Annotated in this window: 60 protein-coding genes and 1 riboswitch (2 of these 61 cut by a window edge); of the genes, 27 read left to right on the top strand and 33 right to left on the bottom strand. The window is 63.3% G+C overall.

All coding sequences use genetic code 11. The annotated features are described in order from the left end of the window. Positions 1 to 211, top strand: partial view of an NAD(P)/FAD-dependent oxidoreductase gene (locus AC3WTO_RS22580; protein ID WP_492463159.1) — the 3' end only. Its footprint begins 728 nt before the window's first position; the window shows 211 of its 939 coding nt (coding positions 729-939); its start codon lies off the left edge, out of view; its stop codon occupies positions 209 to 211. Positions 212 to 229: 18 nt separating this feature from the next. Here the strand turns inward: AC3WTO_RS22580 and AC3WTO_RS22585 are convergent, their stop codons facing one another. Next, positions 230 to 796, bottom strand: a complete 567-nt coding sequence (locus AC3WTO_RS22585; RefSeq protein WP_492463160.1) for a TetR/AcrR family transcriptional regulator — start codon at positions 794 to 796, stop codon at positions 230 to 232. Continuing rightward, the gene (locus tag AC3WTO_RS22590; protein WP_492463161.1) at positions 797 to 1,261 is read right to left on the bottom strand and encodes a nuclear transport factor 2 family protein; all 465 of its coding nucleotides are present in this window, start codon (positions 1,259 to 1,261) and stop codon (positions 797 to 799) included. A gap of 231 nt (positions 1,262 to 1,492) precedes the next feature. Here AC3WTO_RS22590 and AC3WTO_RS22595 point away from each other — a divergent pair, with 231 nt between their 5' ends. After that, entirely contained in the window at positions 1,493 to 1,663 is a 171-nt protein-coding gene (locus AC3WTO_RS22595) for a hypothetical protein (protein WP_492463162.1), read from the top strand. 167 nt (positions 1,664 to 1,830) lie between these two features. Here the strand turns inward: AC3WTO_RS22595 and AC3WTO_RS22600 are convergent, their stop codons facing one another. Next, positions 1,831 to 2,760 carry a quinone oxidoreductase family protein gene (locus AC3WTO_RS22600; RefSeq protein ID WP_492558437.1) on the bottom strand — a complete coding sequence of 310 codons (930 nt, stop codon included), beginning with the start codon at positions 2,758 to 2,760 and terminating at the stop codon, positions 1,831 to 1,833. A 156-nt stretch (positions 2,761 to 2,916) separates the two neighbouring features. Here AC3WTO_RS22600 and AC3WTO_RS22605 point away from each other — a divergent pair, with 156 nt between their 5' ends. After that, on the top strand, positions 2,917 to 3,387 hold the full coding sequence (locus tag AC3WTO_RS22605) for an Lrp/AsnC family transcriptional regulator (protein ID WP_492463164.1): 471 nt from the start codon (positions 2,917 to 2,919) through the stop codon (positions 3,385 to 3,387). A 32-nt stretch (positions 3,388 to 3,419) separates the two neighbouring features. Continuing rightward, positions 3,420 to 4,340, top strand: coding sequence for a LysR family transcriptional regulator (locus AC3WTO_RS22610; protein WP_492463165.1), 921 nt, complete (start codon positions 3,420 to 3,422; stop codon positions 4,338 to 4,340). Here the strand turns inward: AC3WTO_RS22610 and AC3WTO_RS22615 are convergent. Beyond that, complete coding sequence (locus AC3WTO_RS22615; protein WP_492463166.1) at positions 4,294 to 5,034, bottom strand: SDR family oxidoreductase; 741 nt, start codon at positions 5,032 to 5,034, stop codon at positions 4,294 to 4,296. The two genes, AC3WTO_RS22610 and AC3WTO_RS22615, sit on opposite strands and share 47 nt — an antisense overlap. Before the next feature lie 124 nt (positions 5,035 to 5,158). Next, positions 5,159 to 6,100: an aldo/keto reductase gene (locus tag AC3WTO_RS22620; RefSeq protein ID WP_492463167.1), complete on the bottom strand. Its 942-nt coding sequence runs from the start codon at positions 6,098 to 6,100 to the stop codon at positions 5,159 to 5,161. Positions 6,101 to 6,206: 106 nt separating this feature from the next. On the opposite strand from AC3WTO_RS22620, the gene AC3WTO_RS22625 reads away from it, so the two are divergent. Then, a complete protein-coding gene (locus tag AC3WTO_RS22625) occupies positions 6,207 to 7,190 on the top strand; it encodes a LysR family transcriptional regulator (protein ID WP_492463168.1) in 984 nt (327 codons plus the stop codon). On the opposite strand, the gene AC3WTO_RS22630 is transcribed toward AC3WTO_RS22625, so the two are convergent. Continuing rightward, positions 7,151 to 7,762 carry a TetR/AcrR family transcriptional regulator gene (locus AC3WTO_RS22630; RefSeq protein WP_492463169.1) on the bottom strand — a complete coding sequence of 204 codons (612 nt, stop codon included), beginning with the start codon at positions 7,760 to 7,762 and terminating at the stop codon, positions 7,151 to 7,153. The two genes, AC3WTO_RS22625 and AC3WTO_RS22630, sit on opposite strands and share 40 nt — an antisense overlap. A gap of 76 nt (positions 7,763 to 7,838) precedes the next feature. Between AC3WTO_RS22630 and AC3WTO_RS22635 the strand changes: the two genes are divergently transcribed. Beyond that, entirely contained in the window at positions 7,839 to 8,447 is a 609-nt protein-coding gene (locus tag AC3WTO_RS22635; RefSeq protein WP_492463170.1) for an NAD(P)H-dependent oxidoreductase, read from the top strand. 78 nt (positions 8,448 to 8,525) lie between these two features. On the opposite strand, the gene tolA is transcribed toward AC3WTO_RS22635, so the two are convergent. The 5 genes from tolA to AC3WTO_RS22660 all read right to left on the bottom strand — a co-directional run bounded on the left by tolA (position 8,526) and on the right by AC3WTO_RS22660 (position 16,369). Beyond that, entirely contained in the window at positions 8,526 to 9,455 is a 930-nt protein-coding gene (gene tolA / locus AC3WTO_RS22640; protein WP_492463171.1) for a cell envelope integrity protein TolA, read from the bottom strand. A 231-nt stretch (positions 9,456 to 9,686) separates the two neighbouring features. Then, positions 9,687 to 13,268, bottom strand: coding sequence for a TonB-dependent receptor domain-containing protein (locus tag AC3WTO_RS22645; RefSeq protein WP_492463244.1), 3,582 nt, complete (start codon positions 13,266 to 13,268; stop codon positions 9,687 to 9,689). A gap of 188 nt (positions 13,269 to 13,456) precedes the next feature. Next, a complete protein-coding gene (locus AC3WTO_RS22650) occupies positions 13,457 to 14,413 on the bottom strand; it encodes a FecR family protein (RefSeq protein ID WP_492463172.1) in 957 nt (318 codons plus the stop codon). A gap of 126 nt (positions 14,414 to 14,539) precedes the next feature. Then, positions 14,540 to 15,040 (bottom strand): RNA polymerase sigma factor, encoded by a 501-nt coding sequence (locus AC3WTO_RS22655; RefSeq protein ID WP_492463173.1) that lies wholly within the window; start codon positions 15,038 to 15,040, stop codon positions 14,540 to 14,542. A gap of 213 nt (positions 15,041 to 15,253) precedes the next feature. After that, positions 15,254 to 16,369: a DUF1176 domain-containing protein gene (locus AC3WTO_RS22660; RefSeq protein WP_492463174.1), complete on the bottom strand. Its 1,116-nt coding sequence runs from the start codon at positions 16,367 to 16,369 to the stop codon at positions 15,254 to 15,256. Between the two features lie 213 nt (positions 16,370 to 16,582). Here AC3WTO_RS22660 and zigA point away from each other — a divergent pair, with 213 nt between their 5' ends. The 6 genes from zigA (at position 16,583) to AC3WTO_RS22690 (ending at position 22,406) form a co-directional block, all read left to right on the top strand. Beyond that, on the top strand, positions 16,583 to 17,800 hold the full coding sequence (gene zigA, locus AC3WTO_RS22665; protein ID WP_492463175.1) for a zinc metallochaperone GTPase ZigA: 1,218 nt from the start codon (positions 16,583 to 16,585) through the stop codon (positions 17,798 to 17,800). A gap of 146 nt (positions 17,801 to 17,946) precedes the next feature. After that, positions 17,947 to 18,151: riboswitch (cobalamin riboswitch) on the top strand. Between the two features lie 164 nt (positions 18,152 to 18,315). Beyond that, positions 18,316 to 19,104: an ABC transporter ATP-binding protein gene (locus tag AC3WTO_RS22670; protein ID WP_492463176.1), complete on the top strand. Its 789-nt coding sequence runs from the start codon at positions 18,316 to 18,318 to the stop codon at positions 19,102 to 19,104. A 23-nt stretch (positions 19,105 to 19,127) separates the two neighbouring features. After that, a complete protein-coding gene (locus AC3WTO_RS22675) occupies positions 19,128 to 20,075 on the top strand; it encodes an ABC transporter substrate-binding protein (RefSeq protein WP_492463177.1) in 948 nt (315 codons plus the stop codon). Between the two features lie 2 nt (positions 20,076 to 20,077). Beyond that, complete coding sequence (locus tag AC3WTO_RS22680; protein WP_492463178.1) at positions 20,078 to 21,091, top strand: FecCD family ABC transporter permease; 1,014 nt, start codon at positions 20,078 to 20,080, stop codon at positions 21,089 to 21,091. Positions 21,092 to 21,246: 155 nt separating this feature from the next. After that, positions 21,247 to 22,044 carry a DUF899 domain-containing protein gene (locus AC3WTO_RS22685; RefSeq protein ID WP_492463179.1) on the top strand — a complete coding sequence of 266 codons (798 nt, stop codon included), beginning with the start codon at positions 21,247 to 21,249 and terminating at the stop codon, positions 22,042 to 22,044. Next, positions 22,041 to 22,406: a hypothetical protein gene (locus tag AC3WTO_RS22690; protein ID WP_492463180.1), complete on the top strand. Its 366-nt coding sequence runs from the start codon at positions 22,041 to 22,043 to the stop codon at positions 22,404 to 22,406. Before AC3WTO_RS22685 ends, AC3WTO_RS22690 begins: the two co-directional genes overlap by 4 nt. Here the strand turns inward: AC3WTO_RS22690 and AC3WTO_RS22695 are convergent. Continuing rightward, complete coding sequence (locus AC3WTO_RS22695) at positions 22,372 to 22,758, bottom strand: ester cyclase (RefSeq protein WP_492463181.1); 387 nt, start codon at positions 22,756 to 22,758, stop codon at positions 22,372 to 22,374. The genes AC3WTO_RS22690 and AC3WTO_RS22695 overlap by 35 nt on opposite strands. An 84-nt stretch (positions 22,759 to 22,842) precedes the next feature. After that, positions 22,843 to 23,712 (bottom strand): NAD(P)-dependent oxidoreductase, encoded by an 870-nt coding sequence (locus AC3WTO_RS22700; protein ID WP_492463182.1) that lies wholly within the window; start codon positions 23,710 to 23,712, stop codon positions 22,843 to 22,845. A gap of 84 nt (positions 23,713 to 23,796) precedes the next feature. Here AC3WTO_RS22700 and AC3WTO_RS22705 point away from each other — a divergent pair, with 84 nt between their 5' ends. Next, a complete protein-coding gene (locus AC3WTO_RS22705) occupies positions 23,797 to 24,357 on the top strand; it encodes a TetR/AcrR family transcriptional regulator (protein WP_492463183.1) in 561 nt (186 codons plus the stop codon). Positions 24,358 to 24,597: 240 nt separating this feature from the next. Further along, on the top strand, positions 24,598 to 26,661 hold the full coding sequence (locus AC3WTO_RS22710) for a putative bifunctional diguanylate cyclase/phosphodiesterase (protein WP_492463184.1): 2,064 nt from the start codon (positions 24,598 to 24,600) through the stop codon (positions 26,659 to 26,661). A 49-nt stretch (positions 26,662 to 26,710) separates the two neighbouring features. Here AC3WTO_RS22710 and AC3WTO_RS22715 read toward each other — a convergent pair whose 3' ends face one another. The 3 genes from AC3WTO_RS22715 to mutS form a co-directional block, all read right to left on the bottom strand. Continuing rightward, complete coding sequence (locus AC3WTO_RS22715; protein ID WP_492463185.1) at positions 26,711 to 27,046, bottom strand: protamine-2 (modular protein); 336 nt, start codon at positions 27,044 to 27,046, stop codon at positions 26,711 to 26,713. A gap of 97 nt (positions 27,047 to 27,143) precedes the next feature. Continuing rightward, positions 27,144 to 27,602, bottom strand: a complete 459-nt coding sequence (locus tag AC3WTO_RS22720) for a hypothetical protein (RefSeq protein WP_492463186.1) — start codon at positions 27,600 to 27,602, stop codon at positions 27,144 to 27,146. Between the two features lie 26 nt (positions 27,603 to 27,628). Beyond that, positions 27,629 to 30,367, bottom strand: coding sequence for a DNA mismatch repair protein MutS (gene mutS, locus AC3WTO_RS22725; RefSeq protein WP_492463187.1), 2,739 nt, complete (start codon positions 30,365 to 30,367; stop codon positions 27,629 to 27,631). 130 nt (positions 30,368 to 30,497) lie between these two features. Here mutS and AC3WTO_RS22730 point away from each other — a divergent pair, with 130 nt between their 5' ends. Then, on the top strand, positions 30,498 to 32,783 hold the full coding sequence (locus AC3WTO_RS22730) for an NADP-dependent malic enzyme (RefSeq protein ID WP_492463188.1): 2,286 nt from the start codon (positions 30,498 to 30,500) through the stop codon (positions 32,781 to 32,783). A gap of 7 nt (positions 32,784 to 32,790) precedes the next feature. Here the strand turns inward: AC3WTO_RS22730 and AC3WTO_RS22735 are convergent, their stop codons facing one another. Then, positions 32,791 to 33,432, bottom strand: coding sequence for a hypothetical protein (locus tag AC3WTO_RS22735; protein WP_492463189.1), 642 nt, complete (start codon positions 33,430 to 33,432; stop codon positions 32,791 to 32,793). Between the two features lie 120 nt (positions 33,433 to 33,552). Between AC3WTO_RS22735 and AC3WTO_RS22740 the strand changes: the two genes are divergently transcribed. Continuing rightward, positions 33,553 to 34,026, top strand: a complete 474-nt coding sequence (locus AC3WTO_RS22740; protein ID WP_492463190.1) for a YqeB family protein — start codon at positions 33,553 to 33,555, stop codon at positions 34,024 to 34,026. Between the two features lie 61 nt (positions 34,027 to 34,087). Here AC3WTO_RS22740 and AC3WTO_RS22745 read toward each other — a convergent pair whose 3' ends face one another. Then, positions 34,088 to 35,620: an MFS transporter gene (locus AC3WTO_RS22745; RefSeq protein ID WP_492463245.1), complete on the bottom strand. Its 1,533-nt coding sequence runs from the start codon at positions 35,618 to 35,620 to the stop codon at positions 34,088 to 34,090. A 206-nt stretch (positions 35,621 to 35,826) separates the two neighbouring features. Here AC3WTO_RS22745 and AC3WTO_RS22750 point away from each other — a divergent pair, with 206 nt between their 5' ends. Further along, complete coding sequence (locus AC3WTO_RS22750; protein ID WP_492463246.1) at positions 35,827 to 36,756, top strand: LysR family transcriptional regulator; 930 nt, start codon at positions 35,827 to 35,829, stop codon at positions 36,754 to 36,756. Positions 36,757 to 36,768: 12 nt separating this feature from the next. On the opposite strand, the gene AC3WTO_RS22755 is transcribed toward AC3WTO_RS22750, so the two are convergent. The 11 genes from AC3WTO_RS22755 to AC3WTO_RS22805 all read right to left on the bottom strand — a co-directional run bounded on the left by AC3WTO_RS22755 (position 36,769) and on the right by AC3WTO_RS22805 (position 44,970). Continuing rightward, positions 36,769 to 37,347 (bottom strand): histidine phosphatase family protein, encoded by a 579-nt coding sequence (locus AC3WTO_RS22755; protein WP_492463191.1) that lies wholly within the window; start codon positions 37,345 to 37,347, stop codon positions 36,769 to 36,771. 79 nt (positions 37,348 to 37,426) lie between these two features. Further along, the gene (locus AC3WTO_RS22760) at positions 37,427 to 38,419 is read right to left on the bottom strand and encodes an adenosine kinase (RefSeq protein ID WP_492463192.1); all 993 of its coding nucleotides are present in this window, start codon (positions 38,417 to 38,419) and stop codon (positions 37,427 to 37,429) included. Between the two features lie 171 nt (positions 38,420 to 38,590). Then, positions 38,591 to 38,977 carry a cell envelope integrity TolA family protein gene (locus AC3WTO_RS22765; RefSeq protein ID WP_492463193.1) on the bottom strand — a complete coding sequence of 129 codons (387 nt, stop codon included), beginning with the start codon at positions 38,975 to 38,977 and terminating at the stop codon, positions 38,591 to 38,593. Between the two features lie 82 nt (positions 38,978 to 39,059). Continuing rightward, positions 39,060 to 39,440 (bottom strand): UCP034077 family protein, encoded by a 381-nt coding sequence (locus tag AC3WTO_RS22770; RefSeq protein WP_492463194.1) that lies wholly within the window; start codon positions 39,438 to 39,440, stop codon positions 39,060 to 39,062. Then, positions 39,437 to 40,414, bottom strand: a complete 978-nt coding sequence (locus AC3WTO_RS22775; protein ID WP_492463247.1) for a proline racemase family protein — start codon at positions 40,412 to 40,414, stop codon at positions 39,437 to 39,439. The genes AC3WTO_RS22770 and AC3WTO_RS22775 overlap by 4 nt, the downstream gene beginning before the upstream one ends. Positions 40,415 to 40,437: 23 nt before the next feature. Then, positions 40,438 to 41,244: an isocitrate lyase/PEP mutase family protein gene (locus tag AC3WTO_RS22780; protein ID WP_492463195.1), complete on the bottom strand. Its 807-nt coding sequence runs from the start codon at positions 41,242 to 41,244 to the stop codon at positions 40,438 to 40,440. Positions 41,245 to 41,445: 201 nt separating this feature from the next. After that, entirely contained in the window at positions 41,446 to 42,105 is a 660-nt protein-coding gene (locus AC3WTO_RS22785; protein ID WP_492463196.1) for an HAD family hydrolase, read from the bottom strand. Continuing rightward, positions 42,105 to 42,590, bottom strand: a complete 486-nt coding sequence (gene dut, locus AC3WTO_RS22790) for a dUTP diphosphatase (RefSeq protein ID WP_492463197.1) — start codon at positions 42,588 to 42,590, stop codon at positions 42,105 to 42,107. Before dut ends, AC3WTO_RS22785 begins: the two co-directional genes overlap by 1 nt. A 66-nt stretch (positions 42,591 to 42,656) precedes the next feature. Beyond that, entirely contained in the window at positions 42,657 to 43,895 is a 1,239-nt protein-coding gene (locus tag AC3WTO_RS22795; RefSeq protein ID WP_492463198.1) for an MFS transporter, read from the bottom strand. Further along, positions 43,879 to 44,421: a Chromate resistance protein ChrB gene (locus AC3WTO_RS22800; protein ID WP_492463199.1), complete on the bottom strand. Its 543-nt coding sequence runs from the start codon at positions 44,419 to 44,421 to the stop codon at positions 43,879 to 43,881. Before AC3WTO_RS22800 ends, AC3WTO_RS22795 begins: the two co-directional genes overlap by 17 nt. 78 nt (positions 44,422 to 44,499) lie before the next feature. After that, the gene (locus tag AC3WTO_RS22805; RefSeq protein WP_492463200.1) at positions 44,500 to 44,970 is read right to left on the bottom strand and encodes an Lrp/AsnC family transcriptional regulator; all 471 of its coding nucleotides are present in this window, start codon (positions 44,968 to 44,970) and stop codon (positions 44,500 to 44,502) included. A 101-nt stretch (positions 44,971 to 45,071) separates the two neighbouring features. Here AC3WTO_RS22805 and AC3WTO_RS22810 point away from each other — a divergent pair, with 101 nt between their 5' ends. Next, positions 45,072 to 45,293, top strand: a complete 222-nt coding sequence (locus AC3WTO_RS22810) for a DUF6356 family protein (protein ID WP_129412364.1) — start codon at positions 45,072 to 45,074, stop codon at positions 45,291 to 45,293. Between the two features lie 46 nt (positions 45,294 to 45,339). Continuing rightward, positions 45,340 to 46,134, top strand: a complete 795-nt coding sequence (locus AC3WTO_RS22815) for a class II glutamine amidotransferase (protein ID WP_492463201.1) — start codon at positions 45,340 to 45,342, stop codon at positions 46,132 to 46,134. A gap of 111 nt (positions 46,135 to 46,245) precedes the next feature. On the opposite strand, the gene AC3WTO_RS22820 is transcribed toward AC3WTO_RS22815, so the two are convergent. Further along, on the bottom strand, positions 46,246 to 47,091 hold the full coding sequence (locus AC3WTO_RS22820) for a hypothetical protein (RefSeq protein ID WP_492463202.1): 846 nt from the start codon (positions 47,089 to 47,091) through the stop codon (positions 46,246 to 46,248). A 170-nt stretch (positions 47,092 to 47,261) separates the two neighbouring features. Here AC3WTO_RS22820 and AC3WTO_RS22825 point away from each other — a divergent pair, with 170 nt between their 5' ends. The 4 genes from AC3WTO_RS22825 to dnaQ all read left to right on the top strand — a co-directional run bounded on the left by AC3WTO_RS22825 (position 47,262) and on the right by dnaQ (position 50,109). Next, a complete protein-coding gene (locus AC3WTO_RS22825; protein ID WP_492463203.1) occupies positions 47,262 to 47,861 on the top strand; it encodes a Maf-like protein in 600 nt (199 codons plus the stop codon). Further along, positions 47,854 to 48,693, top strand: coding sequence for a shikimate dehydrogenase (locus tag AC3WTO_RS22830; protein ID WP_492463204.1), 840 nt, complete (start codon positions 47,854 to 47,856; stop codon positions 48,691 to 48,693). The genes AC3WTO_RS22825 and AC3WTO_RS22830 overlap by 8 nt, the downstream gene beginning before the upstream one ends. Further along, a complete protein-coding gene (coaE, locus tag AC3WTO_RS22835; protein ID WP_492463205.1) occupies positions 48,690 to 49,295 on the top strand; it encodes a dephospho-CoA kinase in 606 nt (201 codons plus the stop codon). Before AC3WTO_RS22830 ends, coaE begins: the two co-directional genes overlap by 4 nt. A 94-nt stretch (positions 49,296 to 49,389) precedes the next feature. Next, entirely contained in the window at positions 49,390 to 50,109 is a 720-nt protein-coding gene (gene dnaQ / locus AC3WTO_RS22840) for a DNA polymerase III subunit epsilon (protein ID WP_492463206.1), read from the top strand. A gap of 152 nt (positions 50,110 to 50,261) precedes the next feature. Here dnaQ and secB read toward each other — a convergent pair whose 3' ends face one another. Beyond that, a complete protein-coding gene (gene secB / locus AC3WTO_RS22845) occupies positions 50,262 to 50,750 on the bottom strand; it encodes a protein-export chaperone SecB (protein ID WP_492463207.1) in 489 nt (162 codons plus the stop codon). A gap of 93 nt (positions 50,751 to 50,843) precedes the next feature. Further along, positions 50,844 to 51,326 (bottom strand): FxsA family protein, encoded by a 483-nt coding sequence (locus tag AC3WTO_RS22850; protein WP_492463208.1) that lies wholly within the window; start codon positions 51,324 to 51,326, stop codon positions 50,844 to 50,846. Positions 51,327 to 51,592: 266 nt separating this feature from the next. Between AC3WTO_RS22850 and AC3WTO_RS22855 the strand changes: the two genes are divergently transcribed. From AC3WTO_RS22855 to AC3WTO_RS22870, 4 genes are read left to right on the top strand one after another with little or no spacing between them, the layout of a single operon-like run. Then, on the top strand, positions 51,593 to 52,303 hold the full coding sequence (locus AC3WTO_RS22855) for a Tim44/TimA family putative adaptor protein (RefSeq protein WP_492463209.1): 711 nt from the start codon (positions 51,593 to 51,595) through the stop codon (positions 52,301 to 52,303). A 9-nt stretch (positions 52,304 to 52,312) separates the two neighbouring features. After that, on the top strand, positions 52,313 to 53,416 hold the full coding sequence (gene mltA, locus AC3WTO_RS22860; RefSeq protein ID WP_492463210.1) for a murein transglycosylase A: 1,104 nt from the start codon (positions 52,313 to 52,315) through the stop codon (positions 53,414 to 53,416). Continuing rightward, on the top strand, positions 53,413 to 53,943 hold the full coding sequence (locus AC3WTO_RS22865) for a Smr/MutS family protein (protein WP_492463211.1): 531 nt from the start codon (positions 53,413 to 53,415) through the stop codon (positions 53,941 to 53,943). The genes mltA and AC3WTO_RS22865 overlap by 4 nt, the downstream gene beginning before the upstream one ends. Beyond that, positions 53,940 to 54,302: a helix-turn-helix domain-containing protein gene (locus AC3WTO_RS22870; RefSeq protein ID WP_492463212.1), complete on the top strand. Its 363-nt coding sequence runs from the start codon at positions 53,940 to 53,942 to the stop codon at positions 54,300 to 54,302. Before AC3WTO_RS22865 ends, AC3WTO_RS22870 begins: the two co-directional genes overlap by 4 nt. Positions 54,303 to 54,367: 65 nt before the next feature. Here the strand turns inward: AC3WTO_RS22870 and AC3WTO_RS22875 are convergent, their stop codons facing one another. After that, positions 54,368 to 55,106 carry the 3' end of a peptide chain release factor 3 gene (locus tag AC3WTO_RS22875; protein WP_492463213.1) on the bottom strand. It continues 854 nt past the right edge of the window, so 739 of the gene's 1,593 nt are visible here — the last part of the coding sequence; its start codon lies off the right edge, out of view — the gene reads right to left on this strand; its stop codon occupies positions 54,368 to 54,370.

A 55,106-nucleotide genomic window follows, 5' to 3' on the forward strand; every position in this document is an offset into this window, starting at 1 on the left:
CGCCGAAAGCCTGGGTTGCGCTTTCGAAGACGGTTTTTTCGGCCCGATCATTGCCACCGACGGCAAGAAGGCGACCAGCGTGCCCGGCGTCTTTGCCGCCGGCGATGCCGCGCGCGGCATGCACAATGCCACATGGGCGTCGGCAGACGGCGTCACCGCCGGTGCCGCCGTGCACCACAGCCTGATCTTCGAAGGTCTCGACGCAGCCTGAGCCGGCATCGGGACGAGATCACACGCCGCTGGCGCCCAGGCGTTCGCGGATGCCGGCCATCGTGCGGGAAAACACCCTCGGATCATCGAAAGCCCGCGCCAGGGTAAGGGCGCCCTGGATGGCGCCGACGCTCTCTTCGGCCAATCGCAGGGCCTCCACCTCTTGCCGGCCTGCGCGCTGCAAGGCACCGGCAAGGTCGGACACCCAGCGCCCAAAGTAGGATCCGATCTCGACAGCGAAACGGTCGCGCGCATCGTCCAGCGCGAAAGCACCGACGAGACAGACGCGACGGCCGGACTGGAAATAGGCGTCTGTTGCCGCAATCATGCGGCCGATGCCTTCCAGCGGTCGCTCCGCTTTGCGCAACGGTGAAAACACCTCGTTTTCGAACCAGCGGTCGATATGCGCCAGCACGGCTGCCGCCATCTCATCCTTGCCGCCTGGAAAGAAGTTGTAGAGGCTGCCCTTGCCGAGCCCTGTCGCCTCGGTGATCAGCGACAGGCTGGCGCCGGCATAGCCGTGCGCACGAAACACTTCGGCGATCGCCGCGATCAGCTCATCCCTGCCAGCAGCAAGCTTGCGCATTCAAAACCCAAGATCGCTGAGGCCAGGATGATCGTCGGGCCGACGGCCAAGCGGCCAGTGGAACTTGCGTTCCGCCTCGGCGATCGGCAGGTCGTTGATCGAAGCGACACGCCGGCGCATCAGCCCTGCCTCGTCGAATTCCCAGTTCTCGTTGCCATAGGAACGGAACCAGTGACCGCTGTCGTCGCGCCATTCATAGGCGAAACGCACTGCGATGCGGTTCTCATTCCAGGTCCAGACTTCCTTGATCAGGCGGTATTCCAGCTCGCGTGCCCATTTGCGCGTCAGGAAAGCGACGATCTCCGGCCGGCCCCTGACGAACTCGGCGCGATTCCGCCAAACGCTGTCCTCGGTATAAGCGAGCGACACCTTTTCGGGATCGCGGCTGTTCCAGGCGTCCTCGGCCTTGCGCGCCTTCTCGGCGGCGGTCTCGGCATTGAAGGGCGGCAGCGGCGGACGACTCATCATGATCTCCTTCGGTTCTTGCCAGACAGGCACGTTATCTTATTTGTACTGATCGGTACAAATAGTCAAGAGGAAACGTCGGCTCTCAAGTGGGACCACCCGGAGCTGCCCGCCTGCCAAACCACAACGGGTCGAGCCATATCGATGTTTCGATGCTCGGCAACTGATCTAACCCTTTGGCAAGCTATCGGATGTAACGTTCTGCCAGGCACTGATGTGAGCTTGCATCAAATGACAGACGACGATGACGGAACGGAACCGAAGGACGGAAACATCTACGTCATTTTCATTCAGGCACTGAGCTTCGTGTTTTTGACGGGAATCGGCTTGGTGGTTTTGTGGGGCGCCCTCTATTTTGTCATGATGGGCTACACCATCATGACCAGCACGATTGCACCCTAAAAGCCCAAGGTTTGCTTCACTTCGGCTGCCTTGGCGACAACGATCGCCGTCCACCCCAGGCGACACAAGGCTGAGCAACGGCAGCCGTTCGACAGCGGCACCGCCGCTGCCATAGAACGCGCGCCGGATCGCTTCCTCAAGCGGCCGAAATGCAGCTTCGTCAGGGTTCAGGGCTTGATCACCGCCGCGCCGATGACCTTGCGGCCTTCCAGATCGCGATGCGCGCTCACGATATCGTCGAGCGCATAGAGGCGACCGGGACCGACATCGAGAATGCCGCTGGCGATCGCTTCGAAGAGTTCATCGGCGCTGCGTTCGCGTTCGACGCGGCGGGCGGTGTAAACCGGCCGGATCGGCCAGGTCACGTAGAGCCCTTTCGGCGCCAGCAGGAACGGATCGATCGCGGGCGGATTGCCGGAAGCCTTGCCGAAGGCGACGAGTGTACCGCGCGGGCGCAAGCTCTCCAGCGATTTCAGGAACGTGTCCTGGCCGACGGAATCGAACACGGCGGCAACACCTTCGCCTCCGGTGATGGCCTTGACCCGCTCGACGAAGTCCTGCGCGTGATAGTCGATCGTTTCGATGCAGCCGGCGGCGCGGGCAGCGGCCGCTTTTTCGGCATTGGACACCGTACCGATGACGCGGATGCCGAGCGCCCGCGCCCATTGCGCGAACAGCAGGCCGACGCCCCCGGCTGCGCCATGGTAGAGCACGTTGTCGCCCGGACGCAGAGGAACGACGTCCTTCAACAGCATGCGCGCGGTGACGCCGCGCAGGAAGGAGGCGGCTGCCTGCTCGTCGCTGACGGCTGCCGGAATGCGCACGAGCTGGTCGGAAGGATAGACGCGCACCGTCGCATAGGCGCCGAGCGGACTGTCGGCGTAGACGACACGATCCCCCACCGCCACCTCTTCGACACCGGGCCCAATTGCCTCGACGATACCGGCGCCCTCATTGCCCAGCACGGCCGGCAGGGCCGGCATCCGGAAGGTACCACGGCGGAAATAGACCTCGACGAAATTCAGCCCGATCGCCGTGTGGCGTATCAGCGCCTCGCCTGGGCCCGGCGAAGGCACCTCGATTGGCTCAATCTGCAAAACTTCCGGCGGTCCATACTGGTAAATGCGTGCGGCTCGTTCCATCTCTTGCCTGCGGCTTTGGTTTCGATCGCAGACTTCTGGACGACGTCGCCGCCGGAATTCGACCGGCAAGATGACGTCCGGCCGGCAGATTGCCGGGGAAAGGACAATGGGATGGATCTCGCGACACCTGATCTCGACGACATCGACCGGCAGTTGGTTACGCTTCTCAAACGCGACAGCCGCCAGCCGGTGCTGAGTCTGGCGCGCGCGGTGGGGCTGTCCCGTAGCGCCGTGCAGGATCGCCTGGCACGGCTGAAACGTCAGGGTGTGATCAAGCGCTTCACCATCGATACGACCGGTCCGGTGGAGCCGGGTGGCGCCCGTGCTTTCTTTTTCGTGCGCACCGACGGGCGCCCTTGCGGGCGGCTGATCCCGATGGTCGCCGGCTTTCCGGAGGTCGAAAGCTGCGATCATGTCTCCGGGCCGATGGATATGGTGCTGACGGTCCGGGCCCGCGATCTCGCAGCGCTGAGCGCACTGCGCGAACGCATGGTCGCCATTCCGGGCATCGCCACCGTCACCGTCGCACCCGTGCTGAAGAACCATCTCGACAGCCGCGCAGTGCTGGCCGAAGCGTCCTGAGCCCTCCGACTTCACCGCATCATGGACAGGCCATGCAGCTCAAGCATCTGAAGACATTCGTTGCCGTCGCTTCCGACCTCAACCTGACGCGGGCCGCCGATCGCATCCACCTTGCCCAGTCGAGCGTGAGCGAACAGATCCAGGCGCTGGAGGCCGATCTTGACGCCGCGCTTTTCGACCGCACGGGACGCAAGCTGAAACTGACAGAAGCGGGCCAGCGCCTGCTCGATCATGCACACGATCTGCTGGCGCGCGCCGACGAAGCACGTGCAGCGGTGGCAGCGGCCGCAAATACAGTGGCCGGCACGCTGGCGATCGGCGGGCTGGAAACGCTATGCGCAAGCTATCTGCCGCCGCTGCTGGCGCATTTCGGCGCCGACCACCCGGCGGTGCGCCTGCAACTGAAGAGCGCCGGCAGCGGTGACCTGCGCGGCGGCGTGAAGAGCGGCGCCCTCGATGTTTCCTTCGCGTTCGGCGAACCAGCCGACACGTCGGATCTCAGATATGAGGTGGTCGCCGAAGAAGAGCTCGTCATCGCCGTGCCAGCCGGCCACCGGCTCGCCGGGCAAGCCGCAGCGACCGTCGACGATCTGCACGACGAGCCCTTTCTGGTGACCGAGCGGGGATGTGTCTACCGCCAGATGTTCGAAACCGCCTTCGCACAGGATGGAGCTCGGCCGCGCATCGCCGTCGAACTCGGCTCGATCGCTGCGATCCAGAAACTCGTTGCGGAAGGGGCCGGACTGGCGCTCATCCCGCGCGTTGCCGTTGCGGCCGGTGACGAGCGGATCATGGCCTTGCCATGGACCGGCACCAGCTCGCCGGTCCCTGTTTCCATGATCTGGCATGGCCGGCGCGGTAAACGCCCGGCGGTTCGTCTTTTCCTGGAGGCTGCGCGCCGGCAGTTCAAACCAGCCGATGCCCGCCCTCGGCGTGCAACACCGTCCCGGTGACGAAGCCGTTTCGCATCAGGAAGCGGATCGCGTCGGCAATGTCTTGCGGCTGACCGATGCGGCCGACCGGCAAGCGAGCGGCCATGGCATCCAATGTCGCCGCCTTGGCATCTCCGGCCACATGCTGCCAGATCGGCGTGTCGACCCAGCCCGGCGAGACGGCGTTGACGCGGATCGGCCCGAGCTCGACGGCAAGTGCGCGCACCAGCGAGGCAAGCGCACCATTCATCGCCGACGTCACCGAACCGCGCGGCGCCGGCCGATAGGCATTGATGCCCGATGTGAATGTGATCGACCCTTTCTCCGTCAGCGCACGCACGCCATGCTTGGCCAGCAGCAGCGGTCCGAAGAATTTCGAATCGACCACGCGGCGCGCTTCCGCCATGTCGAGTTCCGGCAACAGCCTGTAGGAGGCGCCGATATCGGCGGCGGTCGAAACGATGTGATCCAGTCGTCCGCTATCGGCAAAAAGCCGGCTGACCTGTTCTTCGCTGGCGACGTCGGCGACCGCGGCACGCAGCGAGGATAGACCGCCCAGGCTGGCGCTGGCCGCATCCAGTTTCGCTTGCGAGCGCCCGACGATCGTCACCTCGGCGCCCTCGGCCAGAAGCTGTCTTGCAAGCGCCAGTCCCATGCCGGAACTTCCGCCGACGATCAGAACGCGCTCGGCGCTGTTGTCAGTTGATGTGTTCATGAAATCTCCGTTGCGGCCACCAATCGATGGGCGGCCCTGGCACGGAGTTGTCTCCCTGCGGACTCGGAAAGGGAAACGGGAAGATACGATTGTCTCAATCGGAAACTCCGATGATGACATCTCCTCAGGCGAAGACCGGCAGGTCCAGCGCGTCGAGCTCGGCGATCTCGGCGGGCTGCAGGTCGAGATCGGCAGCCGCGGCATTCTCTTCGAGATAGCGCTGGCGCTTGGTGCCCGGGATCGGGATGACATGCTCGCCCTTGGCCAGCAGCCAGGCCAACGCCACCTGCGAGGGCTTGGCCTGGTGCCGTTCGGCGATGCGTTGAACGGCCGTGACGATCGCCTGTTGCCTGGCCAGCCCGTCATCGCTGAACTGCGGCAGGCCGCGCCGCCAATCATCCCTGGGCAGATCCTCATGTCGGGAGATGCCGCCGGTAAGCACACCGCGCCCGAGAGGCGAAAACGGCAGGAAGGCGATACTGTGCTCATTCGCATAAGGCAGCACTTCGGCAAGCGCACTGCGGTCGAACAGCGAGAACTCCGACTGAACCGCGGCGACCGGATGCACGGTTTCGGCGCGGCGTAGCTCCTCCAGGCTGACGGCGGAGAGACCCAATGCACCGATCTTGCCGGCGCGAACCGCTTCGGCCAACGCACCCCAGCTCTCCTCGAGCGGCACCTGCGGATCGATGCGATGCAGGAAATAGAGATCGACATGATCGACACCGAGTCGCGCGAGGCTATCGTCCACGGCGCCGGCCAGATAGTCGGGCCGGCCGTTGTTGCTGAAGCCGTTGTTGTCGAACAGCAGCCCGCCCTTGGTGGACAATACGACCTCGTCGCGGCGGCCTTTCAGCGCCCTGCCGACCAGTTCCTCATTCGTCCAGGGACCGTAGACGTCGGCGGTGTCGATCAAGGTTACGCCGAGGTCGACCGCGCGGCGGATGACATCGACTGAGGCTTCGTCATTTCGCCCATGCGGATCGTAGCCGAAGGTCATGCCCATCGCGCCCAGTCCGATGCGGCCAACTCTTGGTCCGTTCTTACCCAAAGTGGTGCTTTGCATATCCGCTCTCCAATGTCTCGATGCGCCCGGTCTGGCGGTCGAGCTGGACATATGGCGGCCAAGATCATAAATCCAATCGATCTCGTGGATTTGCGGAATAGGTGTGATGAATATACGCGGTATCGACTTCAACCTGCTGAAGGCGCTGGATGCCTTGCTGGCCGAACCCAGCGTGTCGGGAGCCGCGCGCCGTCAGGGTCTCAGCCAGCCGGCGATGAGCGCTGCTCTGGCACGCCTGCGCGAACTGCTCAACGACCCTATCCTGGTGCGACGCGGCAACCGCATGGTGGCGACGCCACGCGCCGAACAGCTGCGCCCGCGCGTGCGCGCACTGCTCGACCAGATCGCACAGACCTTCGAAAGCGACGCCCGCTTCGATGCCGCCGCTTCGACACGGCGGTTCAGGATCCTGGCGAATGAATATGCGGCACTGGTGCTGATGGTGCCTCTGATGCAGCGCATCCGCGACGTGTCAAACGGCATCGTGCTGCAGGTGTTGCCATTCGATGGCGATTTCGAGGAGCGGCTGGCCAGTCACGACTGTGACCTCGTCATCTCCGAGCTTGGCACGCTGGCAACGGCTCGTCGGCGTGAGGTTCTCTATCAGGATCGCTATGTCTCGCTCTGCCGCAACGATCATCCGCGGCTCAATGGATCGGTCACGCTGAACCAGTTCGTCGCCGAGGATCATGTCATCGTCTCGCGGTTCGGCCGCGTCAGCGCCGTTGCCGACAAGGCGTTGGCGGAAATCGATCGCACGCGCCGTGTCGCCATGACCGTGCCGCACTTCCTGGTCGCGGCCAATGTCGCCGCCTCCACGGATCTCATCGCCACGCTGCCGGCCAAGCTGGCACGCTGCTGCATGGGCACCTACGGGTTGAGGCATTTCGAGACGCCTGTAGCGCTGGACGGCTTCGAGATCGGCATGGCCTGGCATGCGCGCAGCGACGCCGATGGCGCCACCAGCTGGCTGAAACAGCAGTTGCGCGAGATTTCCGGCTCGCTGGCGGCGGCATGCACGGCGATCCAGGCCGGGCAAGGCGACAGCGTTCACCCGGCGCTGCGGGCCACCATGGCCAGGATGGTCTGATAGATCTCGTCAGTGGCGTCCCGCGCACTGATTTCACCGGAAGAAGCGGCGGCAGACAGGCCTGCGGCCGCTCCCAGCATGCCGCACAGGCGCGCCGTGGAAATCCCGCCTGCGAAAGGCGCAAGCATCGCCCGGCACTTCTCCAGGAACACGGCCTCGTGCTCCCGCTTCATCGTTGCCAGCTCCGGCGTACCGACAAGCGCCGCAACCACGCCGGGGATTTCGCGGCCCTGCTCGAGCACGCAATCGACATAGGACGAAGCAATCACCGAGGCGCGGCCATGAAGTGTGGGCTCGCTAGCGGCCAGCGCAGCATCGATCACCCGGTTCTGGCGTTCATCGAACTCCTGGTAGAGGGCCGCCAGCAGCGCGGAGCGTGTGGCAAAATGATCGTAGACGACGGGCTTGGTGACCGCCGCCTGTTCAGCCAGCCGCCCCAACGTCAACGCCTCGGTGCCTTCCTCGCGGGCAATACGCCAGGCGACGTCGAGAAGCTGGCGATGGCGGTCCTCGCGCTGCAGGCGCTGACGGCGCGGACGCACAGGTGGAATCGTCTGGGGGTCGCTTGACATCACTATATACCAAAAGTAACTTACTAAAAGTATATAGTTCTGACCCATCCCCTGCAACACCTTCAGGAGCCTTGTCATGCACGCGCTCGTCGTCGTCGCACATCCCGATTCCAGTTCGATCGTCCACGCCATCGCCAAAAGCGTTGGCGAGGGGGTGTCGGCTTTGGGTCCCGGCAACAGTTTCGAAATCGCCGATCTGGCCGCGGAAGGTTTCGATCCGCGCTTCCGCAACAGTGACAATGCCGTGCACCAGCATCAGGCAACCCCGGATGCCGACGTCGTTGCAGAGCAGCGGCGTATCGACAGCGCCGACGCTCTCGTTCTGGTCTACCCCGTCTACTGGTGGTCGATGCCCGGGCTTCTCAAGGGCTGGATCGACCGCGTCTTCTCCAATGGCTGGGCTTACGACGAACCGGCGGGCGGCAGGCTGACCAAGAAGCTGCAGCGGTTGAACGTGCATCTGGTGGCGATCGGCGGCGGCAGCCAGCGCACCTATGCCAGGCATGGTTATTTCGGCGCCATGAAGACGCAGATCGACCACGGCATTTTCGACTATTGCGGCGCCAAGGTGGTCACCTCCGAGCTGCTGCTTTTCCCGGAAGCGAGTGACCATGCGCAGCTTCCCGCCGAGGCGCGCGCCATAGGTGCTCGGCTGTTCCGGCAGCAACAGCGCGCGGCGGCGTGACGGGCAGCCCGCGCCAGACCGTCGCCCATTCCCGCTTCAAGTTCCTGCACGGAGCGTTTGCGTCGACAAGGACCAAAGTCACCGTCTGCTGAACCTGACGGGGGCGGTGATGGTCTTGTTGACGCCTGACGGCGGAGCCGGGACCGGCGAGGCACGGCGTACGAGCGACAGCACCTCATTGTCGAGGTCGGGGAACCCGGACGAGTGGGCCAGGGTGACGGAAAGCACATTGCCACCGTCATCGATGCGGAACCGCACATGGACGGTGCCCTCTTCACCACGCGACCTTGCACTGGAGGGGTAGCGCTTGCGGCGCTCCAGATGCGCCATCAACCGCGATTGCCACTGGGCTGGTGAGACGGACGAAACGCCGGCTGCGCTCTGACGGCCGGCATTTCGATCCGTCTGCGTAACCTGGGCCTGGGCCTGCATGGCGGATTTCGAGGCTGCCTGTTGCTGCTGTCGCACCGGCTTCTTTTTCGGCTCCTCCAGCTTCTTTGCGGAGACAGCTTTCTTGCGGGGTTCCGCTTTTGCTTTCGGCTTCTTTTCCTGTGAAAGCGACCTTGCCGTTGGCAAAGGAACCTCTGTGTCGGGCAGAGCCGCAAGCTCCTGCTCGACGGGCGTCACGACTTCTTCTTCCACCGTCTGGGCTGCTTCCGGATCCGGTTCGATGGCGTTCTTCGCCGGTTCCAATTCAACCGGCTCTGCAGCTTCCGCGGCAGCCATCTCTTCCGGCGTCAGCACTTCCTCGCTCGGCAGAGCCAACTCCGCGGTCTCCAGATCGGGCGCAACCTCGTTCGCCTCGGTGAAGACGGCTTCCGGTAACGGCGCCATCTCGATCATGATGGCTGCCGGCGGCGTATCGTCGGCCAGGATGACGGGCTGCTCGCGGAGAAGCCATACCGCCCCGCTGACATGCGCCGTCAGCATGAGCAGACCCGCGAAAGCCCACAATGACGCTTCGGCGGCACGCGTACCGCGGCTGATGGAGCCGCTGTGTCCGTTCATGGCGCAGCCGCCTCACCGGTCTGCGCCGGCGCGACGGCGCAGACCGCAGGCACAGTCGAAACCCCGACCGCCGCGATCTTCAGATTGCCAGCCAGCGGGTTCATCGTTTCGATGCCATCACGGTGCCGAACGCGAGGGGCGTGACGATTTCATTCAGGGTCATTGCGGGTTGTGAAATCGGATCGTCCTGTTTCCTGTCGTCCGGAGGCTGAGCGCCACAGGCGGATGAGTTCAGAACCGGTAATTCAGGCCGATCTTGAAGGTGTGAATATCGAGGGCATTCGATGCTTCCCGCCCGTTGACGATGCTGGATGAGCCTTTGTGCTCGACGTCTTCCCTTTTCGGCCGCTGCCCCGGCTCACAGGCCCATCCCCAATCCGGCAGGGCACAGAGTGGATCGCTGGGCGGGAAGATCGGCGGTATCGGCTCCCACCCAACCACCTCGGTGGTCGTGTAGTTCTTGCCGGTGCCTGAGCGAGCATCCTTGAACTTGAAGCTCTTGTTGCCAAAGCGGCTGTAGGAATAGTCGGCCTTGATCGACCATTTGTCGCTCAGGGCGTATTCGACGCCGCCGCCGATGGTAAAGCCGGCGCGGGTGGCGGCCGCCTTCTCAACGGAGAATACCGTGGTGTTGTCCCCGAGCAGCCTGCCCTCTTCGGCCAGGTTGGAGATGTATTGATCACGCCACTGGGTTTCGTGCGCGAGGGCAAGACCGCCGGTGGCATAGGCCATCAAACGGTTGCTGACGGCATAGCCGATCCTGGGGCGCAGGCTGGCTATCCAGTCGATGTCGTAGCTCGTATTGGCATCGACATGGCCGTTCTTCGCCAGGATGGGATCCGTGGACAGCACCTTGTGCGAACCGGAGAGGTTGTAAGTCTTGCTCCAGTCTCCTTCAAAGCCAAGCACGAAGCCGTTGCCAAGCTGCCAGTTGTAGCCGGCCTGCACGCCCACGAGGGCGCCGCCCAGCTTGAGGTCGGCGGATTCGCGGGCGGCAATCGCGCTGTCAGAACCGTCGAGGGTCTTCGTCGAGCCCCATGTGCTTCCGAACGCTCCGCCTGCATGCACGCCCGCATAGAGCCCCGTCCAGTCGATGGCAGCGGTCCCGCCATTGCCTGCAGTGCGCCCTCCGACGAGGTCATTGAGCGGATTTGTGAACTGCGGGAAGGTCTGGGCGCCACCGAGCGATCCGGAAAGGCTCGCATAGAAGGTGCGGCCCGGCCCCGGCTGCGTGACGAGGCCAAGCGGATCGACATAGAAGCGATCGAACAGGTTCTCGACCCGCACGGAAGCGGTCAGGTCTTCGGTGATCTTGTATTCAGCGAACACGTCGACCAGCGTGTAGGGCCTCCAGTCCACCATGGAAATGAACTCGGACGCCCCCTTCGCCGTCACGTCGCCATGACCGATGGCGCGCGGCCCGACATAGGAAACGCGGCCGCCGACCGTCATCCTCTCCTCGAGCATTTTCTGCGTCAGTGTGAGGTCGACGGTGTATTCAGGCTGCACATGGTTGGTGGCGTAGTCGCCATAAAGCGACTTGTTTTCGCAGGTGCCCGCCGTACGGCAATATTCGACATCGAGGAAATAGTTCGCCGAAAGATCGGCCGTGAAGCCGCCGATCTCATAGCGACCGGAAAGCTCGATGCCGGAGAACCTGGCGCGATCGATGTTCTCGATGTTGAGGACCATTGGTCCCGAAGTGCGAACCGATCGCGCGATGTAGTCCTTCACGTCCCAGTTGAAATAGCCGAGCTTCAGCATGCCCCGGTCATCGCCGGAAAGCAGGCCATCACGCGTCAGGTTCGTGCCGATTTCCCAGTTGCTGGAGCGCTCCGGCTTCACATTTCCATTGGCGACCACGCTGTTGAAGGCAGACACGGATTCGATGACGCTCGGCGCGCGCATCGTGTTGGAGTAGTTGACGTAGACCTGTGAGCCGCTGAACGGCTCCAGCGTGACGCCAAGCGATGGGCTGAAGCCGCCATCGTCGGTCCGGAAGCCCAAAACCCTGTTCTTTATGCCGTCGCGCTCATAGGGATCGTAGCGATCCTTCGACCAGAAATGCGAATAGCGAAGCCCGGCATTGAGGGTTGCCCAGTCGACCGGCTTCCATGCAGCCTTGGCATAGATGGCCGCCTCGTGGCGAATGGCGTCGCGAGCGGAATTCCAGGCCTCCAGCGCCGCCGTATGGCGACTGCCACGCGTATCCTCACCGCGATAGGACAAGCCGTAGGTAAGGTCGAGATCGCCATGGGCGCCCGAAAATTTCGACAGGTTGCTAAGGTCGCCACCCCACATATCGCTGTCGGAGCCAACCCGGAAATCGGAAGGCAAACCGATCTTTTCGGGCGTCACGTCTCGTCCGCCCCGAATGGGATTGCGCAGTTCCAGATGCGTCCAGTAGAGATTGCCCTTGAGGTCGAAGAGATCGTTGTCGTCGGGATTCCAGCGATAGCGCGCGGTGACGGTGTCGAGACTGGTGCCCGCGGTCTGGGCCTGCTGTACCGACTGCCCCTGTTTGCCGACCAATCGCGAAGCCAGCCGGTCGCCTGCTTCGCTCCGATAGCCCGTGTATCCTAGCTGCAGGGTTTGATCTTCCGACAATCTTGCCGTGAGCTTGGCCAGCCAGGATTCCGTCTCGAGCTGAGTGTTGAGCACCTCTTCGCCGCCGCGATAGTTCACGATCCCGTCGTTTTCGTAATAGTTATCCCAGTAGCTGGTGCCCTTGGGATTACAGACGCCCGCCGGGCAATATTGTTGCCGACCCTTGTTGACCGGATCGACCGCGGGGCCATTTTTGCCGGCATGGTAGTTGCCCTGCTTGCGGTGCGCATAGCCGGCGAGGAAGTCGAAATCCTCACCCTTGTAGGCACCGATCACGCTGCCTGCGCCGCGCGTGGGCGAAAACAGCGAAGGACGATCCATTCCGGTTTCCGAAGCAACAGGCGTCTTGTTTGGATCCCACGGCGCATAGGGCCACAGATAGCCGGCCTTGTCGCCCGTATGCGGCTTCGACGTGTTGGTGCCGATTTCACCCTTGGCCCGGATACCCCATGCTTCACCAGGCTTGACGATGTCGTCCGCGGTCACCGTGCGCATGGCGACCGAACCGGCATTGCCCCATGATGCGGTGTCCGCGCCCTTGGTGATGTCGACTCCGGCGATGAAATCGGGATCGACGAAGGTGCGGTTGGAAACACCTTGATAGCCCTGATAGACCGTCGCCGCGTTCTCCGCCCCGTCTATCGTCGTTGTCACGCGGCCCATGCCCTGCATGCCGCGAATGTTGACGTCGACGGAGCCCGCGCCGTTGCGGGCCTCGCCCGACATGACGCCTGCCGTACCACGGAAGATGTCGGCCGGGCTCGATCCCCGGAAGCGCTCGATGTTCTGCGCCGAAATATGATTGGTCGGAGCGGCCGTCTCGTAGGGGCTGTAGACCGAAGTCTGACCGCCCGTGCCGTTGATCGTGATCGTGTCGAGCAACAGCGAACCATCCGCTACGACGGGTGCATCATGCGCTGCCGCGACGCGATCCTGCAGGACAATCGAGCGAGGCCCCGTCACGCGATAGTTTATGCTGGTTCCCGCAAGCAGCTGCGCTACGGCCTGTTCCGGCGTCATGCTGCCGTTGATGGGCGTCTTGCTGGTTCCTGAGAGGTCGAACGCATAGGCGATGCGCCAACCGGACACCTTGCCAATGTCCGCGAGGGCGGAACTCAGCGATTTCGCCGGTATGTTGAACTGGTAGGTTTGCTGGCCGGATGCCGGCTGCTGCGCATACGCTGCTGCTGCCAGCCAGAGTGGCACCGTTGACAAGGCGGCCGCGCCGCAAAGTCGGGAGGCGATGAAACTCCTCCCACGATTGTTGTGGTTCAACCCCGGCATCCCGATTCCCCGAACAAGCGAGGATATCTGCCATCCCCTACTCTTATAACGATTGGCCGGAGGGGAACCTCATCGAAGGTCGCATATAATCTTGAGAAAAATACACATCTTTAGAAAACGACGGTCACGAGGGGCAAACTGCGGACAACCGTCGCGTCCAGGGCTGCCGCGATCGTATCGAGCGAACCATCTATGTCATCGAGGGGAAAGGTGCCGGAAATCCGCCTGCCGGAAAGCTCGCCGCCCACCAGAAGCCGTTTCGAGGTGTGCCGGCCCAGCGCGGCGATGACATCCGCGATCGGAGCTTGCCGAACGACCAGCCGTCCCGACATCCACGCCAGGGACGCCTCGAGATCGGCGCCTTCGACGTTGCCGCCGGTGCCTGCGCTGACGACGATCTGCTGCCCAGGCTTAAGGTGGCTGGCCGCGCTGTCATTTGCACCCTTCACCGCAACCTCGCCGCTCTGGACCACGACCATTGTCCGATCCGCCTTGCGCTCCACGTTGAAGCTCGTCCCGACAACGCGGACCTGGTCACCGTCCACATCGATGGTGAAAGCCGGCGAGCTGCCCGGTTTGACCTGGAAGAATGCTTCGCCACGCAGCAGACGGACATGTCGCCGTGTCGTGTCGAACTCGAAGGCAAGCGCGGTGTCCGCGCCGACCTTTGCCGACGAGCCGTCCGGAAGCGCCACCGGCGTCACATAGGCATGCCCCGACACCGCATCGGCCTGCAGATTTTCGAGCAAGTTGGGATTGGCCAGCCATATGACGAAACAGGCGACCGAACCTGCACAAGCCGCGGTCAGCCATCGCCTTGGCGACATGAACTGCCGGGCTATCACACCGCGCGGTGGCGACAGCGCCGCCACGCGTTCGGCAGGCTCTTCAAGGCGAGCCCACAGAACCCTCATCTCGTCCCAGGCCAGCCTGTTGGCCGGATCGGCATTCAGCCAGCCATCGAGCTCACATTGCTCATCGTCCGAGAGAGGACCGCCGGTTCGCTTCGCCAGCCATAGCGCTGCCGTGTCTCTCTGCTCCTCGGTCGGTTTAAGGCTTGGCGGCATCCATCCCCCTGGCTCATCATCTGCATCTATCCCTCTGGCACCACAATGGTCGCAGACAAACCGAGGCCTTTATCTGACAACGTCTGAGGAACTGACTCCCTCATCGGTGATCGAATTTCAATCGGATCAGCCGCGCAAGCTTTTCTGGCAATGACGGAGAGCACGGGCGACATGCTTTTCGACGGCACTGACGGAAATGCCGTATCGCTGGGCTATCTCGGCGTTCGCGATGCCGTGCACCCGCCGCAACAGGAAAATCTCCCGTGTCGTGCGCCCCAGCTCCATGAGTTTCTGGTCGAGAAGCACGAGAGCCTGCCTGCCTTCAACGATCGAATCCGGCATCGGAACGGCTGGAGACATCTGTTCCGGCATGACCGTTTCAAGGATTTCCTGCCGGCGCCTCTGCATCCGCACATAGTCGATCGTGGCGTTTCGAGCCGATGCGTAGAGGATCTTGACGTTCTCTTCGGCCGTTCTTTCCTGATCGACGGTCAAAACTCGCGAAAATACATCCTGCACGATATCCGACGCCGCTTCACGATCGCCGGTGGATCGCGTCACCAGGGACTCCAGCCTCTGCCGGTGTTCCTTGAAAAGATGTGCCAGATATTGGCTCCAGCCGGTCATCTACCCGTCTTTCTCAATGCCCCCGCATACCCCCATGGCAGGTCGCGATGTCACGGCCCGCCGTCTTGAGCAGGATGCGGCCTCGATCCGATTTTCTCCATCGAGGAGATTCAAGGGATAAAGATGAGTTTTTTAATCATGTTTATAGGCGAACGGCAATCCGGTATGTGCGCATCACGCGGCTGGGCTGATATATACCCAGCTGCTTTTACTTCATTTGCCGTCAGATTTGTCGGGAGCAGCCGGCGTGACTATGGGCGCAACAGCGAGGTCTATGACCGTGATCGGGTCCTGCTTCTCGTTGTCGGTAGGATCGATCTCATACTTCACCAGCGTGAACTCGCCGTCGCGGAACACATATTCGCCACGCGTGAACTGGTCGCCCATGCCTCGCCCAAGGGGCATGGAGGTCAACGTCCGTGTTTCCGGATCGAACTCGGCATTGGAGAGCGTTCCTTTGGTTTGATATCCGGTGATTTTAATCGACCTTACCCGCTGCGGGACATAGGACCCTTCATCTTCAACCGGCTGAGATTCTTCAAAGTCCACGTCGTATTCGGGCTCGGTGAACTGAAGCTGGCGGAACCAGCTCTCCTCAGCAAGGTAGAAAATCTCGTCGGTGTTGTAGGGGCTGACCGTCCCGCAGTTGAAATGATAGAGCGTCGCGTGCTGATCCGGATCCTCGGGCTTTGCGGAGGATATACGATAGGTCAGCTCGAACGTTTCCGGACCAGGATCGTCCTCGGCATTCGGCTCGAGACTCCTACAGTCTGCATAGGTGGTGGTGAAAGCCTTTATGACGCGGGCTCGCATGATCGCCGCGGGTTCGGCCGTTGCGCCGCAACTTTGCGGGCGCTCGAAGTCCTTTTCGGATTTCAGATCAAGCTGCTCGATCCGCATCGGCGCAAAGCTGCCATCGCCGGGTTTGGCGAGGCGTACGGTGACGCAACCGGTGAAGTTTTTTTCGTCAGGGTCCTTCTCCCTCCAAGGTTCCTTGTATTTGTCGGCATTCTTGCTTTTCACGATGATTGATGCCGGGACCCGATACTCACTCCCCTCGGAATCTTCCTTGCTGGTGATATCTCCGACCATCAGCTCGACCCGACTGGCTTCCTCGAAAGGCTTGGCCATGTCCGCCACATCCTTTGCCGGCTTCTTGTCGCCGAAATAACTCCAGGCGCGGGCGAATTCGCGTCGATCGATGGCGTTGTAGAATGAGCGGACCAGCTCGGCCGCGTCCGAACGGTTGTCGATATAGGGCTTGGGCTCGGCGATGGCTGGGGGCACGGCGATCAGGCCGAAAACGATCAGCAGGCAGGCGGTCTTCATCGAAAATCTCCTGGCGGAACGAGCCGCCAAGGAATTCTTCGATTGCGGCACAGTCTGGGCATTTGACCGCTTGCCGGATCATTGGTGACAGCCCCTGCCAACTGAACCGCGATGCCAGCGCTTGTCTTCTTGGATTGTTATGTTACAACATAACAATCTGCAAACACCCGCTTCGCCCGACGGCGCGAAACTCCCCCAAACTGGAAAGCATTCATGCCCACGCACAATCGAAGGCGTCTTCCCGTCACCGTCCTGTCCGGCTTTCTCGGCGCCGGCAAGACCACGCTTCTCAATCACATCCTGCACAATCGCGACGGGCGACGGGTGGCGGTCATCGTCAACGACATGAGCGAGGTCAACATCGACGCCGCGCTGGTGCGCGACGGCGGCGCCAATCTGTCGCGCACCGACGAGCAGCTGGTCGAGATGACCAATGGCTGCATCTGCTGCACGCTGCGTGACGACCTGCTGGCGGAAGTGCGCCAGCTCGCCGAGCAGGACAGGTTCGACTACCTGCTGATCGAATCGACGGGCATTTCGGAGCCTCTGCCCGTTGCCTCGACCTTCGAATTCCGCGACGACGCGGGCAACAGCCTCGCCGACGTCTCGCGCCTCGACACCATGGTGACGGTGGTCGATGCCGCGAACCTGCTGCGCGACTACGCTTCGTCGGATTTCCTGCGCGATCGCGGCGAAGCACTCGGCGCCTCGGACGAGCGCGTGCTTGTCGATCTTCTGGTCGAACAGATCGAATTCGCCGACGTCATCGTGCTCAACAAGGTCTCGGACACACCGCCCGGCGATCTCGAGCTTGCCCGCAAGATCATCCGCGCGCTCAACCCGCAGGCCGAGCTCGTCGAGACCGACTTCAGCCGCGTGCCGCTCGACAAGGTGCTCGACACCGGCCGCTTCGACTTCGAACAGGCCGAGCAGCATCCGCTCTGGTTCAAGGAGCTGAACGGCTTCAAGGATCATGTTCCCGAAACCGAGGAATACGGCATCCGTTCCTTCGTCTATCGCGAGCGGCGCCCTTTCGACCCCGTCCGACTGCAGGCCTTCATCGGCCGGCTTTGGCCGGGCGTGGTGCGCGCCAAGGGTTTCTTCTGGCTGGCGACACGCCCCAACCATGTCGGCGAACTGAGCCAGGCCGGCGCGCTGGTGCGGACCGGCAAGCGCGGCCTCTGGTGGGCGGCAGTGCCGCGCAACCGCTGGCCCGACAACGCGTCCTGGCGCGAAGCGATGGTGCCCTATTTCGACCCGATGTGGGGCGACCGCCGGCAGGAGTTGGTCTTCATCGGCTGCGATCCGATGGATGAAGGCCGCATGCGCGCCGAACTCGACGCCTGCCTGGTGGATGAGCCCGTCTTTGCGCCTGAACTCTGGCGCGGGCTGGCCGATCCGTTTCCGAGCTGGAACGGGCCGACGGCATGATCGTCAAATTGCTGCTTTCCCTGTTCAAGGGTCGTCACCAGGCCTGCGACTGCCACCCTCGGCGCGCGCGTTACGTTCCACCCGCGGAGCGGCATGCCCAGCCCGGTCCCGGCCAAGAATCGCCATTGCCAGCCGGCGGTGGCCACAATAGGGTCGCCGCCGATGGTGCCCCGAATCGAAAGGTCCGGGGTGAAAAGGGAATACGGTGAGGTTCGTCTGAACCGAGACCGTGGCTGCCCCCGCAACTGTAAGCGGTAGCAAAGTCCGAAAACGCCACTGGCCGAGCGCCGGGAAGGCAGGACAGCGCTGTGATCCGCGAGCCAGGAGACCTGCCATCGCAGTGAGTTGACCGGACGGGGTGTGCCGGGAGGACGCTACAAGGGCGGCCCTGTCGCCATTTGGCCCTCCTTCCACACCTGATCGAACGAGGGATCGGTGGAAGGGTTTGCCGTTTTTCCGCGCGATGAAGCGATGCAATCATCCTGGCTGCAGGGCATGCCAAGAAGGGTTTTTCCATGAGCGCCGTTGTCCTGCGGGCACGTGACCTCTGCTATCGGCCGGAAACGGGCATCACCCTCGTCGAGAAGGTCGCCCTCGACGTGCACGCCGGCGACAGGCTGGCCATCATCGGTCCCAACGGCGCCGGCAAGACGACGCTGATGCGCATGCTGTGCGGCATGCTGAAGCCCGTGGACGGTTCGGTCAGCCTCGACGGCGAACCGCTCGACCGGCTACCGATGGCGGAGCGGGCCCGCCGCATCGCGGTGGTCGGCCAGTCCGACCAGCCGGACGCCCAGCTTGCCGTTCGCGACTATGTCGGGCTCGGCCGTATCCCGCATGCCGGGCTTCGCCGACGCGGCGACGACCGTGACATCGTGCTCGACGCGCTGGAGCGCACCGGCCTGCTCGCCCTGCGTGAACGCCGCATGGGTTCGCTCTCTGGCGGCGAACGCCAGCGCGCGCAACTGGCGCGCGCCATCGCGCAACAGCCGCATGTGCTTTTTCTCGACGAGCCGACCAACCATCTCGACCCGCGCGCCCGCGGCGAACTACTGGAATTCGTCGCCAGGCTCGGCATCGCCGTCGTCACTGTGCTGCATGATCTGCCGCTGGTTGCGCCTTTCGCCACCCATGTCGCCGTGATGAGCAAGGCACGCCTCGTCGCGCTGGGCACCCCGCGCGAAACCCTGACGGCGGCGCTGGTGCGCGAGGTCTTCGGCATCGACGTTCTGAGACTGCCTCACCCGGACGAACAGGACCGCGAACTGACGGTCTTCGACGTGCCGATCCGCCTTTCCCGCTGAACCGATCCCTCGACGGAGCCATCATGAAACGCCTCGCCCTCTGCCTTGCAGCAACGCTGCTTTCCTCGACCGCCTTTGCCTTCCCGGTCACCGTCGACAGCTGCGGCATCCCGCTGACCTTCGACGCCGCGCCGAAACGCGCTGTCATCAACGATCTCAACATGTCGGAAATGGCGTTTGCGCTCGGCCTGCAGCCACAGATCGTCGGCCTGACCGGCATCACCGGCTGGTACAAGGTCGACGATGCCTTCAAGAAAGCGCAGGGCTCGATCCCGGAACTCGCGCCGAAATATCCGACGCTGGAAAACCTGCTCGCAGTCGAGCCCGACTTCTTCTTTGCCGGCTGGTATTACGGTATGAAGCCCGGCGGCGACGTGACGCCCGATACGCTGGCGCCGCACGGCATCAAGACCCTGGTGCTGAGCGAAAGCTGCGTCCACCTCGACAAGAACCGGCCGGCGGCTTCGATGGACCTGCTGTTCGGCGACGTCGAGAAGCTCGGCAAGATCTTCGGCAAGGAGAGCGAAGCCAATGGCCTGGTTGCCGGATGGAAGGGAAAGCTCGCCGCCATCACCGCCAAGGTCGGCGCCCGCAGCGGCACGCGCGTGTTCCTTTACGATTCGGGCGAAGACAAACCTTTCACCGCGGGCAAATTCGCCATCCCCACGGCGATGATCGAAGCCGCCGGCGGCAAGAACATCATGGACGACCTGCCGACCAACTGGGGCAATACCGACTGGGAAACCGTCGCCACCCGGAACCCGGAATTCCTGGTCCTGCTCGACTACCAGGACGACGCCGGCTACCGGAAGCTCCTCAACTTCCTGAAGACGCATCCGGCGATGAAAGAAACCGACGCCGTCAAGAACGAGCGTTTCGTTGCCCTGCGCTATGCGGAACTGACGCCCGGCCCGGCCAACATCGAGGCCATCGACAAGATCGCCAAGGCCATGCACCCGGAGGCCTTCTGAGCGTGCCAAGCCGGTCTTACGGCGTAGCCATCGGCACAGGCCTGGCGCTGGTCATCCTGCTGGCGCTGCTGTCGATCGCCTATGGCTCGACCGTCATTCCGCTCGGCGACGTCATCGCGGCACTTGCCCGCGCCGTCGGCCTGGATGCCGGGAGCGTAACGGCGCCGGTGGAAAAGATCATCGTCGACCTCCGGCTGCCGCGCGCCATCCTCGCCATCTGCGTCGGGGCGGGGCTCGCCGTGGTCGGCGCGCTTCTGCAGACGGTGACACGCAACGACCTCGCCGATCCGTTCCTGTTCGGCCTGTCGTCGGGCGCCGCTGCCGGCGCGGTTTCGGTGATCACCGTCTTCGGTGACCGCCTTGGCGTGTGGACGCTGCCGATCGCCGCTTTCGTCGGCGGCATCGTCACCGCTTTCGTCGTGCTGCTGCTGGTCAACCGCATTCGCGGCCAGGGGCCGGAGCGGCTGATCCTTGCCGGTCTTGCCGTCTCCTTCCTGTTCACGGCACTGACCAACTATCTGGTCTTTGCCGGCGACCAGCGCGCCGCCCATTCGGTGCTGTTCTGGACCATGGGCGGGCTGGGGCTCGCCCGCTGGGGCAATATCGGCCTGGCGATCGCCGGTGTCGCCGTCATCCTGGCCTTCGCACTCCGCTACCATCGCTGGCTCGATGCTTTCCTGGCCGGCGAGAACACCGCCGAGAGCCTTGGCGTTCCGGTGACGCGCTTCCGGACACTGACATTCCTGGCCGCGGCGCTGTCGACGGCGATCCTGGTGTCCGTTGCCGGGGTCATCGGTTTTGTCGGACTGATGATCCCGCATGTCGCTCGCCGCTTCGCCGGTCCGCTGCATCTGCGGCTGGCCGTCGCCTGCGCCATATTCGGTGCGGTGCTCCTGCTCGCCAGCGACCTGCTGGCGCGCACGCTGCTGCCGCCGCAGGAATTGCCCATCGGCATCATCACCAGCTCGATCGGCGCGCTGTTCGTGGTCGCCACCCTGCTGCGCAAGCGGTTTTGAACCACAAGCCATTCCGCGCTTTGGAATAGCGCCACACTTGTTACTCACGCTGTCCTGCCTCCGCAGGCACAATGCCTGACACCAGCACCGAGTGATGCGCGACCACGTCTCGCGCCTCGATGCACGGCATCGCCCACACCAGGAGGTTCAGAACAATGACCGCATCCGCCGAAACCAGACGCGACGAGATCCTGGCCGCCCTGCACAGGCCGCCCGTGGTGACCCCGGAGGCGTGGGAGCAGGCACGCCAGCAACTGCTGGTCAAGGAAAAGGCCCACACCCGCGCCCGCGATGCGCTGGCCGCCGAGCGCCGCCGCATGCCCTGGGTGGAAGTGACCAGGGATTATGTCTTCGAGACCCCGAGCGGCAAGGCAAGCTTGCGTGACTTGTTCGCCGGCCGCCGGCAGCTGATCCTCTACCGCGCCTTCTTCGAGCCCGGCGTCTATGGCTGGCCGGACCATGCCTGTCGCGGCTGCTCGATGGTGGCCGACCAGGTGGCGCATGTCTCACACCTCCATGCCCGCGACACCACGCTTGTCTTTGCGTCGCGTGCACCGCAGGCCGACATTCAGCGCGTGAAGGCGCGCATGGGCTGGGATCGTATCCCGTGGGTGACGATCATCGACAGCTTCGATGCCGACTTCGGCGTCGACGAATGGCACGGCCACAACGTGTTCCTGCGCGACGGCGATCGCATCTTCCGCACCTATTTCATCGCTGATCGTGCCGATGAGCAGATGGGCGGCACCTGGAACTATCTCGACATCACGCCGCTCGGCCGCCAGGAGGTCTGGGAGGATTCGCCCGATGGCTATCCGCAGACCCCGACCTACAAATGGTGGAACTGGAACGACAGCTACGTGGTCGAGGCCGAACCCGACAAGGGATGGGTCGCCATTTCCGATGCTGGCGAAGAGGCGATGCGCGCCAAAGCGACGAGTGCGAAGTCATGAGCCGCGCCTGCTGCTCGATCTGGTCCGACGAGGAACAACCTCGCCGGGCCAGCGCCGGCGACGGCGTGGGCGGCAATGCCACGGCGTTGCCGGCGACCGACGAGTACGTGCTCAACCATGCACCTGTATCGAGAGCTTCGGAGTGGCTGGCGCTGGCGGCATCGCCGACCTTCGCCGCCATGGCGCTGCTGACCGGCATCATGAGCGGGCCTGCCGAGATGTTGTGTTCGTCCGCCATCGGCATGCCGCTTGGCGGCATGGTGCTGATGTATCTGCTGATGAGCGCGTTTCATCTTGCGCCGTGGCTTAAGTTTGCACGCCCCGCCGTCAAAGCTGTAGCGCGATCGCAGCCTTGTCGATGATCGACCAGACCCTGGCGATGCGGGTGTCTTCGAATTCGTAAAACACATTCTCCTCGAACCGGACGCGCTTGCCGTTGACGGGCAGGTCAAACAAGGCGCCGATCGGCGTGCAGTCGAAATGCAGCCGACTGGCGATATATGGTGGATCGCAGACCAGCAATTCGATCTGGAAGCGAAGATCGGGGATTGCGCGAAAGTCGCCCTCCAGCATCGAACGGTAACCCGCAAGCCCGACATGGGCTCCGTTGTAGTGGACGTCCTCATGCACCAAATGCGGGAGTTGGTGCCAATCCTGCCTGTTCAGGCAGTCGATGTACTGGCGATAGACGGCCATCAGGGCTTCGCGGATCATGGAGCATTCCGTGGCTGTTTGCAGGCCTCCGAACAATGCGGCTGCAGGCATTCGGTTGCACGCTTTGCCGTGAGGCTTGACCGGTCAGGCCTCACGCAGAACCTTGATCACCGCACAGGGCTCTTCGGCGCTGAAACCGGCGTCCCTTGCACGGCGAAAGACGCCGGCAGCGAAATCCGGAAACGCCGCGCCGATCCCGAGCTCGCGCGACGTCCTGGCCAGCAGGCCGACATCGGAATTGACGATGCGGATCGTGGCCTCGGCACCGTCAAACCGATCTTCGGCGATGACGCGTCCCATTTGACGCATATCCTCGCTGAAAAACGTAGCCATGCCGGCCATCATCTCGCCGAACATGGCCGTGTCGAGCCCCTCAGCTTCGCAGATCGCGGCGCCGTGGCTGAACCCGATCCAATGTGCGGCGAAATAGGCGAGCCCGGCGTTCGACAAGGTCTTGGCATGGCCGATATCTGCGCCGATGTGGCTGAGGCCACCAGCCAGCAGCTTGAGAAGCGGCTCGGCCGACGCGAACACCGCTTCTTCGCCGGAGACCAGCAGCCCCGCTTCCGGCCCGCCGATCTGCCTTGGCCAGGCACCGATCGCGCCATCGAGATAGCTGCCGTCGTGGGATCGGATCCAGGCCCCAAGCGCACGTGCCTGACCGGGCGTTCCCGAACTCAGTTGCACAACCAGGCGACCCCCGAGTGCCTCGACCACTGCATTTTCCTGGAACAGGGCCGATATCGCCTCGTAGTCGGGCAGGCAGATCACCACCACCGGACTGGCGAAGATCGCGTCGGAGAAAGCTGGCGCGCGTGTGGCTCCAGCGCGTTCCAGCGCCACGGCTTTTGCCGGCGAACGGTTCCAGACGGTGACAGTCCTGCCGGCCGCCAGAAAGGCGCGGGCAAGCGCGCCGCCCATCTCGCCAAGGCCAACCACGGTTACGTCGCTCATCGATGCATCCTCGCTTGATTTCGATTACTACAAAATGTAACTTACAAAATGTAGAAATCAAGCGAGGGGCTTACCCTGGTCAAGTTGCCGAAAGACAAGCGCCGCGAACAGCTGCTCGACGCCGCCATGACAATCGTCCGCGAAGAGGGGGCCGACGCGCTGTCCCTGGTCACGCTTGCCGCGAAAGCGGGGGTGAGCAGGCCGGTCGCCTATGACCACTTCTCGACGCGCGCCGGGCTGCTTCTCGCGCTCTTCCAACGGCTGGAGGACCAGTATGTGGAAGCGCTACGAGCCGCGCTGGACATCGCGCCGCGCGAACTCGGCGCGACGGCCGACCTGATGAGCGCGGCCTATTTCAACTGCCTTGCCAATCTCGGACCGGAGGCGCCGGCGATTTCGGCTGCGCTCAAGGGCAGTGAGGAAATGGCCTCGCAGCAGCGCGCCATGGTCGACGACTATGTCGCGATCATGTGCCGGGCCCTGCAGCCCTTTACCGGCCTGGACAGCGCCGGACTGCGCCTCGCCTGCATCGGTCTGCTGGGCGCCGCCGAAGCGATCGCGCGCGAGCAACAGGAAGGACGCACTCCGGCTGCGGATGCCATCGCCGCGTTTTCAGCGTTGATCGCCAAAGGTGTTGGTGGGTAGAGCAATCCCAGCAAAAGCGCGCGGCGGTTTTGCGTCCGGAATTGCGTCAAAACAAAATCTAGCCGGCAAATACCGGTGGGGCCAGAACCTTATCGCAACAACAGAAGCTGCCATATTAACTATCGGCGCTATCAGAATATTAGCGATTGCTTGGCAACGTCTTGAACACCGACGGTCGCGCCAGGATCCGCAACAATCCGAAACGCGATTGCCCTACATAATGGCGCCGGGGGGCGGTTCATGCGTGTCGTCTCATGCTTGGTCACGGAGCATAACCCGTGGCTCGTCTTGCTGGCCGTCTTTGTCTGCGTCACGGGCAGCTGGGTCACGTTCAGGCTTTTCCGGCAGGCCGAGGCACGTAATGGCTGGCAACGGGCCGGCTGGATTTTCCTTGCCGCCCAGGCGGCCGGGTCCTCGATCTGGTGCACGCATTTCATTGCCGTCATCGCGTATGAACATGATGCGCCCGTCACCTTCGACCCTGCCTTCACGATGGTGTCGCTGCTGATCGCGGTTGCCGGCTGCGCCTACGGCTTCTGGCTGTCGATCAGCTTCCGCTTCCCACTGGCGGCAGAGATCGGCGGCGGCGTTGTCGGCATCGCCATCGCCACAATGCATTACAGCGGCATGATGGCCTACCGTGTCGATGGGCTGATCGAATGGAATCTCGACTATGTGCTCGCTTCGGTGGCGATGTCGGTCCTGTTCGCGGGGTTCGCGCTGAGGCAGGCGGTCAAGCCGCTGCTGGGCGAAACCCGATATCTGCCGGTCGGCTTCTTCGTGCTTGCCGTGGCCTCCCTGCATTTCACCGGAATGACGGCGATCTCGGTGACGCCCTTTTCGACCGCGGCCGACAGCACCGCGTCGTCGACGCTCGCCGCCTTCGCCGTTGTCGGCGTTGGCATGCTGGTGCTGGGCGCCGGCATCATCAGCTACCTGATCGACGAGCAGAGTTCGCAGGAAGCCTTCGATCGCCTGCAGAAGCTGGCGATGACCGATTCCCTCACCGGGCTGCCCAACCGGACCAGCGCCATCGAGCATCTCGACGAAGAACTGGAGCGCGCCCGCTACACGGTCGCCAAGGTTGCCATCATCGGCATCGATCTCGATCGTTTCAAGGAAATCAATGATCTGCGCGGTCACCAGGCCGGCGATGTAACGCTCGCCACGATCGGCCATCGCCTCGGCGGTCTGCTGCAGGACGACGAGTTCGCGGCGCGCATTGGCGGCGACGAGTTCATGTGCGTCAAACATTTCGTCGAACGTCGTCACCTCGACGATTTCCTGAAGCGCCTCGAGCTGGTGTTCGCGGAGCCGCTCCGCATCGGCAATGCCGAGCTTGCCGCAGGGGCGAGCCTGGGCGTCGCCCTCTATCCCGACGATGGGCATGATAGGCAGGTCCTGATCAGCAATGCCGATCTTGCCATGTACCGCGCCAAGGCCGACATCACGCGCGCCGTCTGCTTCTACGAGCCGCACATGGACAGGGCAGCGCGCGAGCATCATGCCCTGGCATCGGACCTTGGCCACGCCATCGAACTCGGCCAGCTCGAGGTCCACTATCAGGTGCAGAAATCCGTCCAGTCCGGCGAGGTGCTCGGCTATGAAGCACTGCTGCGCTGGAGCCACCCGACACGGGGCGCGATTTCGCCTTCGGTCTTCATTCCGATAGCGGAGGAGACCGGCTTGATCCTGGTCATCGGCGAATGGGTTCTGCGAACGGCCTGCCGGGAAGCCGGCAAGCTGGGCAAGCCTTACAAGATCGCCGTCAACCTCTCGCCGGTGCAGTTCGTACACAACGACCTCGCAGGTCTGATACGCGATATCCTGATCGAGACCGGACTGTCGCCGAGCCGGCTGGAGCTTGAGATCACCGAATCGACCTTCATCGCCGACAAGGGCCGGGCCTTGCACACACTGCGGCAGATCAAGGGATTGGGCGTGAAGATCTCGATCGACGATTTCGGCATCGGCTATTCGTCATTCGATACGCTGCGCAGCTTTCCCTTCGACAAGATCAAGCTGGATGGCTCCTTCACCCGGGAAATGGAACGAAACACTCACGCCATGGCCATCGTCCGCTCCGTGCTTGCGCTGGGACAAAGTCTCGGCATTCCGGTGCTGGCCGAGGGTGTCGAGACCGCCGCGCAGCTGCAGATCCTGCGTATCGAAGGCTGTCATGAGGCACAGGGTTATTATCTTGGACGGCCCGGACCGAAGCAGAAAATTTTGCCGGCTTCCGCGGAACAAGGCCGAGCAGCCAGCTCCGACCTCGGCGACGACCTTGCGGTTTCATCCGCCTGACGGTGCCCTCGCAAATGCGAAACCCCGGCTTTTGGCCGGGGTTGTTGTCTTAAGCCCAGCGCCTCACCCAGACACGCTCGCGCCAGCACCGAACGTGCCAGCGGCCACGGCGCCAGACCCGGCGGCAAACACGCCGCCAGCGCGGGCGACCGCCCCAGGGGCGATGACGCCGGCGATGCCCGGGGCGATGATCGATGAGTTCGGCATCGGCGCCGGCCTCGCCATCGAATACGGTCATTTCCCCGTCTGATTTTTCCAGTTCGTCAAGGATGCCGCCGCGTGCCGCAGGCACGCCCGCGATCGCCTGTCCCGGACGCATGGCCGTGACCATGACGGCGGCGCCGGCGACGCCGAGGATTCCCGTCAGAAACAACCGTCGATCCATTGGTTCCTCCAATCTGTGTTCCCACCGCGCCAGCCAATATAGCGCCAGCCGTGCTGTTCCTGAAAGCGTTTCCGGCACCGGAAATCCGGCACCTTTTTCAGGCGGTGCTGCGCGCCCTGGCGAAGGCCCCGGCATGGTCGACACGTTCAACGAACCGGCGCGCCCGTGGAATGGCGTCATGCAGGTACTGATCTGGCCCTCTCATCTTGCGCGCGTTCAAGGCCAACGTGTCGAGCAGATCGAAATCGACCCTTTCGATCACACAATGCCAGCCCGAATGCCGGGACGCCCAGGCCCGCTTGTGATGATCGAGAAGCCGGGTTCGACAGGAATAGCCGTGATAGTCAAAGGCGATCGCGCCGTTCGTCACATAGACATGGTTTCCCGGCAGATCGCCGATCGGGACGATGCGCTCCGCATAGAAGCCGGCAAACGGTGGCCGCAGCAGATAGAAACCGGCCAGGATATGACAGGCGCCGTAGCCGAAGAAGATACGGTCCGGCAGCGCCCATTGCCTGGGAAGGTCTTTCTTTATGCCCGGCTTGAGGACGTACACGTGACGGCAGACCCTCCAGGATATCCTTACCGATCCAGCAGTTCCTTCAGCCGGTAGATCGCTTCCAGCGCCTCGCGCGGCGTCATCTCGTCCGGGCTGATGGCAGCCAAAGCCTCGCCAAGCGCATCGGTCTTGACCGGCTTGGGGGCTTCGCGCTTCACCGCGACGGAGAACAGTGGCAGGTCGTCGACCAGCCGGTCGGCCTTGCCGGAAGTTTCGCCTTCTTCCAGCTGGTGCAGCACCTGCTTGGCGCGCGCCACCACCGCTTCCGGCAGGCCGGCGAGCCGCGCCACCTGCACGCCGTAGCTGCGGTCTGCCGCGCCCTTGCCGACCTCGTGCAGGAAGACGACGTCGCCTTCCCATTCCTTGACCCGCATGGTGACGTTGTGCAGCCGGCCAAGCTTGTTGCTCAGCGCCGTCATCTCATGAAAATGGGTGGCGAAGATCGAGCGGCAGCGGTTCTTTTCGTGCAGGTATTCGACGGCTGCCCAGGCAATCGAGAGCCCGTCGAAGGTTGCGGTGCCGCGGCCGATCTCATCGAGAATGACCAGCGCGCGTTCGCCGGCCTGATTGAGGATCGCTGCGGTTTCGACCATCTCGACCATGAAGGTCGAGCGACCGCGCGCAAGGTCGTCGGAGGCGCCGACGCGGGAGAACAGGCGGTCGACGACGCCGATATGCGCACTTGCCGCCGGAACGAACGAGCCTGTCTGCGCCAGGATGGCGATCAGTGCGTTCTGGCGCAGGAAGGTCGACTTACCGCCCATGTTCGGGCCGGTCAGCAACCAGATCGCACCGTTCCTGGCGTCGCCTTCCGGCGAGAGGTCGCAGTCATTGGCGACGAACGGGCCTTCCCCACTGCGGCGCAACGCCTGCTCGACGACCGGGTGACGGCCGCCGACCACTTCGAAGGCAAGCGAGGCATCGACCTGCGGCCGGCACCAGTTCTCGCTCACCGACAGGGCGGCAAGCGCGGCAGACACATCCAGCACGGCCAAGGCATCGGCGCCGGCACGGATCGCGTCCGCCTCGGCCACCACTTCGGCGAGCAACCGGTCGAAGGCGGCAAGTTCGATGACCAGCGCGCGGTCGGCTGCGTTGGCGATCTTGGTCTCCAGCCCGGCCAGCTCCGTCGTGGTGAAACGCATGGCATTGGCCATGGTCTGGCGGTGGATAAAGCGCGCCTTGGCCTCATCGGTGCCGGTCATGATCGCCTGATGGTTGACCGTCACCTCAATGTAGTAGCCCAGCACATTGTTGTGCCGGATCTTCAGCGACCGGATACCGGTCTCTTCGATCAGGTCGCGCTCCATGCCGGCGATGACCTTGCGGGTCTCGTCGCGCAGCGCGCGCATCTCGTCGAGTTCGGCATCGTAGCCGCTGCGCAGGAAACCGCCGTCGCGCTTGAGCAGCGGCAATTCGTCGGCCAGTGCTCCGGCGAGATGCTCGGCCAGCGGCTTCGGCAAGGCCTGGATGGCAGCAAGTGCCGCGGTCAGTTCCGCGGGCGGCGTGACGCGCGCGAAGACCTGCGCGATGTCGCCTGCGGCGAGAAAGCCGGCGCGCAACGCGCCGAGGTCGCGCGGACCACCACGGTTAAGCGCCAGTCTCGACAAGGCGCGCGGCATGTCGGCGACACCTTTGAGCGCCAGCCGCAGCGCCTCGGCAAGGCGTGTCTCGTCGCGGAAGAACGAAATGGAATCGAGCCGGGCGCCGATCGCGGCGGCATCGGTCAGCGGCGCCATCAGCCGGTCGGCCAGCAAGCGCGCGCCGCCCCCCGTGACCGTGCGGTCGATGGCCTTGAACAGCGATCCTTCCCGACTGCCGGAAAGCGTGCGCAGCAGTTCCAGATTGGCGCGTGTTGCCGGATCGATGAACAGCGTCGCGCCGTTTTCCTCGCGTTCCGGCCGCGAGAGCGGCGGGCGTTCGGCCTTCTGCGTCTTCTCGACATAGGCGATCGCACCGGAAATGGCGGAAAGCTCGGCGCGGCTGAACGTGCCGAAGGCATCCGGGGTCGCCACGTTGAAGAAACGGGCGATGCGTGCCGTTGCCGATGCCGAATCGAACAGGCTGGCCGGCTGCGGGCTGGCGACACGGCCAAGCACATCGAAAACCGGCTTCAACTCGGGATCGTAGAAGACCGGCTCAGCAACGATCAGCTCACGCGGATCGACGCGGAAGATGTCGGCCAGCAAGCGGTCGGCATTGGTCTCGGCGACACGGAAGACGCCGGTCGAAATCTCGATCCAGGCCAGCGCGTAGCTTTGTTCGGCACCGCCCTTGATCCTGCCCAGCGTCATCAGGAAGCTCGATTCCGACGGGGCCAGCAGTTTGTCTTCGGTGATGGTCCCCGGCGTGACAAGGCGGACGACGTCACGCTTGACCACCGATTTCGAGCCGCGCTTCTTGGCTTCGGCCGGATCCTCGATCTGCTCGCAGACAGCGACGCGGAAACCGAGCCCGATCAGCTTCTGCAGATAGTCGTCGGCCGCGTGCACCGGCACGCCGCACATCGGGATCTCGGCGCCCTGATGCTTGCCGCGCTTGGTGAGCACGATGCCCAGCGCCTGGCTCGCCTTCTCGGCGTCGTCGAAGAACAGCTCGTAGAAATCGCCCATGCGATAGAACAGCAGCGAATCCGCGTTCGCTGCCTTGATCTCGAGATACTGCTCCATCATCGGCGTGGCGCCGGCCGCGGGCAGCACGGGCGCGGCACCGCTAGCCAGCGGCGCGCTGTCTTCCGTGGCGATGGGGGTTTCGTCGTTCAAGAAACTGTTTCCAAAAAATCCGAAGGCAATTGCTTGGCGCTTTACTCACCCGAAGTGTAGCCTTAATCCCGAACGCTCCACAAAGAAATTGAGCGTGTCTCAGGCACGCCGAAGGGGAAGAAACAAAAGCATGGCCCGCAAGACTGGACAGGACGGACAAGGCCCTTCGGTGAGCGCCGAGGAGGCGCTGGAATTCCACGCCATGGGGCGGCCGGGCAAGCTGGAGATCGTGCCGACCAAGCCGATGGCGACGCAGCGCGACCTCAGCCTTGCGTATTCGCCGGGCGTCGCCGTGCCGGTGAAGGCGATCGCCGAAGACCCGTCGCGGGCGTTCGACTACACCACACGCGGCAACATGGTCGCCGTCATTTCCAACGGCACCGCCATCCTCGGTCTCGGCAATCTCGGCGCACTGGCATCCAAGCCGGTGATGGAAGGCAAGTCGGTGCTGTTCAAGCGCTTCGCCGATGTCGATTCGATCGATCTCGAGGTCGATACCGAGGACGCCGACGAGTTCATCAACTGCGTCAAATTCCTCGGACCGTCCTTCGGCGGCATCAACCTGGAGGACATCAAGGCGCCGGAATGCTTCATCATCGAGCAGCGCCTGCGCGAATTGATGGATATCCCGGTCTTTCATGACGACCAGCACGGCACCGCCATCATCGCCGCTGCCGGCCTGATCAATGCGCTGGCAATCACCGGACGCGACATGAAGACGACGAAGCTGGTTTGCAACGGCGCCGGTGCGGCCGGCATCGCCTGCATCGAGCTGGTCAAGTCGATGGGCTTTGCGCCGGAAAACGTCATCCTGTGCGACACCAAGGGCGTCGTCTACCAAGGACGCACCGAGGGCATGAACCAGTGGAAGTCGGCGCATGCCACGAAGACCGAAGACCGCACGCTGGCCGACGCGCTGGACGGTGCGGATGTGGTGTTCGGCCTTTCCGCGCGCGGCGCCTTCACCAATGCCATGATCCAGTCGATGGCCAAGAACCCGATCATCTTCGCCATGGCCAACCCCGACCCGGAGATCACGCCGGAGGAAGTGGCCGAGATTCGCACCGACGCCATCATGGCCACCGGCCGTTCGGACTATCCGAACCAGGTCAACAACGTGCTGGGCTTCCCCTATATCTTCCGTGGCGCGCTCGATGTGCGCGCCACCACCATCAACGACGCCATGAAGGTGGCCGCCGCCCAGGCGCTCGCCGAACTTGCCCGCAGGGATGTGCCCGACGATGTCGCCGCTGCCTACCAGGGCAACCGGCCGAAGTTCGGCCCCAACTACATCATCCCCGTGCCGTTCGACCCGCGGCTGATCTCGGCGATCCCGATCGCGGTGGCGAAGGCCGCGATGGAAAGCGGTGTCGCCCGCAAGCCTATCCTCGACCTCGACCGCTATGAACAGGAGCTGTCGGCGCGCCGCGACCCGATCGCCTCGACGCTGCAGCGCATCTACGACCGCGTGCGGCGCCAGCCCAAGCGCATCGTTTTCGCCGAGGGCGAGGAAGAGCAGGTGATGCGCGCCGCGGTGGCCTATGTGAACCAGAAGCTCGGCACCGCCATTCTTCTCGGCCGCGAGGACATCATCAAGGAAAACGCCCGCCATGCCGGCATCGAGCTCGACAAGCCCGGGCTGGAGATCATCAATGCGCGGCTGTCGCGCAAGAACGCCATCTATGCCGACTTCCTCTACGAGCGCATGCAGCGCAAGGGTTACCTGCTCCGCGACTGCCAGCGCCTGATCAACAACGACCGCAACCATTTCGCCGCCTGCATGGTGGCGCTGGGCGACGCCGACGGCATCGTGACGGGCGTGACGCGCAATTATTCGACGGCGCTCGAGGATGTCCGCCGCGTCATCGATGCCAAGCCCGGTCACCGCGTCATCGGCGTGTCGATCGTGCTGGCAAGGGGACGCACCGTGCTGGTGGCCGACACCGCCGTTCATGACATGCCGAATGCCGAGCAGATTGCCGACATTGCCGAGGAAGCGGCCAGCTTCGCCCGCCGCATGGGCTATGAGCCGCGCGTCGCCATGCTTGCCTATTCGACCTTCGGCCATCCGCAGGGCGAACGCTCGGAGCGCGTACAGGAGGCCGTGCGTATCCTCGACAAGCGCCGCGTCGATTTCGAGTATGACGGCGAGATGGCCGCCGACGTGGCGCTGAACCCGCGCGTGATGGCGCAATATCCGTTCTGCCGGCTGACCGGGCCGGCCAACGTGCTGGTGATGCCTGCGTTCCACTCGGCTTCGATCTCGACCAAGATGCTGCAGGAGCTGGGCGGCTCGACCGTCATCGGTCCGCTGCTGGTCGGCCTCAACAAGCCGGTGCAGATCGTCGGCCTCAATGCCAAGGACAGCGATATCGTCAACATGGCAGCGATCGCTGCGTACAGCGCGGGAACCTGAGATCGATCTAAAACCGCGCGGTCATCACCCCAAGAAAGATCTTGAGGTCCGTCGAATCGACCGCGATGTTCTCCGTCACGGTCTGATTTCCTTGAAAGTCCGTGACGCTGACATTCAACGTGCCGGACAATTTGTCCCCGGCATTGCTGTATTTTGATGCGATCAGGTCCCCAGCGGTCGACAGAACAACCAGTTCGCTTTTCCCGGGCTCGATAATCTTGGCCGCGGTCTGGCCGCCGTCAGTTTCCGGGGTCTTCGGCACAAAAAGTCTCAGGTCTACGAGTGAAAAGCTCCGCGCTATCGGATTGCTGCCATCGAGGACATTCAGGCGGCCACCTCGGATCGAGCCAGGGCGACTTCCGCTGTTCGAAACGAGAATGGTTATTTGCCTTGGTTGAATGGCTTGAATGCTGAAGCCAAGCCTGGACTCGGCCGGCGTCAGTGTTTCCTTGGCAATCGGCAAGAAAACGGTCGTGACTGAGATCAAGGCCGTGAGCAGTGCCAGAACGGTTTGGCTCATTCCCAGATGCCGACGCCAGTTCTGGTAATTTCCGCAATGCGTGCAAACATACGCAGCCTGGTTTATGGACTCGGCACATATTTTACATGGCTTTGTTTGCACTTTACCGTTCGATGCTGGCTTGCGCATGAGTGCCCCCGATCTTTCCTGCAAGGATACAGGCAACCCGAATGGCCTCAAAGGCAAGTTGCCGCTGACACGTTACCCCTTGATCCCCTTCGATCGACTGCGCCAGCCACGAGCCCGCCGATGACAACAAGCGAAGAACCCATCGTCATCGAAATGAAGCGCACCGACCAGCTCTCGGTCTTCATCGCGACGGTGATCGGCGGCGGCGCATTCGTCGCCTTCCTGCCCGATCTCGCCGGCTGGCTGCTGCAACTGCCCTGGGTGCCGTGGGAAGAACCGCTCAGGCTTGCATTGACGATCGGTCAGAAACTGTCGCCCTGGGCACTCGCCATCATTGGCGGCCTGCTCGGCATCGGCGGCGGTTTCCTGATCGTGCATGACGAACCGACGGTAACCGTCTCATCCGGCGAACTGATCGTGCAGAAGGGCGACAAGCGTCACCGCTTCGCACGCTCGCAGGTGCGCACGGCGATGATCGTGGGCAAACATCTCACCGTGCGCGATCGCGACGATGTCGAACTGCTTTACATCAAGCTCGACACGCGCAGGGAGGTCGCCGCCGCCCTGCGCGAAAGGGGCTGGACGGCAGGCTAGCCCCTGGAGCGTTTCCGTTTTTACGGAACCGCGGAAAGTTGATCCACTTGGCTACAAAGCTCTACGCCTCGGCAACCTCAGCCACCATCTGTTCACCGGCCTTCCGGCCCATGAACAGGAACACCACGACCGCGGTGACGATGGTAATGACCGTCAGCACCACAAGCAGGCTGGAGAAGGCGAGGCCGTACTGTGCAACCAGTTGGGCGTGGCTGCTGTCCGGCAAAAGCTGCTGGGCTGCCGGCAGATCGCCGGTGACCAGACGCTGCGCGGCGGTCACCCGTTCTTCGGGCCGACCGAGCCCGACACCGGCGAGATGGCCTGCCGTGAATGCCGACAGCACCGCGCTGACCACGGCGAGTGCCAGGCCCTCACCGGCGACACGCGTGGTGTTGAAGATGCCGGTGGCCATACCGGCGCGCTCGGTCGGCACCACCGAAACGGCGAGCCCGTCCATCAGTCCCCAGGGCAGGCTGATGCCGACGCCAATGGTGAGCATGGGCAGGACCAGCGCGGTGGCGGGCGCACCCGCCGGCACGCCGGACAGCCAGAACAGGCCGGCGGCAGAGACGACGAGACCCGTCGCGCACAGCGCCGGCGCCGGCAGCCAGCGCGTCAGCCAGCCGGCGATAAGCGGCAGGACCAGCAGCGGCGCCGACAGCGCGATCATCAGGCGGCCGGCAGCGATCTCGCCCATGCCCTCGACACCGACGAAACGGACCGGGAGCAAGACCAGCAACACCACGAAAGCATAGGCGGGTGCCGCGGCCAGCAATTGTACGCCGACGAAACGCGGATAGCGAAACAGCGTGAGATCCAGCATCGGCCGCGCGACCTTGCGCTCGATCAGGCCGAAAATCATGAAGAACAATACGGCACCGACGAGCAGGCCGATCACCGCCGGATCGCCCCAACCAGCTTCTGGAGCCTTGAGGAACCCATAGGTAAGCAAGGCGAGCGCAGCGGTGAAACTTGCAGCACCCGGCCAATCGAGCCCGGTTGCGGCGGGATCTCTGCTCTCGCGCATGAAGCGCGCTCCGATCACGAACGAGAATGTAGCGGCCGCGACGACCGGCAGGAAGATCGAGGTCCAGCCGAAGGCGTCGATCAGCAGGCCCGATACGATCGGACCGAAAGACAGGCCGATGCCGAAAGAGGTGCCGAGCAGGGAAAAGGCCCGCATGCGAGCCGTCCCCTCGAATTCCTGCGCCAGGGCCGCCGCTCCGCCGGCGAAGGCAATTGCTGCCGCCAGACCTTGCGCAGCACGTGCCAGGTCAAGCCAAAGGATCGAGGGCGAGATCGATGCAAGCGCCGAAAAGAAACCAAAGGCGGCCACGCCGATCAGGAACATGCGTTTGCGGCCATAAGCATCGGCCAATGCGCCTGCCGCCATCAGCGAGGAGCCCAAGGTTAGCATGAAGGCGTTGGTCACCCAGTTGAGCGCGATCGGGCTGCCACCCAACACGCGACCTATCGTCGGCAACGCCACGGCCGATGCGGTGAAAGTAAGCGGTATGGAGAGCCCGGCCAGGCACACCGCAACCAGAATGAGCACTTTTTCGGCCGCGCCCGGGGCCTTTTTCGAATTTGCCATGATGTCCACGGAGGTTTCCGCAGCAGTCGCCTTGGGCGAACCAGCCAACGGGCTTGTTGAAAGACTGGTTCATGATAGATTTGCGTCAATCGCAGCAGAATATGGCTTTCACTCCACATATAATGGAGAAAAACGCTCGAATGGATCGTTCCCCAGAGCAATCCCAGCAAAAGCGCGCAGCGGTTTTGCGCCCGAGCGGAAACGCTCTGGATCGCCTGAGCGGGCTCGCTGCTTTCGTGCGTACCGCCGATCTCGGCAGCTTTGTCGCCGCTGGACGCGTGCTTCGGCTATCCCCCTCGGCCGTCGGCAAGGCGGTGACCAAGCTGGAAGAGCAGCTCGGGGTTCGCCTGCTGCAACGCTCGACGCGCAGCCTGCGGCTGACCGAAGAGGGCCGCCTGTTCCACGAGCGCTGCCGGCGCGTCCTCGACGATCTCGAAGATGCCCAGGCCATGCTGGCCGAAGCGATCGAGACACCACGCGGGCGCTTGAAGGTGAGCGCGCCGGTGGTGAGCTATCATCTTTTCCTGCCGGTGCTGCCGGAATTCACGCTGCGCTATCCGGAGGTCGAGCTCGATCTCGATTTCAATGACCGCATCGTCGATCTGATCGACGAAGGTGTCGATGTCGCGATGCGCAGCGGCGACCTGCCGGATTCCCGGCTGATGACGCGTTCGCTCCGACCCTTCCAGCAATTGCTGTGCGCTTCGCCTTCCTATCTGGAGCGCTACGGCACGCCGACCTGCCCGCGCGAGCTCGACCGACATCACACGCTCCGCTTCCGCTTTCCCAACAGCGGCAAGCTCTATGACTGGCCGCTCGTGCTGCCGGCCGGTGAAGCGGAACCCCGCCCCAGGGTCCTGTTGACCTGCAACAATATGGAAGCGCTGCGCGGCGCCACGCTGGCCGGGCTCGGCATTGGCTGCATGCCGGATTTCCTGGTGCGCGGACCGATCGCTAGGGGCGAGCTGGTGACGCTGCTCGACGGCTATCTCGATGCGCCCGGCCAGTTTCGGCTGCTCTGGCCGTCCAACAGGCAGTTGTCGCCCAAGGTCAGGGTGTTCGTGGACTTTCTGTCCGAGCGGCTGTTCGCCGATCGCTGCGAGACGCTTGCGCGGCCGGAGCCAACAACGTCCTAATCGGGGAACAGATCAGGTCTGGTTCCAGCGGCGCACCACCGGCTCTTCCATGTCGTGTTCGTAGCCAAGGACGGAGACGCTGGCGGTGTCGAGCACGAACAGCGCGCCTTGCGATGCCGGCAGGCCGAGCCAGCGAGCGGTGAGCGTGCGCAGGAAATGCGAGGAGGAAAACAGCAGCACATTGCCGCCCGCCTCACGCAACGCCTCGACGACGCGATCGGCACGGGCGCCGGCTTGCATCACGCTCTCGCCATCCGGGCAGCCATCGCGAAACAGGCTCCAGCCCGGACGATCGACCAGGATGTCCTTGGTTTTCAGGCCTTCATAGGCGCCGTAATCCCACTCGGCGAGATCGGGCCTGATTTCGGCAGCGGCGAAGCCAGCCAGCTCGGCCGTGCGGCGCGCACGCGAAGAAGGGCTGGTCCAGATCGTGCTGAAGGTTTTGTCCCGCAGACGCTCGGCGAGTTTGCGGGCAGCGTCCTCGCCTTTTGCAGTCAGCGGAATATCGCTGCGGCCGGTGTGCTTGCCGGTGGCGCTCCATTCGGTCTCGCCATGCCGCACCAGGGTGATTTCGGGGTAGAGGCTGGCCATGACCTGATCCTTGCTGCGGTTTTCCGCCCGGACTTGCGCAAAAAACTAGAGCGTTTCCAAAACAGGAAACGCTCTGGGATTAAGCCAGCCCGGCCTGTTCGGCCTCGCGCTTGAGGTTCTGGCGCGGACGCGGCCCTATCTGCTGGATGACCAGGCCTGCAGCCAGTGAACCGAGGTCACCGCAGGTCTTGAGATCGCGGCCCTGGGTATAGCCATGCAGGAAACCGGCAGCGTAGAGATCGCCAGCGCCGGTCGTGTCGACCAGTTCGCTGATCTTGGTTGCCTCAATGACGAAAGTATCGTCGCCATTGACGATGACGGAGCCCTTTTCCGAGCGTGTCACCGCGGCAATGCGGCAATCCTTGCGGATCTGCGCCAGGGCTTCATCGAAGGATGAAGTCTGGTAGAGCGACTTGATCTCGTGGCTGTTGGCAAAAATGATATCGACCGTGCGCGAGCGCATCAGGTCGAGGAATTCACCACGATAGCGGTCGACGCAGAAACTGTCCGACAGCGACATCGAAACCTCGCGGCCAGCGGCGTGCGCGTGCTGGGCGGTAAGCCGGATGGCTTCCTTGGCGCGGGGCGGGTCCCACAGATAGCCTTCGAAATAGGTCACCGCGGCACCGGCCGCCTTGTCGGCCTCGACATCCTCCGGTCCAAGCTCGACGCAGGCGCCGAGGTAGGTGTTCATCGAACGCTCGCCGTCCGGGGTGACGAAGATCATCGAGCGCGCCGTCGGCGGCGTGCCGACCAGCGGCCTGGTGTCGAAGGCTACGCCCTGTGCCTGGATGTCATGGGTGAAGATCTCGCCGAGATGATCCCTAGAGACCTTGCCGAAGTAAGCGGCACGACCACCGAAACTGGCGATGCCGGCAGCGGTGTTGCCGGCGCTGCCGCCGGAAGCTTCGACGGCAGGCCCCATGCGGCGGTAGAGCTGTTCCGCGCGATCGGCATCGATCAGGTTCATCGCACCCTTGATGATGCCGTTGTCGGCGAGAAAAGCCTCATCGCATTGGGCGATGATGTCGACAATGGCATTGCCAATGCACAGAACGTCATAATCCGGCATTCAGGTCTCCGCGCGGCGCGCCAAATCAAAGTTCTGGAGCGACCTTTTGCGCATCCCTTCGGACGCACGGCGCTCCAACAGCCCAAAACCCCGGCTTTCTGCCACGCCGGCCGGGCGCGGGTCTAGTCGAATGCCGATTTTTTGCAAGCTATTGCTGTGAAGTGGGAGGTCCTACCGAGGGGCGAAGGTGATGGCGATTTCGCTCCAGATATCTCGATCGTAAGGAAGCAGCATTGTATACGGAGCGCATTTCCGAATAGCTCGTATCGCGCTCTTGGCAAAATCCTGAAATTCCTTACCCGGTTTCGGATTTTGAATTCTTGGCGCTTTCGCAAGCGAGCCGTCAGGCTTCAATTCGATGACCACCGCGACCGTCAACGAGTCCAAATTCGGTGAATCCGGGATAGACCAACAGCTTGAGAGCTTGTCTCTCATCGTCGCCATGGCTGCTTTGCTGATCTTTCCTTTGGCGTCAGGCGTTTTTTCCTCGGCCTGGGCCGTCGGCGTCAAAACCCATACCGACGAGATAGCCAGAACGTACCAGACGCATGATCGCATGCTTTGCGCTCCCCAATGCCCAGTCTACCGCAGATAGAACCGGGAACGACGCACAGTGGCAATCCGAAAGTGAAAAGACGCCTCAGAACATCGGCGCGAAGTTGAGTTTCAGTTCACGCCAGCGCTCGTAAGGAACGCGGGTGCGCTTCATGCTGCGGAAGGGCGCGCAACGCTCCACGGCACGCACGGCGCTGGCCGCGAGCAGTTTGGCTTCCTTGGCCTTGGGCGGGTTCTCGACCGTGGGCTTGGCGGCAAGAGAGCCGTCACGCTTGAGGCGAACCTTGACAATGATGGGTGCCGGCTTGGTGCCTTTCATGTCAGGCGGCATCCAGCAGCCGGCGATCTCGTTGTGCAGCGCTTCGACCAGCGCGGCGAACTCGCCCTTCTCGTCGGCAAGCGCCGAACGACTGAAACCGACCGACAGCGCGGCGGCGATCAACACGGCACGTATCGCAACGTTCATCTGAGCAGGAATCCTTGGCCGAGCGCGTCATCCGCCTCGACGATGAATTCGGCGCGGCCGCTATAGTAGGCGCGACCGCCGACCTCCGCAACGATGGCCGCATGCCGCCCTGCCTGTGTTTCGCGCACGACGCCGCCGGAAAAGCGCGACCCGGCGATGCTTTCGAAAACGCGCTTCTGGCCGGCGCCGATCTGGCCCTTGGCGTACATCGCCGCAAGACGCGCTGTCACGCCGGAGCCGGTCGGCGAGCGGTCCACCTCGGCATCGGCGAAAACGCAGATGTTGCGGGTCGGCTGGTCCGAGAAAGCGTCGGCGCCGTCGGTCAAGATGGTGCCGTAGAGGAAAGCGAGATCGTCATGGTCGGGGTGCGAAAGCGGAAAATCGCGCTTCAGCTGTTCGGTCAGAGCGGTTGCGGCATCGACGAAATCGCGCACGCGGCTGACACCGAACGCCAGGCCGAACTGCCGGCAGTCGGCCAATGCATAGAAGGCGCCGCCATAGGCGATGTCGAAGCCGACACGTCCGAAACCTGCCAGATCCACCGTCTGGCCGCCGGCAAACAGGAAAGCCGGCACGCTTTCGAAGGAAACGGCGCCTGCCTTGCCATCGACGACCTCGACTGAGGCGACGACCAGCCCGCAGGGCGCCTCGATGTTCACCGTCGTCAATGGTTCCTTCGCGGCCACCATTCCCTGGTCGATGGCATAGCGGCCAAGCGCCACGATGGCATGGCCGCACATGGTGGAATAGCCTTCATTGTGCATGAACAGCACGGCGAGGTCGGCGCCGGTCAGGTCCGGCTCCACCAGCAGCGCGCCATACATGTCGTAGTGGCCGCGCGGCTCGAACATCAGGATGCGGCGCAGATGGTCGAGATGGTCGCGCACGTAGGCGCGCTTCTCGAGGATGGTGCCCTTCGGGATAGGAGGATAACCGCCGGTGACGATCCTGAGCGGCTCGCCACCGGTGTGCATATCGACAACGGTGAGCGGTGCCGTCACGACTGATCCGCGGCAAACAGTTCGGTCATCTTCCTGTAGGTCATGGTGTTGGCCCGGTTGAAGGTGAAGGAACCGATATCTAGCAATTCGCGACCGGCCCGCTCAAGGGCGCTGAAAGCCGTGCAGGCAAGCTGCGAGCCGACGGATATGCGCCTGGCGCCGGCTTCGGCCAGCGCTGGAACGGTGAAATCGGCAGTCGACAGCACATTGACCGGTTTCTCGAGTGCCTGGCAGACGGCACGGACCGAGGCGATGTCGGAGAGACCTGGCGCATAAAGCACGTCCGCGCCCGCCTTCTGATAGGCCTGCAGCCGGCGGATGGTGTCGTCGAGATCGGGCCTGCCGTGCAGGAAATTCTCGGCACGCGCCGTGAAGACGAAATCGTGCTTCAGGGCGCGCGCAGCTTCCGCCGCCGCGGCGACACGTTCCACGGCCTGTGTGAAATCATAGATCGGATTGTCGGCGTCGCCGGTGTGGTCTTCGATCGAGCACCCTGCCAGCCCCGCAGCCTCGGCGGCAAAAATGGTCTCGCCGGCGCTTTCGGCACTGTCGCCCTTGCCCTTTTCCAGATCGGCCGAAACCGGCAGGCTGGTGGCTGCGACGATTTCCCGGCAATGCTGGATCATTTCCTCGAAGCCGATCGCGCCATCCGGCAGGCCGCGTGAAAAGGCATAGCCGGCGCTGGTCGTGGCCAATGCCTTGAATCCCAGGGAAGAAAGCAGTTTGGCCGAGCCGATATCCCACGGGTTGGGAATGACGAAGGTTTCAGCGTGCAGGTTTCGGAAAATCTTGCCCTTGTCCATCGAAGTCTCTCCGCAAAAGACGTGCCGGCCACAGTTTCGAATTCAATCTGCAGGCTGTGGCGAATTTCAGGAGAGGAAGACTACTGGGACCGCCCGGACGCAGCAAACGAATGCGATTGGGTCAGGCAGCCTGCACGCAACACTCCTGCCAAAACACCGGTAGCAGGCGCGACGGAACGGTCATGAAGCGCTGAAGACTGCTCAGCGCAGCGGGATCAATCCTGGCAAGTCGCGCATGTCGGCAAAGAGGATGCCGCCTGCCTTTTCCAGCCCTTCGGGATCGGAATGCGGATCGCCATGGTAGGAGAACACCCGCATACCCGCAGCGATACCGGCCTTGGTGCCGGCCACCGAATCCTCGATGACGATGCAATCGGCCGGTGAGACGCCCATTTCCCTGGCCGCATGCAGGAACAGGTCCGGGAACGGTTTCGAACGGCCGACCATGGTGGAACTGAACATGGCGTGTTCAAAGAACGGAAGCAGCCCGGTTACGCCGAGCGTAATATGCATCTTGGAAACGCGTGCCGAAGAGGCGACGCAATAAGGGATGCTCGCCGCGCGAACGGCGTCGATCACGTCGCGCACATAAGGGATTTCGTCGACGCCGTTGGCAAAAAGATCCGGCAGGCCGAGATTCCAGCGGTCAGCGAAATCCTCGCCGAGATCGATGCCTGCCGTTTCAAGAATCTCGTTGCGCACCGAGACCATCGACCGGCCGGAAAAATGCTTGCGGCAATAGTCGAAGTCGACGGGATAGCCAGCTTCGGTGAGCCACAGTGCCAGCCGCTCGTTAGCCATGTTCTCGGTATCGACCAGGATACCGTCGCAGTCGAAGATGACGAGCCCTGGCAGCGCCATCAGGCGGTTCCGGTCGATCCGAAACCGCCACCGCCTCGATCGGTGCCGCCGGCGAGGCTGCGTTCCTCGGAGCGGACCTGAACGGCGGGCGCGAAGACGATCTGGGCAATGCGCATGCCGCGCTCGACGTAAAACTCTTCGTCGCCATGGTTGATCAGCAGCACCTTGACCTCGCCGCGATAATCGCTGTCGACGGTACCGGGCGTGTTGAGGCAGGTGATGCCGTGTTTCAGCGCAAGGCCGGAGCGGGGACGAACCTGGCCTTCAAGGCCTTCGGGGATTTCCATCACCAGGCCGGTTGGCACCAAAGCGCGACGGCCCGGAAGGATGAGCAGCGGCCGATCCTCGGGAACGGCAGCCCTGAGATCCATGCCGGCGGCGCCGGCGCTTTCATAGGCCGGCAACGCCAGCCCCTCGCCATGCGGCAAGCGGACGAAACCGACCGTCTGGCCAAAGACGGATTGATTTTGAGGTGTCGGGTGCATGGCGCGATCCTATCGGGCGAGCCGTGCGTCAAGTCAACCGGTTACGGGTGTTTCGAAGCGAATCTTTCATCGCCCGGCATGCGTCGACAGCCGTGCCCGCACAGGCAGCAGCCCGACCAGCGTCACAACAGCAAAGACGGCGCCAGCCAGGAAGGTGGCCTGCGGTCCGAACTGATCCCACAGGAACCCGGCCAGCACGCTGGCGAAAAGCAGCGCAACGCCGGTGACTAGGTTGAACATGCCGAATGCCGTGCCGCGCAGTTCCGCCGGCGCCGCATCGGCGATAAGCGTTGCCAGCAGCCCCTGGGTGAAGCCCATGTGCAGCCCCCACAGCACGACGCCGACAAGCAGACCCAGGATGTTCGGCACCAGGCCAAGCACCAGGTCGGCCGCCACCAGAAACAGCAGACCGACGGCGAGAAGCATCGCCCGGCTGACGCGGTCGGCGAGCACGCCAACCGGATAGGCCGACAGCGAGTAGGCCAGGTTCATCACCACCAGGACGATCGGCACCAGTGCGAGCGACAGGCCGATCGACTGCGCACGCAGGATCAGGAAGGCCTCGCTGAACCGGGCGAGCGTGAAAACCGCAGAAACGGTCACCACCAGCCAGAACGTCGCGCCAAGAAGCCGCAGTTCCGAGCGCCGCAACGGCATGCGAACCTTGCGCTGGCCAGCCGGTCGCTCGGGCTCCTTCACGGCAAAGACGATCAGGGCAACAGCGATGAAGGCCGGGATGACGGCGACCCAGAAAACCGCCTGGAAATGATCGGCTGTCGCCCACATCAACGCCACCGCCAGCAATGGACCGGCGAAAGCGCCGATGGTGTCCAGCGACTGGCGCAGGCCGAAGCTGGCGCCGCGCTGTTCCGCCGGCGTGATGTCGGCGATCAAGGCGTCACGCGGGGCGCCGCGGATGCCCTTGCCGATGCGGTCAACGAAACGTGCGGCGACCAGCCAGCCGATCGACGGCGCCAGCGGAAACACCGGCTTGGTGATCGCGGCCAACCCATAACCGAGCGCGGCCAGCATCTTGCGCTTGCCCAGCCAGTCGCTGAGCGCGCCGGAAAAGATCTTGGTGATCGAGGCGGTGGCCTCGGCAATGCCTTCGATGATGCCGACGGTCAGGCTCGACGTGCCAAGCACCGCCACCATGTAGACGGGCAGCAGCGCGTGGATCATCTCCGAGGAGATGTCCATGAACATCGAGACAAAGCCGAGCGCCCAGACACCGGCTGGAAGACCGCGACGCGTTGCCGGGCCGGTGACCTTGTCGGCGTCATTCATCTCAACGGTTCTCGTCATGGGCGTCAAAGACGCGCCTGGCGTAGCTGTCCAGCAGGGCCTCGCAGGCACGCAGGCGCTCCGCTGCTTCCTCGGCCAGCGGCGCTTCGTAGAAATCGAGCTTGCGGATCTTCTCCAGCCAACCCTGCAGTTTCCTGAGATCGGCGTCTTCTTCGTCGAGCTCGGCGTATGTGAACTTGTTGATGGCGACTTCCTTGGCGATCTCGGTCTCGAAATCGGCGCAGCGGCCGAGGAACTCGCGGTACTGGTCGTCGCGGTCGGCACGGAAGCGCTGCACGACCTTGTCTTCCTGTGCACGATCCAGTGCGACAGTCTCCAGGATCACGGACTCGCCCGCCATTTCGAGGATGTCATTCTCGATCATCTTCAGCCGGCGTATGTGGTCGTCGGTCTTGGGCAGCAGGCAGACGCCGTTCTGCAGATAGACAGCGCCCATGCCCTTCAGCTTCCGCCATAGCGCAATACGCTTCGTCGCCGGTTCGGGCGGCACCTTATAGGTGAGCAGAAGCCAGGATAGGGAAACCATGGTTGATTCCTGATGTTACGACCGTAACATACGAGAACAAACCGCCGCAGTCGAGAACCGTGCCGACCGATCCGCCGGCTAGCGCACCTCCACCGGCACGACGGTGGTTTCCTTGATTTCCTCCATGACGAAGGAGGCCGACACGTCGGACAGGGGCACCTTGGCAATCAGGCGCTGGTAGAGGCGGTCATAAGCCTTCACGTCGGCGACCCGGGCGCGCAACACATAGTCGAGATCACCGGACATCCGGTAGACACCGGTGATCTCGGGGAAGGATGTCACCGCGGTGCGGAACTTCGCCAGCCAGTCCGGATCATGGCTGGAGGTGCGCACGATGATGAACACGGAAAGACCGAGCCCAAGCTTGTCCGCGTCGACCAGCGCGACCCGGCCGGTAACGACGCGCTCGTCCTCCAGTCTCTTCACGCGTCGCCAGCAGGCATTGCGGGACAGGCCAACCCGCTCTGAAAGCTGATCGACCGACAAGGTGCCGTCCCTTTGCAATTCGGCAAGGATTCTTCGATCAATCGTATCAAGTTCGTGAGCCATCTTGGGATATTTGTCCCAATCTCAAATGCTCATCAAGGACAAATTGGGATCATCATCCCGGAATTGCGTGGGACGATGGTGCAAAGAATGGGAGAATCACCATGACGACGCGCATCGCCCGCCTGTTCACCGATCACCCGCATTCGGTCGACGAGAGCTATTTCGAACACATGCGCTTCGCCGGCTGGTTTGCCAGCAGGCTGTTCATGGCCGGCGGCGCCGCGCTCATTCATGCTTTCTTACCCTTCCTGTTCGAGACTACGGCCAGCGGGATCATCCGCCAGCTCTACGAGCGCACGCACAACCGGCGTCCGCAGGCGTGATCCGCAAGGCCAGCTTTGACTGACCGTGCCTGAAGGACGATGACGCATGTGCCGATGGGCGGCCTATCTCGGTGAAGACGTCTTCCTGGAAGACATCGTCAGCGCGCCTTGTCATTCGCTGATCGCGCAGAGCCATTGCGCGCAGGAAGCCAAATCGCCCACCAATGGCGACGGTTTCGGCCTGGCCTGGTATGGCGGCCGCACAGAGCCCGGCCTCTACCGCGATATCCTACCGGCCTGGTCGGATCCAAACCTCAAAAGCCTCTGCCGGCAGATCCGCTCCGGCCTGTTCCTGGCGCATGTGCGCGCCTCGACCGGCGGCGCCACCAGCCGCGCCAATTGCCATCCCTTCGTTTCGGGACGCTGGTCGTTCATGCACAATGGCCAGATCGGCGGTTTCGAGCGCATTCGCCGCGCGCTCGAGGCAGCCTTGCCGGATGCGCTCTACGACCAGATCGAAGGCACAACCGATTCCGAACTGTTCTTCTTCCTGATGATCGACGCGGGACTGGAAACCGATCCGCAAGGCGCGCTGGAAAGGGCGACCTCCCGAGTGCTTGCGGCCGCCCAGCGAGCGGATGTCGATCCGGCCCTGAAATTGACCGCTGCTTTTTCCGACGGCGAAGCCGTGCATGCGGTGCGCTATTCGACCGATGGCCTGGCCCCGACACTCTATACATCCGCATTCCACGGCGGTCGCTGCATCGTGTCGGAACCGTTCGACCGTGAGAGCGCCGAATGGCAAGCCATTCCGCCGGCGAGCTTCGTAACCATGACGAAGGCCGGCATCAGCATCCGTCCGTTCGCACCGGCTTCAGGGATGCCGCTCGCGGCCGAATAAGCGGGGATCAGAGCATGTCGAGCAAAAGTGTGCAGCGGTTTTGCGATAAGGACATGCGTAAAATCAAAGACCTAATGCGCAAGGAGCGAATCTGAAAGATCGCGACGCGCATTAGCCGACGAGCCTCACTGTCCCATACGGATTGAACTTGAACTCGTCCTCTTCATATTGGGATTCGAACGAGAGGTTCGCCCCGCGTTTCCTCAGCACCTCGTCCAGGCCTCGGTCGGCAATCTCGTCCGCGACGGCGTCCATGGTAGCAACGGCCTCGCGCTCACTCGCCTGCGATTCCGGCACATAGACCTCAGGCAATCCGACGAGGTGAAAACCGACGCTTTCCAGATAGCCCTTGGCCGAGAGAGGGCGTTTGGCGAAGGCCAGCCGGCCAAGCCGCCTTTGACCGGGACCATCATCCGCCTTCAGGGCGGAAGCCGCCTGCAGCGCAAGCTGTTTCCACCGGAACAGCCCATGCGCTATGCCGGCGCTCTCGCCCTTAACGGCCACCGCGCCCTTCTCGATCATGCTGTCGACGAGGAACAAAGCCGCCGTGGAGACCGTGACGGCGTTGCTCTGCGTCATCGGCGGGCCGAGCACATAGAGGACGGATCGGTGGCCGGCGACCGCGGCTTCATCGGCCTTCGTCCAGGCACCCGGCTCGACGCGATCCCAGCACACGTCGAAGGACCGTACCATGCGATCGTCCGGTTCGGCCTGGGAATAGGTCTCGTCGATGCTGAACCCGCTGGCGAATTCCGCAATGGCGCCGGAAGCCGCTTCCGACAGCCGCGCCAGATCCCGATCCCGACCGAGGAAACAAAGAACATGGCGCGGTTTCACCGTTTCCGACTCGGATGGTTCCTGTAGACCCTCGTCGCCTCCGGACTTTGCCGCGAACGAAGACCGCCAGGCCGGCAGCGTGCCGATCAGCCCCAGGAGTGCGCGCCGCATGATGTCCAAAGAAGTCTCTCCCGGCGGTCCAACCGTCCACAGTCGATGCCTGCCATACCATAGTGGCCATCCGCTTGCGCGAGGAGGAAATGCAGGACGGCCCGGCGAGGGCCGGATTTGGTCATTCCATCATCGCGCGGCATGGTATAGCCGATAACCAGTGAGCTTGCGGAGGTAGCATGACCGAAAAACTCATCCTGGCGTCAGGCAGCCCGTTTCGGCTGGCCATGCTGAAGAATGCCGGCCTCGACGTCGAAGCGGTGCCGGCGAAAGTCGACGAGCGCGCGCTGGAAGCACCGCTCAAGGACAGCGGCGCTTCGCCGGAAGATGTCGCGGCGATCCTGGCCGAAGCCAAGGCGACCGAAGTGAGCCAGCGCCTGCCTGGGGCCCTGGTGCTGGGTTGCGACCAGACGCTGTCGCTCGGCGACGAGGTGTTCCACAAGCCGGCCGACATGGAAGGTGCGCGCCGTCATCTGCTGGCGCTGTCGGGCAAGACGCACCAGCTGAACAGCGCCGCCGTGCTGGTGCGCGACGGCGCTGTGCTGTGTCGCCATGTCGGCATCGCCAATCTCACCATGCGCAAGCTCGATCCGGCCTTCATCGGCCGCCATCTGGCGCGGGTGGGCGCGAAAGCGCTCTCCAGCGTCGGCGCCTACCAGATCGAAGGCGAGGGCATCCAGCTGTTCGAGACGGTCGAAGGTGATCATTTCACCATCGTCGGCCTGCCGCTGCTGCCGCTGCTGACCGAACTGCGGTCGCTCGGTGCCATCGATGGCTGACATGAGAAAGGCCTTCGTGATCGGCCACCCGATCGCGCATTCGCGTTCGCCGAAAATCCACGGATACTGGCTGAAGAGCTACGGCATTTCCGGCAGCTATGAGGCCATCGACGTTGCACCGGACGATCTGCCGGCGTTCCTGTCTGCGCTGGCGCGCAACGGCTTCAACGGAGGCAATGTCACCATCCCGCACAAGGAAGCCGTGTTCGCCGCCGTCAAACGCCGGGATGCGGCGGCGGAGCAGATCGGCGCCGTCAACACGCTGTGGCTTGAAGAGGGCAATCTCTGCGCCGGCAACACCGACGCGCACGGTTTTGCCGCCAATCTCGATGAATATGCGCCGGGCTGGGCCGGCAACGGGCCGGCTGTGGTGCTGGGTGCCGGGGGTGCCGCGCGTGCGGTTATCCATGCGCTAAAGGAACGCAGCGTCCGCGACATCCGCATCGTCAACCGCACCAGGGCGCGTGCCGAGGAGCTGCGCGACCAGTTCGGCGAAGGCATTTCAGCGCATGGCAGCGAAGCGACCGACGAACTGATGACCGATGCAGGACTGCTGATCAACACCACCGCGCTCGGCATGCATGGCAATAAAGGCCTGCCCGCCGATCCCGCCCGCCTGCCCGGCCATGCCATCGTCACCGACATCGTCTATGTGCCGCTGGAGACGCCGCTGCTGGCCGCGGCCAGGCAGCGCGGACTGAAGACGGTCGATGGCCTCGGCATGCTGCTGCATCAGGCGGTGCCCGGCTTCGAACGCTGGTTCGGCCGGCGTCCGGACGTTACCCCCGAACTGCGCGCGCTCGTCGTGGCGGATCTGGGAGCCAAACATTGATCGTTCTCGGCCTCACCGGCTCCATCGGCATGGGCAAGTCGACCGCGGCGAAGATGTTCCGCGAGGCCGGCGTCCCGGTGCATGATTCAGACGAAGCGGTGCATCGGCTTTACTCCGGCACGGCGACTCCCCTGATCGAAGCGGCATTTCCGGGCGTAACCCATGACGGCACGGTGGATCGCGCCAAGCTCGGCCAGCGCGTGCTGGGTGATGCTGCCGCGCTCAAGACGCTGGAGGGCATCATCCATCCGCTGGTGCGCGCCGATGCCGACGCTTTCCTGGCCAGCCATCGGGAGGCCGGAGCCTCGCTTGCCGTGCTCGACATCCCGCTGCTGTTCGAAACAGGTGGCCGCGGCCGCGTCGACAAGGTCGTGGTGGTGAGCGCGCCGGGCGAACAGCAGCGCGAACGCGTGCTGGCGCGCCCTGGCATGACCGAGGAAAAGTTCGAATCAATTCTCGCCAAGCAGGTTCCGGACGCCGAAAAGCGACGGCTGGCCGACTATGTGGTCGACACCGGCAGCGGCTTCGACGTCACCCGGGCGGGCATCCGGGCCGTCATAGCCGAGCTATCAGGGGAAAATGGCAGCAATCGCGCCCGCTGATCTTGCGGGAATGCCGGCCGGACTCCATTTTCGATCCGAACGAACAAGCGCCGACGTCTCCTTGAGGAGATGATCCGGGCCGCGGAGCCTCGCAATGCGCGAAATCATCTTCGATACGGAAACAACCGGGCTCGATGCGCGTGAAGACCGCATCATCGAGCTTGGCTGTATCGAACTGGTCAACCGGTTCCCGACCGGCAACACCTTCCACCACTACATCAATCCTGAAGGCCGCATGATCAATGCCGAGGCGGAAGCCGTGCACGGCATCAATGCGGCGCAACTGGTTGGCAAGCCGACCTTTTCCGAGATCGCCGAACTTTTCCTGACCTTTATCGATGGCGCAAAGCTGATCGCGCACAATGCCGGCTTCGACATGGGCTTCATCAATGCCGAATTCGCACGGCTCGGCCATCCGGCCGTCGGCCAGGAGCGCGTGATCGACACGCTGGCGCTGGCGCGCCGCAAGCATCCGATGGGTCCCAACTCGCTGGACGCGCTGTGCCGTCGCTACGGCATCGACAACAGCCATCGCACCAAGCACGGGGCGCTGCTCGACTCCGAACTGCTGGCGGAAGTCTATGTCGAGCTGATCGGCGGCAAGCAGGCCGCGCTTGGCCTGGATGGCGGACTGTCACAGGCCGGGCGCCGAGGCGGCGCGGAGGTCGGGCTGACCATCGCCATGCGGCCGGTTCCGCTGGCCTCGCGGCTGACCGAGGCCGAGCGCGAAGCCCACAAACGCCTGGTCGAATCGCTCGGCGAAAAGGCCCTGTGGGCAAAGTTCGGCGGCGAAAGCTCGGAAGCAGCCGAATAGGCAGTGCTGCGGCAGACCTGCAGCGTTGCCTCGGACGCGCTCTGCTCTTTCAACGCATTTCCGGACGCAAGACGACGACTTCTGCCGGAATTGCGCGAACCAAAAAAAACCCGGCGCCAGGCCGGGTTTTTCATCAGATATCGAAACAGCGCTTAGCTGACCAGAACCTTCGAGGCAGCCTGGTCTTCGGCCAGCTTCTGCTGGAACATCTGCGCGAAGTCGATCGGATCGAGCATCAGCGGCGGGAAACCGCCATTGCGGGTCGCGTCCGAAATGATCTGGCGCGCGAACGGGAACAGCAGGCGCGGGCATTCGATGAACAGGATCGGCAGCATGTGCTCCTGCGGGAAGCCGGCAATGTTGAAGACGCCACCATAGACCAGCTCGACGTTGAACAGCACTTCCTTGTCGAAGGATGCCTTGGCGTTCAGCGTCAGGTTGACGTCGAACTGCTCGTCGGACAGCGGATTGGCATTGACGTTGACGCTGATGGCGATGCCGGGAGCCTTGTCGCGGCCGCGCAGCGAATTCGGTGCGCCGGGGCTTTCGAACGAAAGGTCCTTCACATACTGGGCCAGAACGTTCAGCGTCGGCTGCGCTCCGTTGCCGTTGCTTGCCTGCGCTTCATTGTTGTCGGCCATGAGCCAAAATCCCCTTGCTGGGCCAAGCGGCCCCTATTGAAACCGGGCGTTGGCTATCACGGCAGGCGCTTCAAGACAAGATTTAGCGCCTGTTCATTCATCCTTGAGCCGCCGCCATGGCGAATTCGGATCGGGATCGCGCGAAAAATCCTCGGTGTCGAGATCGATGATTTTCTCACGCTGGCGCGGCTTGAAACCGCCCTCGCCGAAAGAAGAGACCACCGAAACGCGGGACTTGAGGAAGCGCCAGGCGAAATCGCGCACGGCCGGGATCAGGAAAACCAGCCCGATCATGGATGTGATGAAGCCCGGCACCATCAGGAGGAGCGCTGAAAAGATCGTCATCGCGCCATGTGCCAGCGGCCGGCTCGGATCGCGTCCGGCCTCGATCTCGGCACGGGCATTGACCATGGTGCTGAAACCCTGGCGCTTGAGCAGCATGGCGCCGGCAATCGTCGAGGCGAGCACAAGCGCCACCGTGGCCAGCGCGCCGACCTGTTTGCCGACCACGACAAAGCCGGCGATCTCCAGCAGGGGAAGCGCCAGCACGAAGAAAGGGAGAAAGGAAGTACGCAAAACCCGCCCAATCGTTGTATGTTTAACCAAGCGACCAATCGCCGCGAGTGTGCGGGTTCTGAAATGCGCTGCAGCCTGATATCGGGTGCTGAGCGAACTTTGAAATCGCGACACTGGCGTTCACTATACCAAATAGGTATGCGCTGCTTGCGTTTGAATGATGGCGCTGCACGTTCTATATGGTTTTATAGTTTGGTGATCAGTCGCGAACCGGAGGCGCGACCGGTTGAGTTGGTAGGCCGCTTCGAGGGTGATTGGCACAGCACATGGCATTTTTCGACTTCGGCACGATATTCTTCCTGGTCGCGGCGGTGGTGATCTTCTTCCAGCTGCGCAATGTGCTCGGCCGCCGCACCGGCAGCGAGCGCCCGCCATTCGACCCCTATACGGCCGGCCGTTCGCGCGACAAGGATGCCGCCAAGTCCTCGGAAAATGTGGTCTCACTGCCGCGCAAGCGGGCACCCGGCGATGCGCCGGCGCCGGACGCCTATGCCGCGATCGACGCTTTCGCCAAGCCGGACACCGATCTCAACAAGGGCCTGCGCGCCATCAAGGACGCCGACGGCAGCTTTGAGCCGAAGGGTTTCGTCGACGGCGCCAAGATGGCCTACGAGATGATCGTGATGGCTTATGCCGACGGCGACCGCAAAACGCTGAAGAACCTGTTGTCGCGCGAGGTCTATGACGGTTTCGTTGCCGCCATCGGCGACCGCGAGGCCAAGTCCGAGAAAATCCAGTCCTCCTTCGTCGGCATCGACAAGGCCGACATCGTTTCGGCCGAGATGAAGGGTTCGGAAGCCCATGTCACGCTGCGCATCGTCAGCGAGCTGATTTCGGCAACCCGCGACAAGGCCGGCACCGTCATCGACGGCGACCCGGAGACGGTCGCCGAAGTCAAGGACGTGTGGACCTTTGCCCGCGACACCCGTTCGCGCGACCCGAACTGGAAGCTTGTCGCCACCGAGGAAGAAGATTGAGCTCCGCAGGTGCCGCTGTCGCCACTCCTTTCGGCGCGATCCTATGACGATCTGCCCGGCTGGGCCGACGACGACCATCTTGCGGCTTTCGACGCTTTCCGCCGTTCTGCCTTCCACGCACCGATAAAGCCGTACCGTACCGGTTCGCTCGGTATCGATTTTGCTGCGTTCGAAGCCGCCTATGCGGCGGCAAGGGCAGCGTCACCAGGCGACAGAGCCGATGCACGGGCGTTCTTCGAACATCATTTCGCCCCGGCCCGCATCTCATCCAACAATGACGCCGGCCTGGTCACCGGCTTCTATGAGCCGGTGGTTGAGGCTTCGCCGGTGCCGGGCGAGCGCTATCGCTGGCCCTTGCTGGCGCGCCCGGCCGACCTGATCGACATCGATGACGCCAACCGGCCTGCCGGCATGGATCCCTATCTCGCCTTCGCCCGGCGGACGGCGGATGGGGCTGTCGAATATCATGATCGTGGCGCCATCGAACGCGGCGCGCTTGCCGGCCAGGGTCTCGAAATCGCCTGGTTCGCCGACAAGGTCGATGTCTTCTTCATCCATGTGCAGGGCGCGGCCAGGCTCAACATGACCGATGGACGGCAGCTGCGCGTCACCTATGCGGCAAAGTCCGGCCAGCGCTTCACGGGACCGGGCCGCGTGCTGGCCGATATCGGCGAGATTCCGCTCGAAAAGGTGACGATGCAGTCGATCCGCGCCTGGTTCAGGGCGAACCCGGATCGTATCGACGAAATCCTCTGGCAGAACCGCTCCTTCATCTTTTTTCGCCTGGCAGCGGTGGACGATCCGGAACTCGGGCCGATCGCGGCCGCGAAAGTGCCGCTCTCGGCGGGCCGCTCCATGGCAGTGGACCGGCTGCTGCACACGTTCGGCACACCTTTTTATGTCAATGCGCCGACCCTTACGGCCTTTGGCGGCGAGCCATTCCGGCGGTTGATGATCGCGCAGGATACCGGCTCCGCCATTACCGGCCCGGCGCGCGGCGACCTGTTCGCCGGCTCCGGCGATGCCGCCGGTGAGATCGCTGGCGTGGTGCGCAACGCGGCCGATTTCTACGCGCTGGTACCGCGCTCGCTGCTCGAAGGAGCAGCGGGATGAGCCGGCGCCGCGACCAGGGTCTCTCCGAAGAAGATCGCGTGCTGTGGAACCTCGTCGCGCGCTCGGCCAAGCCGCTCAAGGGCAAGTCGATCGTCGAGCTCGCGGATGCGATCGAGCCGAAACCACCACAAAAGGAGCCTGCCCCGGCCAACATCGTTGCCGCGGCGCCCGCCAAGCCGAAGGCGCAACCCGTGCGCCACAGCCTCGACGAGCCGACACTGGACAAGCTGTCCAAGGGCCGGCTGCCGATCGAAGGCCGTGTCGACCTGCACGGCATGACGCAGGAAGAAGCCTATTCGCTGCTGTTTTCCTTCCTGCACCGCGCGCATGCCACTGGCGTGCGCTATGTGCTGGTCATCACCGGCAAGGGCTCGTCCTCCGGGGGTGACGGTGTCCTGAAGCGCTCCGTTCCAGCCTGGCTTTCGACACCGGCGTTCAGGATGCTGGTTTCCAGCCATGATCATGCCGCCCGGCATCACGGCGGCGGCGGCGCGCTTTACGTGCGCCTGCGGCGAACCCGGCCATGACACCGCTCGGCGAACGTATCCGGGTGCTGCGCGAGGAACGCGGCGTCAGCCAGAAGCAGATGGCCGCGGCGATCGGGGTGAGCGCCGCCTATCTTTCGGCGCTCGAACACGGCAAACGCGGCGTGCCGAGCTGGCCGCTGATCCAGAAGATCATCGGCTATTTCAACATCATCTGGGACGATGCCGAGGACCTGCAGCGGCTGGCCGAGAACTCGCATCCGAAGGTGAGGATCGATACGGCCGGCCTGTCGCCCGCCGCGACCGAACTGGCCAACCTGCTTGCCGAAAAGATCGGCAAGATCAGCGAAGCGGATATCCAGCGCGTGACCGCGCTGCTGCGCACGATGAAGCCCGTCTAGCGGTCTTCCGTCCGCAATTGCTCAAAACCGAAGAATTAGAGCGCTTCCGTGAAACCGGAGCCGCTCTAGGCGACCTTGTCGCGGACCTGGTAATCCTTGATGGCGGCGAAACGGATCGCTTTCCAGCGCTCGGCCTCGTAATTCAGCGAGAATTCGTGCTGCGCCAGGAAGACCGGATCATTGTCGAGGTCGCGGGCAATGTCGCCGCGATGCGCCTCGACAAAGCGCTGCAGGTCGAGCTTGTCTTCGGCACTGATCCAGCGGCACACCGAAAAACGCGACATTTCGAAATCGACAGGCAGCGAATATTCGATGTTGAGGCGTTCCTTCAGCACGTCGATCTGCAGCGCGCCGACGACACCGACGATGGCCGGCGAACCGTCCTCCGGCTGGAACAGCTGGACCACGCCTTCTTCAGCCATCTGCTGCAGGGCTTCCTTCAGCTTCTTGGCCTTCATGGCGTCGCCAAGGCGCACACGGCGCAGGATTTCCGGCGCGAAGTTGGGCACGCCGCGAAACAGGATGTCCTCGCCTTCGGTCAGCGTGTCGCCGATGCGCAGCGTGCCGTGGTTCGGAATGCCGACCACGTCACCGGCATAGGCTTCGTCGGCGGTGATGCGCGACCGCGCAAAGAAGAACTGCGGCGCGGTCAGCGACATCGGTTTGCCGGTGCGCACCAGCTTCGCCTTCATTCCGCGCTCCAGGGTGCCCGAACAGACGCGCACGAACGCGATGCGGTCGCGATGGTTGGGATCCATGTTGGCCTGGATCTTGAAGACGAAGGACGTCATCTTCGGTTCCGTC

The sequence above is a fragment of the Mesorhizobium sp. EU05-FHT14A09 genome (assembly GCF_058790995.1).

Coding starts and splice junctions, on each gene's coding strand:
- tolA (WP_492463171.1), bottom strand. CDS start 9,455: ATGAACGGACACAGCGGCTCCATCAGCCGCGGTACGCGTGCCGCCGAA.
- AC3WTO_RS22865 (WP_492463211.1), top strand. CDS start 53,413: ATGAGCCGGCGCCGCGACCAGGGTCTCTCCGAAGAAGATCGCGTGCTG.
- secB (WP_492463207.1), bottom strand. CDS start 50,750: ATGGCCGACAACAATGAAGCGCAGGCAAGCAACGGCAACGGAGCGCAG.
- AC3WTO_RS22735 (WP_492463189.1), bottom strand. CDS start 33,432: ATGCGCAAGCCAGCATCGAACGGTAAAGTGCAAACAAAGCCATGTAAA.
- zigA (WP_492463175.1), top strand. CDS start 16,583: ATGCCCACGCACAATCGAAGGCGTCTTCCCGTCACCGTCCTGTCCGGC.
- AC3WTO_RS22755 (WP_492463191.1), bottom strand. CDS start 37,347: ATGGCCAGCCTCTACCCCGAAATCACCCTGGTGCGGCATGGCGAGACC.
- AC3WTO_RS22610 (WP_492463165.1), top strand. CDS start 3,420: ATGCAGCTCAAGCATCTGAAGACATTCGTTGCCGTCGCTTCCGACCTC.
- AC3WTO_RS22620 (WP_492463167.1), bottom strand. CDS start 6,100: ATGCAAAGCACCACTTTGGGTAAGAACGGACCAAGAGTTGGCCGCATC.
- AC3WTO_RS22855 (WP_492463209.1), top strand. CDS start 51,593: ATGGCATTTTTCGACTTCGGCACGATATTCTTCCTGGTCGCGGCGGTG.
- AC3WTO_RS22710 (WP_492463184.1), top strand. CDS start 24,598: ATGCGTGTCGTCTCATGCTTGGTCACGGAGCATAACCCGTGGCTCGTC.
- AC3WTO_RS22825 (WP_492463203.1), top strand. CDS start 47,262: ATGACCGAAAAACTCATCCTGGCGTCAGGCAGCCCGTTTCGGCTGGCC.
- AC3WTO_RS22660 (WP_492463174.1), bottom strand. CDS start 16,369: ATGAAGACCGCCTGCCTGCTGATCGTTTTCGGCCTGATCGCCGTGCCC.
- AC3WTO_RS22615 (WP_492463166.1), bottom strand. CDS start 5,034: ATGAACACATCAACTGACAACAGCGCCGAGCGCGTTCTGATCGTCGGC.
- AC3WTO_RS22800 (WP_492463199.1), bottom strand. CDS start 44,421: ATGGTTTCCCTATCCTGGCTTCTGCTCACCTATAAGGTGCCGCCCGAA.
- AC3WTO_RS22780 (WP_492463195.1), bottom strand. CDS start 41,244: ATGGACAAGGGCAAGATTTTCCGAAACCTGCACGCTGAAACCTTCGTC.
- AC3WTO_RS22830 (WP_492463204.1), top strand. CDS start 47,854: ATGGCTGACATGAGAAAGGCCTTCGTGATCGGCCACCCGATCGCGCAT.
- AC3WTO_RS22670 (WP_492463176.1), top strand. CDS start 18,316: ATGAGCGCCGTTGTCCTGCGGGCACGTGACCTCTGCTATCGGCCGGAA.
- AC3WTO_RS22695 (WP_492463181.1), bottom strand. CDS start 22,758: ATGATCCGCGAAGCCCTGATGGCCGTCTATCGCCAGTACATCGACTGC.
- AC3WTO_RS22815 (WP_492463201.1), top strand. CDS start 45,340: ATGTGCCGATGGGCGGCCTATCTCGGTGAAGACGTCTTCCTGGAAGAC.
- dut (WP_492463197.1), bottom strand. CDS start 42,590: ATGCACCCGACACCTCAAAATCAATCCGTCTTTGGCCAGACGGTCGGT.
- AC3WTO_RS22700 (WP_492463182.1), bottom strand. CDS start 23,712: ATGAGCGACGTAACCGTGGTTGGCCTTGGCGAGATGGGCGGCGCGCTT.
- AC3WTO_RS22760 (WP_492463192.1), bottom strand. CDS start 38,419: ATGCCGGATTATGACGTTCTGTGCATTGGCAATGCCATTGTCGACATC.
- AC3WTO_RS22675 (WP_492463177.1), top strand. CDS start 19,128: ATGAAACGCCTCGCCCTCTGCCTTGCAGCAACGCTGCTTTCCTCGACC.
- AC3WTO_RS22810 (WP_129412364.1), top strand. CDS start 45,072: ATGACGACGCGCATCGCCCGCCTGTTCACCGATCACCCGCATTCGGTC.
- AC3WTO_RS22590 (WP_492463161.1), bottom strand. CDS start 1,261: ATGAGTCGTCCGCCGCTGCCGCCCTTCAATGCCGAGACCGCCGCCGAG.
- dnaQ (WP_492463206.1), top strand. CDS start 49,390: ATGCGCGAAATCATCTTCGATACGGAAACAACCGGGCTCGATGCGCGT.
- AC3WTO_RS22730 (WP_492463188.1), top strand. CDS start 30,498: ATGGCCCGCAAGACTGGACAGGACGGACAAGGCCCTTCGGTGAGCGCC.
- AC3WTO_RS22785 (WP_492463196.1), bottom strand. CDS start 42,105: ATGGCGCTGCCAGGGCTCGTCATCTTCGACTGCGACGGTATCCTGGTC.
- AC3WTO_RS22635 (WP_492463170.1), top strand. CDS start 7,839: ATGCACGCGCTCGTCGTCGTCGCACATCCCGATTCCAGTTCGATCGTC.
- AC3WTO_RS22795 (WP_492463198.1), bottom strand. CDS start 43,895: ATGACGAGAACCGTTGAGATGAATGACGCCGACAAGGTCACCGGCCCG.
- AC3WTO_RS22630 (WP_492463169.1), bottom strand. CDS start 7,762: ATGTCAAGCGACCCCCAGACGATTCCACCTGTGCGTCCGCGCCGTCAG.
- AC3WTO_RS22650 (WP_492463172.1), bottom strand. CDS start 14,413: ATGCCGCCAAGCCTTAAACCGACCGAGGAGCAGAGAGACACGGCAGCG.
- AC3WTO_RS22625 (WP_492463168.1), top strand. CDS start 6,207: ATGAATATACGCGGTATCGACTTCAACCTGCTGAAGGCGCTGGATGCC.
- AC3WTO_RS22745 (WP_492463245.1), bottom strand. CDS start 35,620: ATGGCAAATTCGAAAAAGGCCCCGGGCGCGGCCGAAAAAGTGCTCATT.
- AC3WTO_RS22870 (WP_492463212.1), top strand. CDS start 53,940: ATGACACCGCTCGGCGAACGTATCCGGGTGCTGCGCGAGGAACGCGGC.
- AC3WTO_RS22740 (WP_492463190.1), top strand. CDS start 33,553: ATGACAACAAGCGAAGAACCCATCGTCATCGAAATGAAGCGCACCGAC.
- AC3WTO_RS22805 (WP_492463200.1), bottom strand. CDS start 44,970: ATGGCTCACGAACTTGATACGATTGATCGAAGAATCCTTGCCGAATTG.
- AC3WTO_RS22690 (WP_492463180.1), top strand. CDS start 22,041: ATGAGCCGCGCCTGCTGCTCGATCTGGTCCGACGAGGAACAACCTCGC.
- AC3WTO_RS22770 (WP_492463194.1), bottom strand. CDS start 39,440: ATGAACGTTGCGATACGTGCCGTGTTGATCGCCGCCGCGCTGTCGGTC.
- AC3WTO_RS22655 (WP_492463173.1), bottom strand. CDS start 15,040: ATGACCGGCTGGAGCCAATATCTGGCACATCTTTTCAAGGAACACCGG.
- AC3WTO_RS22605 (WP_492463164.1), top strand. CDS start 2,917: ATGGATCTCGCGACACCTGATCTCGACGACATCGACCGGCAGTTGGTT.
- AC3WTO_RS22685 (WP_492463179.1), top strand. CDS start 21,247: ATGACCGCATCCGCCGAAACCAGACGCGACGAGATCCTGGCCGCCCTG.
- AC3WTO_RS22585 (WP_492463160.1), bottom strand. CDS start 796: ATGCGCAAGCTTGCTGCTGGCAGGGATGAGCTGATCGCGGCGATCGCC.
- AC3WTO_RS22775 (WP_492463247.1), bottom strand. CDS start 40,414: ATGCACACCGGTGGCGAGCCGCTCAGGATCGTCACCGGCGGTTATCCT.
- AC3WTO_RS22595 (WP_492463162.1), top strand. CDS start 1,493: ATGACAGACGACGATGACGGAACGGAACCGAAGGACGGAAACATCTAC.
- AC3WTO_RS22765 (WP_492463193.1), bottom strand. CDS start 38,977: ATGCGATCATGCGTCTGGTACGTTCTGGCTATCTCGTCGGTATGGGTT.
- AC3WTO_RS22715 (WP_492463185.1), bottom strand. CDS start 27,046: ATGGATCGACGGTTGTTTCTGACGGGAATCCTCGGCGTCGCCGGCGCC.